Raw genomic sequence first — 57,671 nt, 5'->3', positions numbered from 1 at the left:
CAAAAGGTCGTGGATATCATCGTGACATTAGAAACGATGAAGGCCTTACTGATAAAGTCTGAAGTAGAAGCAAAAAGAGATGAATTTGGTTTTATAAGACCTGATCTTCCAACAGTACAAGTAGCTATTCAGTTGTTCCCTAAAGTATATCCGACCTTTACTGAAATTATCCAGTTACTTGGCGCAAGCGGATTAATGTCCATTCCAAGTGAAAAAGCATTTACTGAGGATGACGGCGACCTTGAGCATTATTTACAGTCGTTTCAGGATGGTGGAAAGGAGCGCGTCAAAAAATTCCGCCTAGCTTGGGATTTAACGATGAGTAGCTTTGGTACAAGACAAACACTATATGAGCGCTTTTTCTTTGGGGACTCAGTTCGTTTAGCCAGCGCACTTTATAATTCTTATAATAGGGAAGAATTCGTTCATCGGGTAGAAAACTTTTTGAAAAATAATCATTAATTTTAGTGGGCAACTGTTTAAAGATTTTTAAAATTCGATGTTCCGTTTGACAGTTGTCACACTATGCATTATGATTTACAGGAACTATAAAAATAACAATCCCTTCGTTAGGTGAGGCTCCTATGCTGGAGATACGCTACTGCCCAAAAATGTCGAGAGACGCCAATGGGTCAACAGAAATCATCGAAATAAGGTGTTTTTTAACGTAGCTGGTGTAATTCCTATGCCGCATAGTGCTAAAACTCAACGTTTGAAGGAAGAAAGCAGAGTAGTTTTTTAACTATGCTGTTCTTTGATACGTGTATTCAACACGCCTTCATTCGTTGGAGGTGTGTTTTTGTTATTTAAGGAAGGTGATGAGAAATGGATAGTGGCCCTGAACCGAATACGAAAATGGTAAGTAGTAGTGAAGAATTAAGGATTGTCGATTTCTTATCGCCAAAAACAAATGGGTATTGATGAGAAACGCTTCTAAAACAAGCTAAATTATAATCAATAACGTCACCTATTTGTTTTTCCTTAAATAATAAAACATGAGGTGAAGAACAATGAAAAAAATCCATTATTTTAAAAAAGGAAATAGTGCAGTACAACATAATTTCGAGATTAAAGAATTTAATCATAACCTCCATGCTGAGGATTTGTTATGGGTTGATTTATATGCATACAATTACAACGACTTGAATGATATAGCTGAAATATTTGGTTTTCATCCATTAGCAGTTGAGGACTGTCTTAATGAAGGCTCACGTCCTAAAATGGATAATTATGGGGAATATAAATTTTTTGTTTTCCATGCACCAATTTATAATGAAAAAAGCAGCAATGAAATAACAACAGTAGAGTTAAACATTTTTATGGGTCCTAACTATGTTGTAACGGTTCATAAACAAAAACTTAAATGGCTAGGGCATATAGAGAATGTGTGTTTAAATAGTACAAAGTATTTAGATAAAGGTACCGATTTTCTATTGCATACTATTATCGATGGCATTACGGATGAATACTTCCCGGTTTTAGAGCGAATTCGAGCACGGATTGATGAGCTAGAAGAAGAAATATATGATTATGAACCAAAAGAAGTTACGGAAGAATTCCTTGCACTAAAAAGAACTATTATTTTAATTCGACAAGCTATTATGCCTCAAAAAAGAATTTTTTCAAATAGTAATGGACAGTGGAAATTTGACATTCGTGAGGAAAATATACCATTCTATAAAGATTTAAATGATCATTTAGAACGAATTGTAGAATCAACAGAAACTTATAGAGATTTAGTAAACAGTACTTTGGATACGTATTTTTCTATTATAAGTGGTAAATCAATAGAAAAGCTTAATTTATTAACGGTCATTTCAACTATTATGTTACCTTTATCAGTCATTACAAGCTTTTTCGGAATGAATGTTCCGTTACCATATCAAGATTCTCCAATAGCGACAATTATAATTACGGTCTTTCTAGTTGTTTTTACTTGGGGAATGTGGGCTTATTTTAAAAAAATGATTGCTTAGTTATGATGAGCAATTATTGTGCCAATTGACAGAAGAACATATTTTTTTTATAATTCTCGTTAGAAAATTGTAAAAAACGATGATGGAAAAAGTACGTATTTGTGCGTGTAAAAGAAAGGGATTTCTTGGCTGAAAAAATCCTCACAATAGCAAATACCGAAAGCTACTCCAGAGTGCAGTTAATCCCTGCCGTTCACTTACGTTACAAGTGCTAAAGAGGTAAGTATACTTTTACTTACAACTAGGGTGGTACCGCGAGACAAATCACAAGTCCTCGTCCCTTTTTTGGGATGGGGGCTTTTTTATGTTTATCTGCGTGAAAGCTTACGCCAAGGCAAAATTGATTTGCGGATTCATTTCGTGATTTTACAAAACATATAGGGAGGAACTTTTCAAATGAAAGCAGTAGAAATTCGACGCATGTATTTAGAATTTTTTAAAGAAAAAAGTCATCATCATGAACCATCAGCACCACTTGTGCCAATCAATGACCCATCATTACTTTGGATTAACTCAGGTGTTGCAACACTTAAACCATATTTCGATGGTCGTATCATTCCTGAAAATCCACGTATTACAAATGCACAAAAATCAATTCGTACAAATGATATTGAAAACGTAGGTAAAACGGCTCGACATCATACATTTTTCGAAATGCTAGGTAACTTCTCAATTGGAGATTACTTCAAAAAAGAAGCTATTCATTTTGCTTGGGAATTTTTAACGGATAAAAAATGGATGGGCTTTGATCCAGAGCTTTTATCTATTACGATCCATCCTGAAGATCAAGAGGCGTATGACGTTTGGCATAACGAAATTGGTATTCCTGAAGAGCGTTTAATCCGACTTGAGGGGAACTTCTGGGATATTGGTGAAGGTCCATCTGGTCCTAACTCAGAAATTTTTTATGACCGTGGGGAAGAATATGGTTCAGATGAAAATGATCCAGAAATGTACCCAGGTGGTGAAAATGAACGTTATCTTGAAATTTGGAACTTAGTGTTCTCTCAATTCAATCATAATCCTGATGGTACGTATACACCACTTCCAAAACAAAATATTGATACTGGTATGGGTCTAGAGCGTATCGTATCCGTTGTTCAAAATGTTCCAACGAACTTTGATACTGATTTATTCATGCCGATTATTGAAAAAATTGAGCAGTTAGCGAATCGCAAATACAAACGTCCAGGTGAAGTAGCACTAAGTGAAATCTTCGGTTCAGAAGAAGATATTAATACACCATTTAAAGTTATCGCTGACCATATCCGTACAGTGGCGTTTGCCATTGGTGATGGTGCTCTTCCTTCAAATGAAGGTCGTGGTTATGTATTACGTCGTTTACTACGTCGTGCAGTGCGCTATGCAAAACAAATCGGCATTGAAAAGCCATTTATGTTTGAATTAGTACCCACTGTTGGTGAAATCATGAATGATTTCTACCCAGAAGTAACGGAAAAATGCGAGTTTATTCAACGTGTTATTAAAAATGAGGAAATTCGGTTCCATGAAACATTAGACGGTGGTCTTGCTATTTTTAACGAAGTAGTAGAAGCTCAAAAAGCAGCTGGCCATGACTATATTCCAGGTGCAGATGCATTCCGATTATATGATACTTATGGTTTCCCAATCGAATTAACAGAAGAGTATGCAGAAGAAGTAGACATGAAGGTAGATCATGAAGGCTTTGAAGCAGCAATGGAAGAACAACGTGAACGCGCACGTGCAGCTCGTCAAGATGTGGATTCTATGCAAGTACAAAACGAAGTGCTAGCAAACTTGACGGTTGCGAGTGAATTTGTTGGTTATGATACATTAACGACAAATACAGAAATTGCAGCGATCATTGTCAATGGGCAAGTGTCAAAGGTAGCATCTGAAGGGCAAGAAGCATTAGTTATTTTAGCTAAAACACCATTCTATGCTGAAATGGGTGGTCAAATTGCGGATAGCGGTGTTATTTCTAATGATAGCTTTACTGCTATTGTAAAAGATGTACAAAAAGCTCCAAATGGTCAGCCGCTTCATACTGTACTTGTAGAATCTGGCGAAATGCAAGTTGAAGATGCTGTGAAAGCGGTAGTTAGCCGTGAAGAACGTAATTTAATTATTAAAAACCATACAGCAACACATATTATGCAACGTGCGCTAAAAGATGTACTGGGCGACCATGTTAGCCAAGCAGGATCATATGTAGGACCTGATCGCTTACGCTTTGACTTCTCTCACTTCGGACAAGTGACAAAAGAGGAATTACAACAAATTGAACGTATTGTTAATGAAAAAGTGTGGGATGATATAGAGGTCGTTATTGAAGAAAAAGGCATCGATGAAGCGAAAGCTATGGGAGCAATGGCGCTATTCGGTGAGAAATATGGCGATATCGTTCGCGTTGTTTCAATTGGTGACTATTCTATTGAGCTTTGTGGTGGTATTCACGTAAAACGTTCTTCTGAAATTGGTTTCTTCAAAATTGTTTCAGAAGGCGGTATCGGTGCGGGTACACGTCGTATCGAGGCTGTGACAGGTAAAGTTGCTTATGAAGCAGTAAAAGAGGAAGAAGCTCTATTAAACGAGGCTGCAGCATTATTAAAAGCAAATTCAAAAGATATTGTGACAAAAGTACAAGCGTTACAAGCTGACTACAAAGATTTACAACGTGAAAATGAGGCATTATCACAAAAAATCGCGAATGCACAAGCAGGCGCAATTGTGGACGCAGCGCAAACTTTTGGGGATGTAACTGTTTTATCTACTAAAGTTGAGGCGAAGGACAATAATCAACTTCGTCAAATGATGGACGACTTAAAAGCAAAAATGCCTAAAGCTGTTATCGTTCTTGGTGCTGTCGATGGCGAAAAAGTTATGCTATGTGCTGGTGTAACAAAAGATTTAGTTGGAGGTAATTACCACGCAGGAAATATCGTAAAAATGGTAGCTGAAGCATGTGGTGGTAAAGGTGGCGGTCGTCCAGATATGGCGATGGCAGGTGCGAAAGAAGCGTCCAAACTTGATGAAGCATTACTTTCTGTGTATGATTATGTTAAATCCATTTAACTTTTTTCAGCGAAAAGAAGTTAAAGCCTCCGGCGGATGTCACGGAATCGGAAAAGGAGTTTTTAGTGGATGTTAGCCTAAGATCATCGCATCCATGCGATAACGGCTAACTGACTTGCATCGGTAAAAACGCCACGTCCTGTGGCATTACCGAAATGACCGACATCGTGTCGGCCCTCACGCAGGCCTAAACACAAAGCCGATTCCGGAAGCAATTATGCCGAGGCATAATTGATAATACGCCAAAACATGTTATAATAAAGAGAAATTGGAGATGAGCTTTTGCACATCTCCTTATTTCTGAAAGCGAGGTGCTGGTCATGAGTTCATTTGATCAAACTATGAAATTTAATTTTCCAGAAGAATCAATGGAACAGGAAGTCAAGCAGGTAATGTTGAAAGTACATTCTTCATTAGAGGAAAAGGGATATAACCCTATCAATCAGATTGTCGGTTATTTACTTTCTGGTGATCCGGCGTATATTCCTCGCCATCAGGATGCTCGTAATTTAATTCGCAAGCTTGAGCGTGACGAAATTCTAGAAGAGCTTGTTAAGTTTTATATTAAAAAGAACAACGAGGACTAGAAATGAGAATTATGGGATTAGACGTTGGGTCAAAAACCGTTGGCGTTGCTGTTAGTGATGCTTTAGGGTGGACAGCCCAAGGTATTGAAACCGTAAAAATTGATGAAACTAACGGCGAGTTCGGCATTGACCGTATAGCCGAGTTAGTAAAGGAGTATGCTATAACAGAATTTGTAGTAGGATACCCGAAAAACATGAATAATACGGTGGGACCGCGTGGCGAGGCTTCTGAAAATTATAAAAAGCTTTTAGAAGAAACATTTTCACTACCGGTCAAGCTTTGGGATGAACGTTTAACGACGATGGCTGCAGAGCGTATGCTAATCGAAGCAGATGTGAGTCGCAAAAAGCGAAAGCAAGTCATTGATAAAATGGCTGCTGTGATGATTTTACAAGGCTACTTAGATAGCAAAAATTAATTGATGAGGTGACAATTACATGGCACACGAGCATAACCATGAAGAAGAATTACACGTACAACACATTACAGTGATTGACGAGAACGGAAATGAACAGCTTTGTGAAGTAATCCACGTACATGAATCGGCTGAATTTGGCAAATCATACGTATTTTACTCTATGGTAGGCGCAGAAGAAGATGAGGATGGCTCTGTAGAAATCTTCGTATCTTCATTCGTTCCATCTGAAAATGGTGAAGATGGTGAATTAACACCAATCGAAACTGAAGCAGAGTGGGATATGGTAGAAGACGTATTAAACGCTTTAGAGGATGAAGACGAAGAATAATCATCGTTCTTTATAAGTGTGGAACAAGGATGGCACCAAGCACTCCTTGTTCCTTTTTTACTTTAGAAAGAATGAAGCTATAAGGTTGTAAGACGAGTTGGTGAAAAATATATCTTTTTAAGGACTCGCTTCAAAATTTGAACCATAGTTAAAAGGAGGACATTGAATGAACGAGGAAACGCAAGAATTTCTTATAGTAGCGGAAAATGGCAAGGAGCAAAAATGTCGTGTTGTCTTCACTTTCGATGCAGATGAAAAATCATATGTATTGTTTTCGTTAATCGACGACAATGGTAATGACATTCCTGGAGATATTTCTGCAATGACATTTGATTATGATGATAACAATGGAGAAATGACAAATTTACAGCCTGTAGAAACAGATGCAGAATGGGAAATGATTAATGAGGTAGTTCTGACACTTTTAGACGAATTTGAAGAAGAGCCGCAACTATTTACAATAACAGATGAGGATGGGACAGATCAGGTTTGTGAGGTTATTCATACATTTTCATCTGAACAATTTGGCAAATCCTATGTACTTTATGTTCTGGCAACGGACGAGCCAATAGAGGAAAGAGATATTTTTGCTTCACAATATGTCTCTGGAAATGACGGAACGATTGATGAATTATTACCGATTGAAACAGATGAAGAATGGGCATTTGTTGAAGATGTATTAAATGAATTATAATTAGAACTCCGAGTGGTAAAATGCTACTCGGAGTTTTTTGTGACGTAGCTAAAAACATAAAACTGAATTTATGTATTTTCGAACTAATTTATTTATTTTAACAGATAAAATGGAATTTTTCTGCTTTTGTATTATCCTCAATTACGGGTAAAGATAAAACTTGCTTTAAATTAAAACAAGTAAGTTAATTTGAAAAGGAGGAAATAGAATGAGGACAAATACGACTGAGTGACTGACATCGTGTCGGCCTAAGTACAAAGCCGATTGTAGACAATATTATGGCGAGGCAAAACTTTGATAGAGTAAGTTTTCCAACCGTTGAGGTGAAGAGAATATTATTGAATCTGCTAATGATATAGTGAGCAGATTTTTGTTTTTCTCCTGGGCTTTCTGTTCCTAATATGTGTCAAGCATCCATCTAGATTTCTCTAGTAATTTAGTTTGTTGACTGTAAATCAATGTTGATTTATTACATTCTTTTGTCGGAATCTCTTTTTATGTGATCTATTTTTACTGATTTTCTATTTCTGTTTGTCGTGAAAGTTGATTTCTAGTATGATAATGGAGTGATAGGGGGGAAACCCGTGAATAACGGTTCGAAAAAACAAGAAATGCTTGCGAAAATGCAAGAAAGAAAATCCGAGGTAAAAATTGTGAGAAAAATCGTTGCTATTGTAGCAATTGCTTTTGTTTTAATATCTGGGATTGTCGGTTTACTTGGTTATAGTTATGTGAAGAGTGCCTTAAAACCAGTAGATCCAGATGCAACTAAAACAATAGCAGTTGAAGTACCGATAGGCTCAACTTTAAGCTCTATTTCAACTCTATTAGAGGAAAAAGGGGTAATTAAAGATGCTCGTGTTTTTAAATATTATGCTAAATTTAAAAATGAATCCCAGTTCCAAGCAGGAAACTATGATTTAACACAAGCGATGACATTGGATGAGCTAATCGAAAGTTTAAAAACAGGGAAGGTTTATCGTACACCAGTCTTTACAATGACAATTCCTGAAGGTTTAACACTTGAACAAATTGGTAATATAGTGGAAAAGAAAACGCCTTACACTCAAAAAGAATTTATGGATTTAGTAACAAGCGATGCGTTTGTACAACAAATGAAGGCTAAATACCCTGAGCTTGTGACAGATGCGGTTTTAGCTGATAAAATCCGATATGATTTAGAAGGTTATTTATTCCCTGCAACTTATTCTTATTTTGAAGAAAAACCATCATTAGAATCCATTGTAGACGAAATGATAGGAGCAATGGACAAGGTTGTGAAAAATTACAACGATGCTCTAACTGAAAAGAAAATGTCAGTACATCAATTATTAACATTTGCTTCATTATTGGAAAGAGAAGCTACTGCCCAGACAGATCGAGAAACGATTGCGAGCGTATTCTATAACCGTATCGAACAAGGGATGCCATTACAAACAGATCCAACTGTTTTATATGCACTTGGTTCCCATAAAGATCGTGTCCTTTATAAAGATTTAGAAGTAGATAATGCCTATAATACTTACAAAAATAAAGGCTTACCACCAGGTCCGATTGCGGGAGCAGGAAAAACTTCGATTGAAGCAGTGCTTAATCCAAGTAAAACGGACTATCTATACTTCTTAGCGGATAAAAAAGGTGTCAACCACTTCTCGAAAACGTATGATGAACATTTACTGAAAGTAGATAAATATATAAAAAAAGCTGAGTAAGTACTTAAAATAGAAAAAATAAATAGCAATAATGTGGATAGAAGGAAAGAAAAATAGCTTTCCTTCTATTTTCGTGCTATTATAAATTGTGATTTTTAATCAATCCGCATGGAAAAAATTCAATCAGTCCGTTAATGCGGAATAATATACGTGGTGGCAATTGTTTCTGAGCTTATAAAAACAATTGCTCATTTTTGTATGACGAAGTACCAAGACATCACGTTTGGTCTTTTTCTTTTTGTTGCTAAATGATGAAGTACAGACAACGAGTATTGCTCGTTGCGCCTCCGGCGAATGTCACGGAATCGGAGTGGAGTTCTTAAAGGATATTAGCCTAAAATTATCGCATCGATGCGAGAACGGCTAACTGAACTGTATCGGTAAAAATGTCACGTCCTGTAGCATTACCGAAATGTCCGACATCGTGTCGGCCCTCATGCAGGCCTAAGCACAAAGCTGATTCCGGAAGCATTGTTTATCTGCGCAAAAGCGTAGCGACAGCGGCAATTATGCCGAGGCATAATTGATATGAGGGTGAACTAAAAAATGGAATTATCAGATGCATATATACAATCATTTATTCAACCACGTAATGAATTGCTTTTAGAGATGGAAGCATTTGCGGAGGAGAATCATGTGCCGATTATGCAACTTTCAGGCATTGATGCACTAAATCAATTGCTACGTATTCAAAATCCGTCGAAAATTTTAGAGATTGGTACAGCAATTGGTTATTCTGCAATAAGGATGGCAGAGGCTATACCAAATGTGCAAATCGTTACAATCGAACGTGATGCAGAGCGTGTTGCAAGAGCAAAGGCTTATATTGAACGTTCTACAGTATCAGATCGTATTACAGTCATTGAAGGTGACGCCTTAGAAGTGAATGATGAAGCAATTCAAACGACCTTCGATGCTGTTTTTATCGATGCTGCAAAGGGACAATATCAACGCTTTTTTGAAAAGTATGCACCTCTTGTAAAATCTGGCGGAGTTCTGTATATCGATAATATGTATATGCATGGCCTATCAGATTTGGATTTAAAAGATGTACCGCGTCGTAAGCGTACAATGATTCGCAATTTAAAAAACTTCACCGAATGGATTATGCAGCACCCTGATTATACAAGTGCGTTTTTACCAGTTGGTGATGGTTTATTATTATGTTTGAAGAGGTGACTATTATGAAAAAACCTGAATTGCTTGTTACACCGCAATCGGTGGACCATGTTAAAGCACTTTTACAGGCTGGAGCAGATGCTTTTGTCATTGGTGAACAACAATTTGGTCTGCGCCTAGCAGGAGAATTTTCTGTGAGTGAAGTGGAAGAAGCTACAAAGCTAATTCATGCCGCGGGTAAAAAGGTTTATGTTGCGGTAAATGCGCTATTCCATAATGAAAAATTGGATGCGCTTGCCGAATATTTAAAAGAAATGCAACGTATTGGTGTTGACCGTTTAATTTATGGTGATCCAGCAGTATTAATCATCCGTCGTGAGCAAGGTGTAACAATACCGCTACACTGGAATCCGGAAACGACTGCAACGAACTGGTTTACTGCAAATTATTGGGGAAAACGCGGAGCAACTCGCGCAGTGCTTTCACGTGAACTTTCTTTAGATGAAGTGCTAGAAATTAAAGAAAATACAGAAGTTGAGATTGAGGTTCAAGTACATGGAATGACATGTATGTTCCAATCAAAACGTCCATTACTAGGCCATTATTTCTTATATCAGGATAAAGTAATGGAAATTGAAAATCGTAAGGAAAATCGCAATATGTTCCTTCATGATGATGAACGAAATAATAAATATCCAATTTATGAGGATGCTAACGGTACGCATATTTTTAGCCCAAACGATATGTGCATTATCGATGAGCTTGGCGAATTATTTGAAGGTAACATTGATGCATTGAAAATTGAGGGTGTTCTTCAAACGCCAGAATATGTGATCACAGTAACAGAAGCTTATCGAAAAGCAATTGACACATATTTTGACGAATCAGCAGATGCGTATGAAGATATTAAAGATGATTTATTAGCTAAAATTGAAGATATTCAGCCTGCCATCAGACCTCTTGATACTGGCTTTATCTTCAAGGAAACAGTTTACTAGGAGGTGGCAAGAACATGGCATTAGCATTAGAACAAAATGACAAAATCCGTGAAATTGTAGACGGTAAACGTGTCATCACAAAAAAACCAGAGCTACTTGCCCCTGCAGGTAGTTTAGAAAAATTAAAAGTAGCAGTTCATTATGGAGCGGATGCTGTATTTATTGGTGGACGAGAGTTCGGTCTACGTTCAAACGCAGATAACTTCTCAATTGAAGAAATGCGCGAAGGTGTTGAATTCGCCAATAAATATGGTGCCAAAATATATGTTACGACAAATATTTTCGCCCACAATGAAAATATGGACGGCTTAGAGCAATATTTACAAGATATTGAATCTGCGGGTGTTACAGGCATTATTGTAGCGGATCCACTAATCATTGAAACATGCCGTACAGCTGCACCAAAGCTTGAAATTCACCTTTCTACACAGCAATCTTTATCGAACTGGAAGGCAGTGCAGTATTGGAAAGAAGAAGGCTTACATCGTGTAGTATTAGCACGTGAAGTAGGCGGCGAAGAAATGAAGCTAATGAAGGAAAAAGTCGATATTGAAATTGAGGCATTCGTTCATGGAGCAATGTGTATCGCCTATTCTGGTCGCTGTGTATTGTCAAATCACATGACTGCTCGTGACTCTAACCGTGGTGGTTGCTGTCAATCTTGCCGCTGGGACTATGATTTATATGAGCTAGAAGATGGCGAAGAAAAGGCACTTTTCGATGATAATCACGCACCTTTTGCAATGAGTCCGAAAGACTTAAAGCTGATTGAAGCAATTCCACATATGATTGAACTTGGTATTGATTCATTAAAAGTGGAAGGTCGTATGAAATCAATTCATTATGTTGCTACAGTTATTTCAGTGTACCGTAAAGTGATTGATGCTTATTGTGCTGACCCTGAAAACTTTAAAATTAAACGTGAATGGCTAGAAGAACTAGACAAATGTGCTAACCGTGATACCGCTGAAGCATTCTTCCATGATGCTCCTGGGCACGAGGAGCAAATGTTTGGTGTACACGGCCGTAAAACGACTTATGAGTTTGCTGGTTTAATTTTAGAGCATGACCCTGAAACAAAAATTGTGACAATGCAACAACGGAACTATTTTAAACCTGGTGATGAGGTAGAATTCTTTGGACCAGAAATTGATAATTTCCGTTTTACAATGGGTGAAATTTGGGATGAGGATGGCAATAGCTTAGATGCTGCACGTCACCCATTACAAATTGTTAAATTTAAATGCGATACCCCATTAAAACCACATAACATGATGCGAAAGGAGAATAATTAATGGTAGCAAAGCGTCCAGTCGTCATCGGAATTGCTGGTGGTTCATGTTCGGGAAAAACGAGTGTGACACGTGCTATTTATGATGTTTTCCGCGATCATTCAGTTGTAGTAATTGAACAAGATTTTTATTATAAAGACCAAAGTCATTTAACGTTTGAGGAGCGTTTAGGTACAAATTATGACCATCCGTTAGCATTTGATAACGATTTGTTAATTGAACACATAAAAAAATTATTGGTCCGCCAATCAATTGAAAAGCCGGTATATGATTATGTGCAGCATACAAGAGCAAGAGAAGTTATTCATGTAGAGCCTGTAGATGTTATTATACTAGAAGGTATTTTAGTGTTAGAAGATGCAGATTTACGTGATTTAATGGACATTAAATTATTTGTAGATACGGACTCAGATTTACGTATTATTCGTCGTATAATGCGTGATATAAAAGAGCGTGGACGTACTACAGATTCTGTAATCGACCAATATTTATCGGCAGTGCGTCCAATGCATAATCTGTTTATTGAACCGACGAAACGTTATGCCGATATTATTATTCCAGAAGGCGGGGATAATGAGGTTGCGATTGATTTAATGGTAACTAAGATTAAAACTATCCTTGAAACCGACAACGTATTGTAATAAGATAGAGTGGTATTGACAATATTTACATGCATATCTGTACATATTTCAGAAAGGCATGCATACTATTAGGTCAAAGAGTAATTTGAAACCGTTTAAAAATAATAAAATTCGATTAAGTGCATCCACTAAGCCACTTAATCGAGTTTTATGTTTTTATATTGACGAAAACAAGGAGTGAGGAACTTTGGCAAATGAAAAACAGTACCCAATGACAGCTGAAGGTAAAAGAAAATTAGAAGAAGAATTAGTGAAATTAGAAACGGAAACACGTAAGGAAATCGTAGAACGTATTAAAATTGCTCGCGATTTCGGGGATCTTTCTGAAAATGCTGAGTATGATTCTGCAAAAGAAGAACAAGCCTTTTTAGAAGGTCGAATTTCTACATTAAAATCTATGATTCGTAACGCAGTTATTATTTCTGAGGACGAAACAGACAACAGTGTAGTATCACTAGGGAAAACGGTTACATTTGTAGAAGTTATTAATGGGAAACCATCAACAGATGAGGAATCATATACAATTGTTGGTTCGGCTGAGGCAGATCCAATGGAATTCCGTATTTCAAATGAATCACCAATTGCTAAAGGCTTACTAGGCCGTGCTGAGGGCGAAGAAGTTGTCGTACAAACACCTGGTGGTGAAATGAAAGTTAAAATTATTTCAATAAAATAATTTTGGTACAAGCAGTTAGCTTATCTTTAAGGAGAGCTAGCTGCTTTTATCTTCTGCATTGTCTGTGTGAAAGCGAGAGCAATAACAACAATATACGCCAAAGGGAAATTGATCCTGATTTAAACATCTATGTAAGTATTTAAATCAAGGGAAAAAACTATGGGGAAATAAGGCGAGATAGGTATATTTTTCTCTCTGAAAAAAATATGAGCACAATTATTTTGCAAGTACTGTTGAACTTGATAGAATATTGGCTAGAGAGGGGGAGACTTCATGAGTGAACGAAAAACTCGAAGCAGTCGTCATTTGCAGCCATCTCGTAATAAAAAGCTAGATAAACTATTGAATGTTTTAATTGGTATTGTCGTGATATTAATTATTATAACAGCAACATTTGTGTTTAAATGGCAGGATGATGCAGGAAAAGCTGAAAAAGACGAGCCAATACAGGAGCAGAAGAACGATAAAAAAGATGTGAAGGAAGAGCCTTCTAAAGAGCAAAAAAATGATGAATCAGCTCAGGAGGAAAAACTAGCAAAGGAAGAGCCAACAGACGAATCTCAACCATCTAAACAGGACTCTACTACTGAAACTACTTCAGACAATCCAATTGTTGACAAGGTCATAACAAATAAAGATTGGGAACCTACACCTACAACACAAACAGGTCAGCATGTGTCTTCTTACGATGAGAAATCTGTAGACTGGGCTGAAAAGGTAGCAACGGTTGTGGCCGTTACAGGCATCGAAAAGGACAATATGATTATTTGGCGTATGGGGAACAATGGTAGCGCTAATTCGGCTATTGCAACAGTTTCAACGAATGATAAGACAAAAATGTATCGTGTTAGCATGGAATGGGTTGACAACGAAGGCTGGACACCAGTAAAACTTGAACAACTAAATACATTAAACGGCGCCTATTGACGAAAATAATTCATTTTATTATTTTTAATAGAGTTGAATATAGAAGGGAAGTAACAGAGAAATGAAAATTGCAGTAATTGGCGCAATGGAAGAGGAAGTTGAGCTTTTACGAGCATCGTTAGAGCAAGCAACAAGCACAACAATCGCAGGCAGTGAGTATACAACAGGAACTTATAAAGGGAAAGAGGTAGTGTTATTAAAAAGTGGTATTGGTAAAGTGAATGCCGCAATGTCAACTACTATTCTATTACATGAATTCAAGCCTGACGTAGTCATTAATACGGGCTCTGCCGGAGGCTATGATGAAACTCTTGAAGTTGGCGCAGTCGTTATTTCAGATGAAGTTCGTCATCATGATGTAGATGTCACGATTTTCGGTTATGAAATGGGGCAGATGGCAGGTATGCCAGCAGCTTATAAATCGGATGAAAAACTTATGAAAGTTGCTGAAGAGGCTGTAAAGGCTGTTGGAGAGCACCAATATGGTATTGGTTTAATTTGCTCAGGTGATGCCTTTATGAATGATCCTGTTCGTGTAGAAGCTGTCCGTCGTCATTTCCCGCAAATGAAGGCAGTAGAGATGGAAGCAGCGGCAGTTGCACAAGTATGTTATCAATTTGGTACTCCATTTGTTGTTATTCGTGCTTTATCAGATATTGCTGGAAAAGAATCGAATCTTAGCTTCGATGAGTTTTTACCAGTAGCTGCAAAGCATTCAACACAAATCGTACTAAAAGCTATCGAATCATTATAAGTCTAATAATTTAGTGAAATAAACTACACAAAATAGTCAAAATGAGTGGCTTTTAGTGTGAGAAAAATCACAGTTTAAAGGTCTCGCTAATGCTAAACTGTTGTTAAATAAATCTCTTCATATTTAGATGGGAGGCATTCATAATGCTATTTTTAACAGCAGGTGTAGTCATTATAACGATGTTACTCGGTACACTTATTTCAGTAGAACTTTCAGAAGCTACAGAATTTCATTAAAGAGAAAGCTCTCTCGCGACATTTAATGACGCAAGAGAGCTTTTTTTATTTATGCAACTTCTAAGGGTGGGCAAATTACTGAAAAGTTTGTTGACCCAAGTGGCTCATCAGATGCCCTAGGAAAGCGCTCAGTCGTAACGGAAATCAACTCTACGTTATGGTGATAAGCCTAAGGGGTACTTTTGTAACAAAAAATACAAGATTAATTGCACAATAAAGTAATGAGGTTGTTGAATTTTTATAAGTATCAATTTACAATATATTACTCAATTATCTTTTGATCTCGTTTATATAATTGATAGAGTTTAATAAGTGCTCGTTTTTCAATGCGAGATACATAACTACGAGAAATATTTAAACGTGCAGCGATTTCTTTTTGCGTAAGTGCATCTTGCTGGTTTAGACCATAGCGGAGTGTAACAATTTCGAGTTCACGTTCGTCAAGCATATGCAAATAATGATATAGTTGTGCAACATGCTCTTTATGTTCAAGTTTTTCTGTTGCACTTTCTTCATCGCATTGTAAAAGATCTCGTATTTGTAGTGCATTACCATCTTTATCTGTACCGATTGGCTCAAATAAGCTAACATCTTTTTGCACTTTTTTCTGTGTACGCAGATGCATTAAAATTTCATTTTCGATACAACGGGCGGCATAAGTGGCAAGACGGGTTTTTTTGTCAGGAGTATAACTTTCAACGGCTTTCATCAGACCAATAGTACCGATGGAAATATAATCATCAAGTTGTTCATGTTTTGGGTGGAATTTTTTCACAACGTGTGCGACGAGTCTCATATTGCGTTCAATTAGATCAAGACGCGCTTGCTCATCACCGCCTAAAAATCGTTCAATACAAGCAGCTTCCTCTTCTTTTGAAAAGGGTTTATGGAATGTTTGCCCCTTTAAATAGCCAAGTAACGCTGGGATCTCAAGCCATAACTGCAACATAGATGTAAAAATTCCGCTCATTGAATGATTTCATCCTTTCCCCATTTTTCGACAGTATATGTTATAAAACTGTGTTAAATGAAAAAAAGTGCAACAGCAAATGCGCTGTTACACTTTTTTTAACGAGATTGTACTAATCATTAGTAATGCTAGTATTGGGAATAGGAAAAGATAAAATGCCGGGTGGAACGTATTAGATGCAAAATACGTTAAAGTTAAGATCGTACCTGCCGCTGTAATTGGTAACCCTGTAAAATAGCCGTTTGCTTCAGTAATATTGAAGCGAGCTAATCTCATCGCACCGCAGATGATGTATAGTACTGTCATCGTCATGCCGACGAAACCAAAGTCGACTAAGACAACTTTATACATTAATAATGCAGGCGCCACACCAAATGATATAATATCACTCATAGAATCTAATTGTTTACCTAGATCAGACACTTGTCCGAGTGCTCTAGCTACCTTTCCATCATAACGATCAAGAAGGGCTGCGATAAAGATAAACAAGACACTGTAGCTATAGTATTCGTGTAGTGTAGCCATTATGGCCGCGCCGCCGAAGGACATATTACTGATTGTGATAAAGTTTGCTGCTTGCGATTTCATTTTCTTAACCGTGGTATCCACCAACTTGTGATAAAAAAACAAGGGGGATCACTCCTTTGCACTTAAGATATTGTACCATTATACTTCGAATGCGAAAAAATTGACAGTCTAAATTAATCGATAGGGGTTTTGTTTTATGAAAGAAAAACTATATCAACGCTTGATTGAATTAACAAATGGCAAGCAATCCTCCCATCTTTTGCAATCTATTGCAAAAGCAAAGTGGAGTAAACGAATTATTCCTAGTTACATGAAAGTATACGACATTAATCTTGAAGAGGTTTCAAAACAACAACAACAATTTTCGAGTTTACATGATTTTTTTACAAGAGAGCTTTTAAAAGATGCACGTCCAATTGAACAAAATCCCACTACTTATGTAAGTCCAGTGGATGCCAAAGTGGAATCCTTTGGACGTATCGAATGGGATATGACATTTCATGTAAAGGGTAAGCCTTATGCTTTACATGATTTACTCGGCAATGCAGAACGTGCCTCACAATATGCTGATGGACATTTTATCGTGTTTTACTTGAGTCCTGCAGATTATCACCGTATTCATAGCCCGATTGATGGGGAAGTGCTAAGACAATATACACTTGGCCAAAAATCTTATCCTGTTAACCAGCTCGGTCTTACATACGGTAAAAAACCTATTTCACACAATTATCGTTCAGTAACAGAGCTTAAAGTCGCGAATGATCAGCAAATAGCATTTATTAAAGTTGGTGCTACCTTTGTAAACTCTATCATGCTCACTAATACAACAACACAGTGGCATAAGGGTGAAGAAGTCGGATATTTTTCATTCGGCTCAACAGTCGTTATGCTGTTTGAAAAGGATGCTATAGAATTTACGGAAAATGTTGTACAAGGAAGCCCAATTCGAATGGGTGAAGCTTTCGCAAATATGCTATAATGGTCGAATAATACGTTTAGATTAGGGGTCGCTATTTTGTATAATTTTTTATTACCAGATGAATTTGTCACGAGTATTTATGAAATTACGCCGGAAAAGCTTCAAGACTTAGGTATTAAAGGGATTATTACGGATTTAGATAATACGCTTGTGGAATGGGACCGTGCAGATGCAACGGAAGAGCTTATTATTTGGCTGCGCATAATGAAAGAATCAGGCATTCGTGTAATAATTGCGTCGAATAACAAAGAGGCGCGTGTTAAACAATTTGCTGAGCCATTAGGTATTCCTTATATTCATAAGGCGAGAAAGCCACTTCGTAATGCCTTTTATAGTGCAATTGTTCAATTAGGGCTACGACCACAGGAGGTAGTAATGGTAGGAGACCAGCTACTAACAGATGTAATGGGCGCAAATCGCTTAGGTTTGCATACGGTACTAGTAAAACCAGTTGCACAATCAGATGGGCTCGTAACAAAATTCAACCGATTTATTGAGCGTCGTGTGTTCAATAATTTAAAACGAAAAGGAATCAGTACTTGGGAGGAAAAAGAATGAACGAAATGCCAAATTGTATTGGCTGTGGTACAACAATTCAAACAGAAGATAAAACAGCAGTTGGGTATGCACCCCCATCATCATTGGAAAAAGACGTGGTCATTTGCCAACGTTGCTTCCGTTTGAAAAATTATAATGAAATTCAACCAGTGTCATTAACAGATGACGACTTTTTACGCATTTTAAACGGTCTTGGAACACAGCAAGGCTTAATCGTAAAAATTGTTGATATATTTGACTTCAATGGGAGCTGGCTACCAGGACTTCACCGCTTCGTAGGTAAAAATCCTGTGTTATTAATCGCGAACAAAGCCGATTTATTACCGAAATCTGTGAAACCGAAAAAAGTGATTAATTGGCTAAAACGTGAAGCAAAGGCTCTCGGTCTACAACCTGTAGATGTACTTCTAGTGAGTGCCCATAAAGGTAAAGGGATGGCCGAAGCAATGGAAGCCATTGATGAGTATCGTAATGGACAAAATGTGTACGTTGTAGGTTGTACAAATGTTGGGAAATCCACGTTCATTAATCGCATTATCAAGCAGGCTACTGGTGAAGGTGAGATTATTACAACTTCTCATTTCCCAGGTACCACTTTAGATATGATTGAAATTCCATTAGATGATGGTAGTGCATTATATGACACACCGGGAATTATTAATCACCATCAGATGGCACACCATATTGATGCAAGCGAATTAAAATATATTATGCCTAAAAAAGAAATAAAGCCAAAAGTGTATCAACAAAATGCTGGACAAGCATTATTTATTGGCGCCCTTGCTCGTTTTGACTTTATTCAAGGAGAACGTTCGGCATTTACGGTACACGTGGCAAATGACTTGCCAATACACCGAACAAAGCTTGAGAAGGCAGATACATTGTATGCAGAGCATAAGGGTGAATTGCTAGCACCTCCAACTGCTGAATTTATCGAACAGCTACCGCCATTAGTGCGTCATGAGTTCTCTATTAAAGAAGCGAAAACAGATGTTGTCTTCTCTGGTCTTGGATGGATTACTGTGCAGCATGCCAATGTAGTTGTTGCGGCTTATGCCCCAAAGGGTGTACAAGTTTCAATTCGCCCATCACTAATTTAGGATGTATAAGTAGAGAAGAGGGATTAGGAAATGAAGAAATGGTTTGCAGTTATGGGTGATCCGATTGAGCATTCAAAATCCCCAGCGATGCATAATGCTTGGTTCGGGGAAATGTCGATAGATGCAACTTATATTCCAGTGCATGTGTCTTCTGAAAATTTGGAGTCGGCGGTTGCTGGCCTGAAAGCATTAGGTGCTAGTGGCTGGAATATTACAATCCCACATAAAACAGCGATCATTCCTTATTTAGATGAGCTAGATGAGTTGGCAAAAAAAATGGGAGCTGTCAATACGGTTGTCCGAACAAAAGAAGGAACATTAAAGGGCTATAATACAGACGGTGTTGGTTTTGTACGTTCGCTAGAAGAAGCGGTTGGTAAGTCACATAAAGACAAGCCAGTTCTTCTAATTGGTGCGGGCGGTGCTGCTCGTGGTATTGCTTTTGCCATGCAACAGCAGGGTTATACGAATTTAACCATTGCAAACCGTACAGTGGCAAATGCCCAAGCAATTGTCGATGAAATGGGTGTAGGTCATGCCATTTCTTTAGCGGAGGCTGAGGAATTATTAGCTGATTTCAGCATTTTAGTGCAAATGACATCGGCTGGACTTGCTACGGGTAATTTTTCAATGCCATTTTCATTAGAACGACTTGCAAAAGGCGCAATTGTGGCCGATATTGTGTATAATCCATTAATGACGCCTTTTTTAAAAGCGGCTGCGGAAAAAGGAGCAACCGTCGTTACGGGTCTTGGAATGTTCGTTCACCAAGGGGCTATTGCTTTTGAGCATTGGCTTGGTGAATACCCAAATACAAATTCAATGATTGCGCAATTAAAGGCGCAATTAGGAGGAAACTAATTTTTATGTTAACAGGTAAACAGAAACGTTTTTTACGTGCAGAAGCACATCATTTAACACCGATTTTCCAAGTAGGAAAAGGCGGCGTTAATGACGAAATGACAAAGCAAATCCGTGAAGCATTAGAAGTACGAGAGTTGATCAAAGTACGTATTTTAGATAACTGTGAAGACGATAAACATGAAGTTGCAGAAGCACTTGCTAAAGGTGCTCATGCAGAGCTTGTGCAATTAATTGGACTAACAGTTGTTTTATATAAAGAGTCACGCAATCATAAAAAGATTGCATTACCAAAAGCAACGAAATAAGGTGAGACGATGAAAAAGGTCGGTTTACTGGGAGGTACATTTAATCCACCACATAATGGACATTTAATGATGGCTAATGAAGTACTGCATGCATTAGATCTTGATGAAGTTCGCTTTATGCCTAATGCGTTGCCACCACATAAGTTCGCACGTCATGATGCTAGCGATAAGGAACGCCTTGAAATGGTAAAGCGTGCAATAAGTCCATACCCGTATTTTTCTGTCGAGTCGTATGAGGTGGAGAAGGGTGGCGTATCCTATTCATATAAGACACTTTCTGCAATGTGCATAAGAGAGCCTAATGTGAAGTTTTACTTTATCATTGGAGGCGACATGATTGATTCGCTTCATACATGGTACTGTATTGATGAATTAGTGAAGCTTGTGCAATTTGTAGGAGTAAAGCGTCCAGGAACAGTGGCCACTACAGAGTATCCTATAGTAATGGTGGAAGCTCCCCAAATCGATTTATCGTCCACACTGATTCGTGAACGACTTGCCACTGGAGGAACGGTTACTTTTTTACTGCCTGAAGCGGTAGAGACGTTCATACGAGAGGAAGGTCTATATGGAACGCGAACAGTACTTAGCGGCGATTAAGCCACGCATGCCTGAGAAGCGCTATATTCATACCATTGGTGTAATGGAAACAGCGATCGAGCTAGCAATATTATATGGCGAGGATGAAAAAAAAGCTGAAATCGCTGCCATCCTTCATGATATTGCGAAATATGCAGATATCGAATGGATGGAGAAAATCGTCCGTGATGAAAAATTAGATGCTCGCCTTATTGGCTGGGGTAGTGAATTACTGCATGGTCCAGTAGGTGCATATATTGCAGAAAGCGAATTTGGCATTACGGATGAGGATATGTTAAATGCTATTCGTTTTCATACTACAGGACGCGTAGGCATGAGCCGTCTAGAAAAAATTATTTTTGTTGCAGATATGATAGAACCTAATCGTAAATTTGATGGGGTTGATCGTCTGCGAAAAAAGGCAAAGAAAAATTTGGATAAAGCGATGAGTGCTTGTGTGCGCCATACATTGGCATTTTTAATTGACACAAAGCAACCAATTTATCCATTATCAATAGAATGTTACAACGATATGATGAAAAGAGAGGACAGTGAAGGATGACTTCAACTTTATTACAAGCAGCTTACAAAGCAATTGACGACAAACATGGTGAGGATATTGTCGTTTTAAATATGCAAGGCATTTCACTTTTAGCAGATTATTTTATTATTGCTCATGGTAATTCTGATCGCCAAGTGCAAGCAATCGCACGTGAATTACAAGAGATAGCAGAAAAAGAGGGCTATGAAATTCGCCGTGTAGAAGGCTTTGATGCAGCGCGCTGGGTTCTTGTAGATCTTGGAGATGTAGTAGCGCATGTATTCCATAAAGATGAACGCGCTTATTATAACTTAGAGCGTCTATGGGGCGATGCACCGCAACTAGACATGCCAGAGGCGTAAGTGTGAGTAGTTACGAACGATTTGCACACGTGTATGATGAACTGCAAACCGATATCCCATACAATCTTTATGTGGATTGGGTTTTGCAGCATGCACCGAGCAGTCAATTCCCAAATCTTTTAGATATCGGCTGTGGTACAGGTGTGCTTGGCCTGCTGTTTGCGCAGGCAGGCTACAAGGTGAGTGGAATTGACTTGTCTGAAAATATGCTCTCAATTGCCGCAGAGCGCTTTGCTGATGCAGGATTACATGTTCCTCTCTATTGTCTGTCGATGGATGAATTAGAGGGCTTTGAGGCGCTTGACGTTGTAACGATAGCTATTGATTCGTTGAATTATGTACTGGAAGAAAAAGCAGTTTATTCAACATTAGAACGTATTTATGGTGCTTTACGAGATGGAGGCCAGCTGTTTTTTGACGTACATTCATTATTTAAAATGAATGATATATTTTTAGACGGGCCGTTTACGTATGACGATGGTGATATTAGCTATGTATGGCATACGGAACCAGGCGATTTCGAATATTCCGTTGTCCACCAAATGACGTTTTATGTGCGTGATGGTGAGAGTAATCTGTATGAACGCTTCGACGAGGAGCATAGCCAACGCACATTCTCAATTGAGCAATATATGGCGTGGCTTCAGGAAATTGGCTTTAACCATGTAGAAGTAACAGCAGATTTTACAGATGAAAGCCCTGAATATGAAAGTGAACGCATTTTTATCCGTGCGGTAAAATAGTAAAAAAGCTCGCTGGTAAACTAACCAGTGAGCTTTTTTTACTTTTCATTCGAAAGAGTATTTCTGTTATCTATAACCTAATTAAAGGAGCTGAAATTATGTGGCATTTAACATTACAGGAGAAAAAAGCGTATGAAAATGCGATGAGACTATTTATTGACGAATCTGATGAAGATTGGATACAGAGCCTTGCTGATGCAAAGGAAAATGATATTGATTTATATAAGGAAAAAAAGCAGGAGTTAGATGTATTACGGGATAGTTTAATGAACGATTTACCACTGAGGTTTCAACCATATGTTTTAGATGGTACGTTGAATACACTAGAAGTTCCTAAACATGTACGGAAAGAATTTTTACGATGGAGAAATGAACAGGAGCAGCTATTTGAAAATATTCTCGATGCGGCATATGAGGAAAAGCAGAAAACGTTAGCTTATATGAAATCAAAGGCAAGAGAGGTCTTTGAGCAAAGTCTTCATGATGCAAAAGTAGTTAGTATTCGCTGTACGGCTACTCAAGTTGTACTAACACTTGATATGGCAGGAGGCTTTACTGCAAAATCAATCATTTATTTAACGTTTAACAATATTAAAAGTGAGTTAGGTCAAGTAGTTCCAGAGCAGTTTTATATTTACGATGAGCTCAGAAAAACAGCTAATGGTTTTGCACTTCGCGTTATTTTGATTGCCCAGAGGTAGAGTGGACGATTGAAGCAGAGGAGCTAGACGCTGAATTTTATTATCGTCCAAAAACATATAGTGACTTTGCTGAAAGTGGTAATTTTGCTGCATATGTTCAAACATTACAGCTAGAGAACGGCTTAATCTTTATTACGCCGCAATGTAAAAAGCAAGTGGTTGGGCTTCAGCACCATGCACCGTTTTTAATTTTTGAAGATAGTCATCTAAATGAAAATGAACATGGCGTTTTTGTAGATTCAATACGTGTGGCAGACAAGTTAGAAGATTGTATTCATTTTTTACATACAGATACATATGAAGATCCGTATGCCCACTTTAGTGAGCCAATACCAATACAGGACTTGGAAGAAGCGGCTCTTGGTACAGATTTAGAGTTAAAGGTTCGCGCTTGGAATACGATGTACGCCAATCCAGTACAGCTCGCTAAGGAGATTAATCATATATTAGTACAGATGAGTCCATCTCAAGAGGATGATATGATGCAATATGTATTTATCCGCCATTTTTACAATGAGGGAATCCTAACGACTGAGCTACAAGCGAAATTTAATGATATCTTAGCAGAATAACGCTTGTAGAAAGTAATGATGAAAAGTGCCACACTGTCCAATAGGCAGTGAGGCACTTTTATGACCATAAAAATAAAAGTGACGGATAGAACGTCAGAAAAAGAGTTCTTCACCAAAATGTTTCCAGAAAGCAACACATTGTGTTCACCTCCACATTAAGATGAGTGGCGATCTTACTAAAGTCTAGGGTCGACAGGATCACTTTCGAGTGCTAATGTCCCGAGTACACATTCATGAATACGAGCAGTCGATTCCCCTTTAACAAAACGTTCTATTCCTTCTAGTCCGAGCGCGAATTCACGCAATGCATGCTTCATTTTCTTACTTGGATTACGTTCCTTCAGTTTCATTAAATGTGAAGGCTCTAAATAGTCCATACCATAAATAATTCGTAAATACTCACGACCACGTACTTTAATTGCGGGCTGAATGAGCTTACCATTATATTTTGTGACAAATATTTCAGGTTTAATAACAATACCTTCATGACCAGCAGCAGTCATTTCCTCCCACCAAGTAATGATCTCTTGTTCAGAAGCGTCATCCGTAATGACTTTAAACTCTGTTTCAATAAATAATGTTGAATTTTTGGCAAATAGTCGATTCATTTCCATATGCCATATATGCGGTTTATGGAAAAACGTTTCCGAACTATGTGCTAATACATGGAAGGGCGCAATTTGAATAGCTGAAGCATCTTGGACATCCCAGCAATAATTTTGGTAAACAGTTGAAAATCGTTGTGCATTTTCAAGTAACCCCTTATACTCCTGAAGCCATTCTGAAACATCGATTTGTACTGTGTCACGTAGTTTCTCCATAAGCTTTGTGCGGTCCATTAGAGCTTGCTCAGCTACATGTGCATACTGTTGATCGATTAGTTGTTGCGCTTTTAAGTTCCAAGGTAAAATTTCTGCATCGAGTAGTACGAAATTTGTATTAAAATGTTCGAAATAATTTTTCTCTATTAATTCTGTATGAAGTTGTTGCAAAATTTTTTGTTCCGTCTCTTTATCGAAAAACCGTCTTCCTGCTCTAGTTGTAATGATACCAAGTGTTTCTGTATCAACGTATTCCTTTGCAATAAGCGCATCTTTAAACAGTAAAAGAACAGCGCGACTACCCATATGTTTTTTCTCGGCAATCATTGTCTGGACACCGTGCTTTTTATAATAGGCAAATGCCTCAGAAGGGTGTTCCAACGTATCTGCTAACGAAGATGTTTGTGGTGTTGGGCTCATCGTAGGTGGAATATAAACTAGCTGTTCTAACGGCAGTGCATAATGAGAAACACTGTCGATTGCTGCCTTTGCATGAGCACCGCCTATTTGTACATTGTTAAAGTAGGCAGTTTCCACTGTGAATCCTTCTAAAAATGCCCCGATGTTTGGTGGTGCAAAACGTTGCGCTTTTGCCTCAAGTAGAGGATTTCGTTCGATACCGGCATAGTTTTTATACGCCTTCACAAACTCAATTGTCTTTTCAGGGTAGCGAAAAGCAGTTAGCTGACCCCCAAAAACAACACCTTGATCAATATTCAACGTATTATTTTGCTTTAACGGATTAATTTTAGGATCATGCCCCCAAATAATAAGCTGTGATGTTTGATGCTCTATAAACCAATCATTACGAATAGGTTTCCCAGATTTATCTTGCCCCTGAACATCACCGTAACGACAGAAATCAGAAATCCTTGTCGATTGTTTGCCTATATAACGGTCACGGATACCTGCGTGTGTAACAACAGCTGAAGAAATGCCATTATTCACTAGCAAATAGTGAGAGGGAGCAGCAAGTAAACATTTTGCGAGACGAGCTTTTAAGGCATTTGTTTTCTCCGTTCCGTAATCTTCTTCATAAGCATTAAATTCAGCTTCAACTAGTTCATCCCCATGATGTAATGTTACTTTGCGTCCATCTAACCAACGAGCTATTTTCCAGCCATGATTACTGTCAGTCATATAGGCAAGCCCACGCTCTATATGGCGATCAAAAAAGTCCATCGTTGCAATTGATTTTGGTCCTCGGCTCATAATATCTCCAACTGAAACAAAGCGTCGACCTTGTGGATGAATATAGTAACCTTCCTCATTTTCTTCGTAGCCTAGCTTACCAAGTAATTCGATAAATTCATTAAAGCAGGCATGAATATCACCAATAATATCAAGCCCAGCTTCTACATTTAACAGTAGCGGTGACTTTTGTCTTGATAATGTTAGTCCATCCGTGTCTGTCACAATATAGGTTTTTGTAAACGACTCTTTTTTAATAAATCGTTTTTCTGATTTTAATAAACGTGCCTGCTGTTTAATACGTTTACTACCTCTTGGGTCTTTGCGCAAAGTATCTCGATGTAACAATTCATCAAGAGGAATGTCCAATACAATTGCACTAACCGGAACATGTAGTTTTTTTCCAAGTGAAATATATTTTTGACGTTCCTCTGATTGTAAATGTGTAGCATCAACAAAGGTACATTTATTTAATGAGCTTCTAGCCTCTAATACGCGTTCCATAACTGCAAAGGCTTGTGCTGAAATAGCGAAATATTCATCATACAATAAATCCGCTTCTTCCTTCGAATGATGTTGAAAATCGATATAATCTGTATCTGAAACAAGTGTCCGATAAGCATCAGAGCTAATAATTTCAGAAGGAGAAAGCATACCTGTATTAACCCAATGTTGTAAAAGAGTAGATTTTCCACTATTGGATGGACCAATTAGCAGAACAATCCCTGCATGTGGAATCTTGATGTTCATACATTCTCCTCCTTTTTCGTATAAATGCACATTTGGGTTGGTTGTCCGTAACTATCATGTTGATCGCCGATGCCAGTAAATGAAAGCTCATATTGTTCGTTGCGATTCATCGCATGACACCACTCTTGAAATTGTTGGCGTGTCCATTCAAATCGGTGATCATCATGACGCATTTCATCCAATTTGTAAACAGCATTGTATTCGGCATTTGGTGTTGTCACAATTAATGTTTGAGGACTATATTGAGTTAAAATCAACTCCATTATTTTAGGTAATCGTTCTTCATTAATATGTTCAATGACTTCACATAAAACAATGACGTCTTTATGTTCTAATCGAGCATCGTAATAAAATAGCGAGCCCCATGTAGGTTTTGGGGTTACAAATGCATCCTCTAAGCCTTCAAAACGCTTGATTGCTTTTTTCATTGCAGCTTCACTTGGTTCAACCGCAAGCAACTCGTCAATTCCTTTAACGTAGGCAAGTAAACTTGAAAGCTTTCCTTCACCAGAACCAAAATCAACAATTGATGATTTTCGAGGTAGATTATTAATGGTTTCAACAATTTTTTCGTAGCGTAATGTATTGAGTGACCGCGTTACATTTTGTGGTGCTGTGTTTCCATTATATAAATGGGAGAAGCGTAGAGCTTTTTTAAAAATAAATTCTTTCATTGGATGTGTATCTAACCAGCCTTCTCCGTATCGTTTAAGCTTATCAACTTCCAACTCATCGATAAAGTAGTGCTTATAATCATCTAAAACGGGGATCAGTACAAAGAGATGCTGTAGAGCTTGTTGTAGCGTAATGTCCGCAGATAATGTAAGAAAACGTGCGCGATGGTCGTTACTCAAAGCTTCAATGTCTACAGTGTATCCAAGAGGCTGAAACAATTCATGTATAGCTTCATTTGTCATAGCTGAAGCGATTGGACCGAATTCAAATGAAAATGAAAATGCTTGAGCTACAAATTCAATATATTGTTCTTTTGGTTTACCATTTAACGCAGTACCTAAAGCAGAACGGATAAGGGATAAAAAAATACTACTAGCGGCGAATTCACGGTCATTAATATAATGTGTAATATCAAGTGCATTGTCATTTTGAACAAGTGCGAGTGCATTTGGTGTAACAAATATTGTCACAACAAGACTTGTTTCAGAAAGCTCGTGATAAACAAGTCGAACTAAATGATCCTTTACGCGCCGTTCATATAAATTATTCGGATTTTTTGATAGTAAGTAGGAGATAGCTTTTACATTTTCTCCCTTTGCCTGTATAGTTAGCTGCATATTATTCCTCCATTCAGTACGCAAAGGCATAATGTGTCTTTTTTATTGTGGTTCATCACCAAAAGTGGTAGATGACATTTTTTTAATTGTGCTGTAAATTAGTCGTTTTGGTGGTGACCTTTATGATTCCAATAATAACATGATTTCACAACATTATGTCAGTGTCATAATAAGCAAAGGGCAGGTGCCTTCGTTTTTGTCTTAATAGATAAATTATCTTTTCAACGCAAGAAGGATATTGTAAGATGAAATAGACTCCATATGATTACCTTTTGCAAAGGAAAGGATGTTATTAGATGATCCAATCTTTTTGGCAAAAGTACAAGAAAAGTATGTTGCTCCCCGGCATACTAGTAATCAGTGGACTTTGTTACTTCGTTTTTTCGAGATCTGACTCTTCACCTCCCCAAGAAGAGCTCATCGAAACAATCCAACCTATTGAACAACCAAATATGAAAGACTCTGTTGATGAAGCGGTCATACAGCAGGTATTTGTTGATATAAAGGGTGCTATTATGTATCCAGGTGTCTATGAGCTACAGACTAACCAGCGAATTATAGATGCAGTACAGCTTGCAGGAGGCTATACTGAGAATGCTGATACGCTACTCATTAATCATGCACAAAAAGTTGAGGATGAGATGGTTATTTACATTCCTTTAAAGGGTGAAAAGCCTAACGATATTACCTCTAATATGTTGACGATGCCTACTAGTGGAGCATCACAAGGTGACAACGGTGTAAAAGATCAAAAAGTTAATTTAAATAAAGCAGATGAAGCTGCACTTTCGACATTATCAGGTATTGGTCCATCTAAGGCGAAAAGCATTATTTCGTATCGTGAGGAGCATGGTGGTTTTACAACAATTGAGGACTTAAAAAAAGTGAGTGGTATTGGCGAAAAAACGTTTGAGAGACTGAAGGATTTTATTACCGTTAAGTAATGACAGGTTTTGAGATATTGACGTTTCTTTTCAAAAAGGGCTACACTATAGTATAAAAAGAGCAAAACGAACAGCTTTTAAATTTATGGAGGTAGTCATATGGAGCGAATTACTTGGGATCAATTTTTCATGGCGCAAAGCCATTTACTTGCATTACGTAGTACATGTACAAGGCTTGCAGTAGGAGCAACTGTCGTTAGAGATAAACGAATTATAGCAGGTGGTTATAACGGTTCAATTACAGGTGATGAACATTGTATTGAAAAAGGCTGCTATGTTGTGGAAAACCATTGTGTGCGTACAGTGCATGCCGAGATGAATGCACTGCTACAATGTGCTAAATATGGTACGCCTACAAAAGGTGCAGACTTATATGTTACGCATTTCCCGTGTCTACCATGTACGAAATCTATTATTCAAGCAGGTATTGAACGAGTGTATTACGCTACTGATTATAAAAATAACCCTTATGCACAAGAACTATTTGAAAAAGCAGGTGTAGAGGTTGTACACGTTCCGTTTGATGAACGTAAAATTGACTTTTTAAGCGACGAAAAATTAGCCTTGTACATAGACATGCTAAACGAGCTTCGTGAGAGTGGTATGCCTGCAGAAAAATTGCTCCCATATGAACAGAAGGTGAGTGCATTATTTGGCAAAAAGCTTTAAAGCATAAATGGATTTACGTAGCACTAGCTGTACTTGTTGCTTCAATAGCGGCACACAAGTCAGCTTGGCTACTCACTATTCTTCTGCTTTTTGCGTTATGGCTTAAATGGAAAGGTGAAAGGCATTTAATTTCAGCGCTTGTTATAGCCTTTGGATTTCTTTCTTATTTCTTCATCGTAACATTTCAACTGACGGAATCTTCCCCTCTACCGTCAATATTCTCCATAACTTGGTCGAGTGAATATAAAATAAATGGTCAAAAGCTTAGAGGCTTTGTTAAAACTGAAACAGGTGAGAAGCTGTATGTCGTCTATACATTTTCATCAGAAGAAGAGAAAAGCTTGTTTGAGATTATTTCATTGACAGGCAGGACCTATCTAGTTCAAGGAGAACTTGTAGCACCACTTCCACCTGCGCACGCGTATGCGTTTTCTATGGAAAACTATTTAATTAGTAAAGGTGCCAGAGGAATATTGGAAGTGTCAAGATGGACCTTTATTGAAGAGAAAAAATCTATACGTTCGTTTCTTGCTAAACAGAGACACTTTATGAAAAAGCATATTGAAACAACATTCCCTGATTCACTAGTTGCAGAGGGACAAGCACTTCTAATAGGATTACAGGATCAAGTGGATCATGAGCTTCAAAGAGCCTACCAAAAGCTTGGTATCACTCATATATTTGCTATCTCTGGTTTGCATGTGGCACTTGTCTCATGGTTGTTTTTTGAAGGCCTTCTACGAATAGGCGTACGGAAGGAAATGGCGACCTTAGTTTTACTCATCATCTTACCTATCTATGGGGTGATTGCGGGTGGTGCTCCTTCCGTATGGCGCGCAGTATCTGTTGTAGAATTAATCATGCTGATGCGTTACGCTAGGTGGCAAATATCGATTGACGATGCCCTAGCAATTAGCTTTCTCTGTTTTGTCCTACTTGAACCCGGTGTCATTTTTCAGATTGGCTTTCAATTGTCCTATTTAGCAACGGTAAGTCTAGTCTATTCAGGTGTCATTTTAAGGCGATCCACGAACTGGTTGATTCGTTCATTTTTTATAACATTTGTGTGCCAGCTACTTGTTTATCCATTATTACTCCATCATTTTTATGAAATTTCTATTTCTTCATTTTTAGCAAATATTATTTTTGTACCATTGTTTTCTTTTGTTATTTTGCCCTTAAATATTGCCATGTTTATAATAACGATTATATCGATGCCAGTAGCAAAAGCTTTGTTTGCTGGATACGAGCCGCTCCGTGTTTGGCTTACAAAGTTTATTTTATCTCTTCAGGAATTGCCGTTTCAGCTATGGTCGCCTGGGAAGCCTACTATATGGCTTATTTGCATAGCGTTTATCAGCGTTTTAGTGGGATTCTATTTTTTAGAGATAAAACATTATCGTAAATTTGTAATTGTCATTTTTATTCCTGCATTGTGTATTCATTTATTACCGATGTTGTTTAACGAAACGAAGCTGACATTTTTAAATGTTGGTCAAGGTGATTGTACAGTTATAGAATTACCGTTTAGAAGGGCTGTGTATGTTATTGATTCAGGCGGTTTACTACGCTTTGAGCAGGAAGTATGGAAGACTTCAGAAAGCCCATATGAGGTTGGAAGACAAGTTGTTGTACCGTTTTTGAAAGGAAAAGGGATACGAGACATTGATATTTTTATCGCCACTCATGCAGATGCCGATCACGTAGAAGGAGCTGAAGAGATTTTGCAAGAGATTACTATGCATGAAATTCATCTCACACCTGGTTCGATGGATAAGCCTGTCATGCGGGATTTACTGATGGAAGCCAAAAAGCAAAAAGTTCCTGTGAAAGAACAAATGCAGGGAGCTGCGTGGCGCATAGGAAAAACTAGTTTTTATTATTTATGGCCGCGTGACACCTTGTATGAGGGGAATAATGATTCAATTGTATTATATATGCAGCAGGGGTCATTTCGAGCGTTGTTAACGGGTGACTTAGAGGAACATGGTGAACAGGAGCTTATTCATCTTTATAACAAGCAATTAGCGAATATGACAGTGTTGAAGGCTGGACACCATGGCAGTAAAACATCGAGTATTGAGCCTTTTGTAGAGCTGCTACGACCTGAATTAACCATTTTCAGCGCGGGGCTCAATAACCGCTATCGTCATCCACATGCTGAGATAGTGGAGCGTTTTACAAGTCGAAATTTAGCTACTTTAACAACTGGAATAGATGGGACGATTGAAGTAAGAATTCGTGGCAATAGTTGGTCTGTGCAAAAGGGAAAAGACCTTGTCCAATGAGCAAGGTCTTTTTCCTAAGTACATGACATTCAATTATTTAGAGGCTACTTCTACTACTATCGCGATGAGAAACATAAGTGCGAACATTCCGAAAGATACACCGAAGCCAACTCCTGAATCAGTTGCATCGTTACGGCGACATTGTATGTTTTTTCCTTCAAATGGATTCATTGTTATCCCTCCAATTCTGTTATTTATTATAAGACATCGTTTTCATAAAAGCTATATCGAAACGGAGAATTTACCATGTGGCAAAGAATCGACACAATTCGGTCAAAGTCACAAAGGAATTTCAAATCATGTATACTAGTAGTATTGCTAGATGGAGGGAAAATTATGATTTCAACGATTTGGAATAATATCAAAAAAGGAGAGCTCTCACCAGTGTATTTACTCGTTGGTGAGGAAGGCTATTTTATAGATGAAACAGTTAAACGATTGAAAGAAGCGATAGGACCCGAAGAAGAGATAGAGATGTCAACATTTGATTTGGAAGAAACGCCAGTGGATGCCGTTATGGATGAAGCTGATACAATTCCTTTTTTCTCTGAGCGAAAGCTGATCATTGCTAAAAACGCATCCTTTTTAAAGGCAACTGAAAAAGGAAAAGAAAAAATTGACCATGATATGAAGCGCTTAGAAACATGGCTTGCTAATCCTTCTGATTTTTCCGTAACAGTTTTTATCGCACCTTATGAAAAATTGGATGAACGTAAAAAAGTGACAAAGATGATGAAGGAGCATGCGTTATTAGTCCAAGCCGAAACGCCAAAAGAGCAGGACTTAGCTGTGTGGATACAGAGTAGAGTTAAAGCAGAGGGCAACAGCATTACACAAAATGCGATTGAGCAGCTTGTCGCAATGGTTGGATCGAATATGCTACAGTTGCAAATGGAAATTGACAAGCTAACCCTTTATATCGGAGATGGCGGTGAGATAACTGCTACGCTAGTCGAGGATTTAGTGGCAAAAACGTTAGAGCAGGATGCCTTTAAAATGTTAAATGCTTATTTTGCAAACGATTCAGTAGGGGCATTGTCTATTTACCATGATTTATTACGTCAAAAGCAAGAGCCTATTATGCTTGTTGGTTTGCTAGCATCAAATGTACGTACGATGTCCAATGTGTTTTATTTATTAAAAAAGGGCTATCACCCACAGCAAATCGCAAAAAATTTAAAAATACATCCTTATCGGGTTAAGTTGATGGTTGAGCAGCGTAATCGTCCATCAGAGGAAAGCTTATTGAAGGCGTTATATCAGTTAGCAGAGGTCGATTTACAACTGAAATCAACAGGAGGCAATCGTGAGCGTTATTTAGAACTCTTTTTACTACGTCAGCTTTAAGAATTGTGTAGTAAAATACATCTATTGATGAGCTGTCCGGAGCACTAGGGGCAGCTTTTTCCTTGAAAATTAAAAAGATCAGCTACTCTTAATTGAGTAAACTGATCTTTTATAACAATTACGCTTTTTTAGCAAGGCGAGACTTTTTACGAGCCGCCGCGTTTTTGTGGATAAGTCCTTTTGAAGCTGCTTTATCTAAAGATTTGTAAGCTGCTTGTAAAAGTTCTTGTGCGTTTTCAGCTTTAGTAGCAACAGCATTCTCAGCTTTTTTCACTGTAGTACGCATTGCAGATTTAGCTTGAGTGTTAGCAGCGTTAGCTTTTTCGTTAACTTTTACGCGTTTAATCGCAGATTTAATGTTTGGCATATGTTTCACCTCCTAAAATAGGTACGAGATGATATCTTCTCATTGATTTCTTGTGTCAATACAACAAAAATCATTTTAACAAACGCTAGGACAAATTGCAATAGATAAATGCAAAGAATATTTACTTGACAGTTTGAACAAACTACAGTTGAGGTGAACTGTATGCAAAATTTTAATTGGCAACGTACGGATTTGATTGATGAGTCTGAAGAGGTTGTTTTACATCGAACGAAAGAGCAAAAAGATAAACTTAAAGAGTCGAGTGGTGTTCAAATTGAAGATCTCACTGCTGGTCGGGTAAAAATTACTGATGTGCTCGTTGATGCAGAAGGTGAGAAGCAAATTGGGAAGAAGAAAGGGAAGTACATTACGCTTTCTGTTCCTACTTTGACGTTAGAAGATCAGGATGGCTTTGAGCAGCTTGAAAAAGAATTGCTTGTGAATTTTAAAAAAATGCATGAATCCATGTCATGGAAAGAAGATGACAAAATTTTAATTATTGGTTTAGGGAATCGGACAATTACACCAGATGCTATAGGACCGTATCTTATTGATCATTTGCATAGTTTAGATGTAATAGATGAAAAATTCGTCATGTATGCGCCTGGTGTAACGGGGCAAACAGGATACGAGACTGGTGAATTTGTAGCTGCATTGGCAGAGCGTCTTAAACCAAAATTAATTATTGTTGTAGACGCACTTGCAACGAGAGCTAGTGATCGCTTATGTAAAACCATTCAATTAACGGATACAGGGATACACCCTGGATCAGGCGTAGGAAATCACCGTAAGGAAATTTCATATGAGATGCTTGGCATTCCTGTTACCGCAATTGGTATCCCAACAGTAGTTGATGCACCTGTATTAATTGCGGATGCTGTAGAAGTAATGCTACGTTCTATAGCTGCACGAGTGGCAGAGCGGAGTAAACCTTCATCAAAATTGTCATTGTCGTCTTGGCAACCTGATATAACTAAAGAACTAGATATGTCTTTAGTACAGCCGATTTTTGGCGAATGGGCTACATGGTCTAAAGAAGAGCGTCAGCAATTATTTGCTGAGACTTTCGCAGGCTCGCATACACAGCTGATGGTTACGCCAAAGGAAGCTGATTATTGGGTAGATAAGTATGCAAAACTCGTGTCATCTATGCTTATGACATGGGCTAATAATCTATAATTTTTTTCGTTCTAAAAGACACATCCCCTCCATACGATAAGGGGAGGAGGGTGTGACTTTGCTAAAAAAACTACAGTGGTCATTTGGTTTATTATTGTTCTTCTTCGTATTACCTGTCATTGCTGGGCAACTTCCGTTCAACAAGCAAGCATCGACTCCGATTAAAGAACCAGAGGATAAACAAGTCGTGTATGCCGCTACTAATTTAGCTGAACAAAGTGCACTGGAGCAGACAAAAGAGGAAACAAAAGAAGCAACAAAAGAAGCAACAAAAGAAGCAACAAAAGAAGCAACAAAAGAAGCAACAAAAGATCAAACACAAGCTCAAACAAAAAACCCATTTAAAGTATTGTTATTATTTACGCATTCACAAGAATCATATCAACCAATAGTGAAAGCTGCTAGCGGGAAAGCCGCCGTTTATGATGAAAAAACGAATATTTATCAATTAAAAGATACTATTTCTAAGCATTTTAGTACGAATGGAATACAAACCGACGTTTTAGATGTGGATGTTATGAAGGAACTAAAACTTAAGGGGAAAACTTTTCCGTACTCTTACAACTTTGTACGGCCTTATTTAGCAAAACGTTTAGAAGAGCAATCGTACGATTTAGTTATTGATTTGCATCGAGATTCTGCCAAGAGAGATGCGACAACTTTAACATATAACAATGAGTCCTATGCACGGATTGCGATTGTTATTGGTGCAGAGCATAAGAATTATAGATGGAATACTGCTTATGCAGAAAGTCTATCTGCTGCCATGAATGGAATTGTGCCAAAAATTTCTAGAGGTGTTATATCAAAAAGTGGTGACAATGTAGATGGACGTTATAATCAAGATTTAACAAAAGAAATGATATTAATCGAACTAGGTGGAATTGATAATACAGAAGTAGAATTGAATCGTACGATTGCTGTAATAGGAAAAGCTATATCAAAATCCTTCATTACAGGAAAACAAGAATAAAAATTTGGAATTGGCGAAAAGCGGCTTTTTTACAGTCTTCTTTTTGCCAATTTTTTATTGAGACGTTGCACTTAATTACATTTTGGACAAAGTAGATTTTTTAGCAAAAATACCAGGAATTTATTTAAGAAAAAATAGTAATTAAACCTTTTCATTATTCATTTCTTGCCTTATAATTTTCGAGTCAGCACATAAAGATTTGACGATGAGTTGTAAAAGTGAAGAAGCATATGCAATAGGCGAAATACGCTTTTAAAGCATCTACCATTTTGGAGATGCTTTTTTGATGGATAAAATATGAATAAGATTAACCTTCATTTTAAAAGAATGAAGGGCAACTATACATATGAAGTTAATTTAATGTTGTTTATGTGATAAAAAAGTAAACTTTTATAAATACTCATCCGTCATTTATATAAGTGAATGCACCGAATCAGTAGTTAAAAGGGGACGATATTGACTTAATATTAATTTTCACACTATAAATTTGTAGATTATCGGAAGAAGAGGAAGGAATTTTATGTCAGGCAAGACAGTCAATCATCGTTATATCCCTGGAATAGATGGGATTCGAGCTTTAGCAGTACTAGCTGTGATAGCTTATCATTTTAACTTCAAATGGGCCAGTGGAGGGTTCCTAGGAGTTGATATCTTTTTTGTTTTATCGGGTTACTTAATAACGTCTACTATTTTACCTTTAAAAGGAAATCGATTAAAAGTAGGGCTAGGTGAATTTTGGATTGGACGATTTCGACGCCTACTACCTGCTGCGTATGTAATGATTATAACTTCATTCGCTTGGGCTACCTTATTTCATAAGGAACTTCTCCATACACTGCGCGGAGATGCAATATCCTCTATTTTTTATTCAAGTAATTGGTGGTTCATTTTTCATAAGCTCTCGTATTTTGATAGTTTTGGATCCCCTTCACCTATAAAAAATTTATGGTCTTTAGCAATTGAAGAACAATTTTATCTTATTTGGCCAATTCTGTTAATGCTAGGACTTTATCTTGTGAAAAAACAGAGTAAATTAGCCATTTTTATCTTTAGCGGTGCATTATGTTCGGCTGTGTTAATGGGTATACTGTATGAGCCAGGAGCTGATCCTAGTCGTATATATTACGGGACAGATACACGTTCCTTTGAATTACTTATAGGATGCTGGCTAGCTCTCGTTTGGCCGATGAAAAGACTATCTTCTCAAAAACTATCTACTGACCATGTCAATAAACTAAATGCTATAAGTTTGGTTGCTTTTAGTATTTTCATATTAAGTATTATTTTTGTAAATGAATATCAAACTTTCTTATATAGAGGGGGCATGTTCCTATTTTGTTTGAATGCAGCTATATTAATAGCGTGTGTTTGTCATCCAATTAGCATTTTAGGAAAATTACTTTCTTTGAAGCCTCTACGTTGGATCGGTTCAAGATCATATGGAATTTATCTATGGCATTATCCAATTATGGTGTTGGGTACTCCAGTTCACGAAATAGGTAATCCTGCATACTGGCGAGTTGCTTTACAGCTAGTACTTATTTTGATTATTGCAGAAATATCGTATCGTTTTATTGAAATGCCAATAAGGAAAGAAGGATTCCGTTCCTATTATCGACAATATCTTGTAGTGAATAAAGATAAATGGGGCAGCTTTTCGTTTACTAGAAAAATTTCTACTGTGCTTGTTTCTCTATTTCTTCTAGTATTTTTTACTGGAATGACAGGCGTTATAGGAAAAGAACAAACGGAATCTAAAGAATCTAAGCCAACAGAAATTAAAATAAATGGTGAAGAGCAACCTTCTAAGCATAATGATGAAAAAGAAACAACGGAAAGTAATTCATCGAATGTTGAGCATGAAAAAACTGAAACTAGCCCTCAAGCGGATAAAGAAGAACCAAAGCAAGGAGAAAATGATATAACCGCTAATTCAAATGAATCCTATAATGGTATATTAGCTATTGGAGATTCTTTAATGATAGATATTGCTACTAGCTTACATAATATCTATCCTAACATTACAATTGATGCAAAAATTGGTCGTCAAGTTTCACAAGCTGTCCAACTGGCACCAAATTATGCTAGTTTTAATGAGCCAAATAAAGCGGTTATTATTCAGCTTGGCACAAATGGTTTCTTTACGAATGATCAGATCGATTCACTACTTAACGCTTTCTCCAATGCCGATATTTATTTAGTGAATACTCGAGTACCTCGCTCATGGGAAAGTAATGTAAACTCTACATTACAACAAAAAGCTCAAGAGCATGATAATATTACATTGATTGATTGGCATTCGGTTGCTATCAACCACCCAGAATATTTTGCGCCAGACGGTGTGCATTTAGAACAAAAAGGTGTCAAAACGTTAACAAACCTTATTCAACAAACAATAAATATTTAACTTCTTTCAGCTGGTGTCCAAACATCTGTACCTGTCGCTATGCTTTAGGTACAAAAGTATCCGCTGAAATAGAGGAACTCAGCCTAGGACGCCATGTCCTGTGGCAATTTATCTGTAGCAAAAGCAAAGCGTCAGCGGCGGTTATGCCGAGGTCAAATTGATTTTAGTAATAGCCAGTGTGCACCATTTCTAGGTGTAGCTGGCTATTTTTTATGAAAGGTATCGGAAATTATTTTTAGCAACTTATTATCTTTTTTGCATTGTTTTGCAGAGGAAACGGCACACTATTTAGAATAACCATTGATTTAACAGCATTTATGCTGTTCTGTTATTGTGGTTTGTATAAGGTTCATAGTATAATTCATTATAGTTTAATTAGGAGTGGAAAAGATGAACCGAGAAGCACGTTTAAAAAGACAAGAGAATATACGAAATTTCTCTATTATTGCACATATTGACCACGGGAAATCAACGCTTGCTGACCGTATTTTAGAGCAAACGAAATCACTAACATCTCGTGAAATGAAAGCACAGCTACTCGACTCAATGGATTTAGAGCGTGAGCGAGGCATTACGATTAAATTAAATGCAGTTCAATTAAAGTACGAAGCTAAAGATGGCGAAGTGTATACTTTCCATTTAATCGACACACCAGGACACGTCGATTTCACATATGAAGTATCACGTAGTTTAGCTGCTTGTGAGGGTGCAATTTTAGTTGTCGATGCAGCACAAGGTATTGAAGCACAAACACTAGCAAATGTATACTTAGCGCTTGATAACGATCTAGAAATTTTACCTGTTATCAATAAAATTGATTTACCAGCAGCGGATCCAGAACGTGTACGTCAAGAAGTTGAAGACGTAATCGGGTTAGATGCTTCTGAAGCGGTTTTAGCTTCCGCTAAAGCCGGTATCGGGATTGAAGATATTTTAGAACAAATTGTAGAAAAAGTGCCTGCACCAACTGGTGACCCGGATGCACCGTTACAAGCCCTTATTTTTGACTCTGTTTACGATGCTTACAAAGGTGTTATTATTTCCATTCGAATCATGAATGGTACAGTAAAACCTGGCGATAAAATTCGTATGATGGCTACTGGAGCAGAATTTGAAGTTATTGAAGTTGGTATACACACACCGAAAGTTGTACCACAAGCTGAATTAACTGTCGGTGACGTAGGTTATTTAACAGCTTCTATTAAAAATGTAGGTGATACTCGTGTGGGGGATACAGTTACATTTGCGAGTCGCCCAGCAGATAAGCCATTAGCAGGATATCGTCGTTTAAATCCAATGGTTTACTGCGGATTATATCCAATCGATACAGCGAAATATAATGACTTACGTGAAGCGTTAGAAAAATTAGAACTTAATGACTCTGCACTTCAATATGAGCCAGAGACATCACAAGCATTAGGATTTGGTTTCCGCTGTGGCTTCTTAGGGCTTTTACACATGGAAATCATCCAAGAGCGTATTGAGCGTGAGTTTAACATTGATCTAATCACAACAGCGCCTTCTGTAATTTACAATGTTCAAATGACGGATGGCTCTACAGTGAAGGTTGACAACCCTTCATTTATGCCGGATCCTCAAAAAATTGATTATGTGGAAGAACCATATGTAAAAGCTACAATTATGGTACCAAACGATTATGTAGGAGCTGTTATGGAGCTTTGTCAATTAAAGCGTGGTAATTTTATGACAATGGATTATATTGACACAACACGTGTCAGCATTATTTATGAAATGCCGTTATCAGAAATCGTTTATGACTTCTTTGATTATTTAAAATCAAATACGAAGGGCTATGCTTCATTTGACTATGAACTCATTGGTTATCAGACTTCAAAACTAGTGAAGATGGATATCTTACTAAATGGTGAGCAAGTCGATGCACTAAGCTTCATCGTACACCGTGACTTTGCATACGAGCGCGGTAAAGTAATCGTTGAAAAATTGAAAGAATTAATCCCACGTCAACAATTTGAAGTGCCAATTCAAGCAGCAGTGGGCCAAAAAATTGTGGCACGCTCAACAATTAAAGCTATGCGTAAAAACGTATTAGCGAAATGTTACGGTGGGGATATTTCTCGTAAACGAAAACTTCTTGATAAACAAAAAGAAGGTAAAAAACGTATGAAACAAGTAGGTTCAGTCGAAGTACCACAAGAAGCATTCATGGCTGTTCTGAAGATGGATGATTCGAAGTAACGTTGATATAACAACGTTTATAAGGATTTTAATTATGTGTTTTATATCAGTATGGTGGAAGTTGCCACCGATTTGCCACCGCTTTTAAATTGTACCAGCAATTTATAAATCTTTTGCGATGGAATCAAAAACATCGGCAGCATCCCTTGCCATCTTTTGAGTTAAATGGACATAGCGGTCTTCAGTAGTTGCTGATCTGCTGTGTCCTAATCTTTTTTGAACAGTTTTTATAGGTTGTCCACTTTCAATCAACATTGTTGCATGTGTATGTCGTAATGAATGGTAGTTGAAATCGATACCTAATTTATTTTTAATTAACTCTCTTGTTTGATACTTTATAACGGAAGGAGTGTAATGTTCTCCGTTTTCCTTTTTGCAAACAAAGTCATGTTCTGGGTCTTGAAGATAAAATTCACCGTACTTTAATCGATTTTCGATTTGTTTCTTTTTTGCTTTCTTCAATATCGCCATTAAGGTTTTACCAACTGGATGTTCGATAACCTGACTTAGATTTTGGCGAACCTACAACCCATTTAAAAAATTCTTTTCCATTATTATCTTTAAATTTTCATACAATCTTTTGAACATGCTTGGAGATGTTAGGCTGCAGGATTACATTCGATTCAGTAGTAGATAAGGATAAGAGTGTGGAGGACCATATGGTTGTTCATTACTATGACTTAACAGAATCAGAGCGTGCCATTGTTTTTGCTTTAGCTAGTCGTTCATTAGCATATCCAGGTACTTGCCACTTAAAAGCTGAAACGATTGCTGAACAAACTGGAACTTCACGAAGTACAGTAATGCGTGCAATAAAGAAACTTGTTGAGTTAAACATCATCGAGAAAGTTAAACAAACAAAGCTTAACGGCATCAAAGGAGCTAGCATTTATCGCATTTTACCTTAAAGTGACACATCGGAAGTGAAACATCGAGAGACAGCCAATGAAGCTAGTAATGACGCGGTTTGCCATCCACAATCTCAGAATCAAGCATTTAACTCTTTTAATCTTTTAAGTTCTAAACAAGCAAATAATATTTATGACCTAGCGGATGAAATCGCTTTGCAAGAAGAAAAGAAAAAAGAATACATGAACGAGTACCAAGTGATGCTATTTGATTTCATGAATAGCTTGCCATTAGCAGATAACTTGAAAGATGAATTGCACAAGGTTGTATTAGCTGCTCAGGTTCAAAGTGCACCTGACTTCATTAAAGCTAAGAACGTTCTATTCAAAATTGCTATGGATATTAAAGAAGGTGTGCTGACAGTTGCAAGCACATTAAGAGCTGTATTCGTAGGGGCTTATAGTAAGGCTGTAGAGCGATTAAGTAGCAAGTCGAACAAATCGCTATCTATAGAAGAAACTTTAAGTGAGGGACGTCCTGTGCCATTCTACAATTGGTTAAATGAACGTGATAGCCTTCCACAGTCAATTAACAGACCTATATTGGACAATTGGTTGGAATGGTAATATAGGGGAATAAAAGATGCTACATTTTAAATGAGTAAAGCAACAAATGTTATGAATTTTTTCAAAAACAATTATTTTATTCGTTTTAATAATTGAAAAAAAAGCACCCTATTAAGGTGCTAATAAATAACTATATCAAAATGTAGAACCATCTAAAAATTTTCTCCAACCAAAATCAGTAATTTTGAAGTCATTATATTTTAATCGATTGTATTCAATTTCATAGTTGAATCTTTCTCGTTCCTCACGGTCATATTGAACTACTAACGGATTAGACGGATGGAGCATCATTACCTTATAATAATCTTCTGGTCTGTCAACCCAAACGTGATTCATACTAATCGGTTCATAATTAGTCCAACTATAATATCTTCTTGTCTGCCAATCCTCTTGTATGTACTCATATCTATACCAACCTTTGTAATTCTGTCCTAGTAATTTTTTATTTGGCAGTTTTTCTATTACATCTTTAGCCATTCTTTCTATAAAATCATTAAGTTGTTTTCTAGCTTTAGCGACATCCTCTTTGGCTGTATCTTGATGCTTAATTGATCTTAAGTGGCTATTCATTGCAGATTCGAAATTCAATGAGTAAGGTGAGAGAGATAAATCATAGTTTATAAAATAATCATATGGAGTACCTATATCATCGTTCTCACTCACGGTGTAATCAAATTTTACTGTAACAATGTCAGTTTTTAATTCTGGGTAGTTTTCTTTTAAATAAGAACTTAGCTGATTAGCTGATTCAATTTTAGTCTCAACCTTTTTAACCTCAACTTCTTTTCTTCCACCTTTTGTATGCGGCTTCTTTAAAGCAACCATGTATGTGCTTGAATTCGCTTTGTTATCCATTTCTTTTGCTTGTACAGTTTCATGAGCTGGAGTAAATAACATCGATAAAAAGATGCTACTAGCAGCCAATGATAATGGTAGTTTTTTCATTTACTTACCTCCTATTTAGTTAGATTATACCATTTAATGAAATGAATAAAAAGTAATGATTTATTTTCTATTAAACTAACATTACTTTTGCTTTTAATAACAACAAAAGACCACTCCGTGATGGGTGGTCTAATATTTTTGCCACCTACATGCCACCGTGTTCAGCGAATAAACATGATATATTAACAGTTAAAGAAAAATATATTATGGTAAAAATAAACCGACAACCCCTTGAATTTAAAAGGATTGTCGGATATAAAATGATATAAAAAAATCTACTTCAATATAAGAATACTTCAAGAAGCATTCATGGCTGTTCTGAAGATGGATGATTCGAAGTAATATAGTAATGGTAAGGGTTTATGCGTATTTAGTTAATTTATAAAAGGGTTAAATGATGGGGCTCCCCACCAATTCCCCACCATAAAAAAATACGTTAGCAATTTTTATATATCTTGAGCGAATGAATCAAAGATGTCTGCGGCATCTCTGGCCATTTTCTCAGTGAGCTCCTTCAGCTGTTGCCGAATACTCTGAACGACCACGTTTGCCATCCACAGTTCCCATTAAAAGTAGTAGTACCACGTGTTTCCGCGTTTGCGAACTCCGTCTTTCATGTCTTTTCTCCTTTCTTATTTTGTTTTACCGTTATCTTCACATAATAACCACCACCTTTAAGGGGAATAAATGTTCTGTTTTAAGTTAAAATTTTTTTCGATCTACATTTTTAAAGATAATAGTTCGACTGGAACACCATTTTCTTTAATTGCATCATAGATGGTAAAACATGAATCATTATCTTGCTCCAAAAATAGTTCGTCAGGTAAAAGCAATTCAACAGCAAATGTATTGGCCTCTATTTCTAATTTATCTGTAGAAAAAAGAGTATGGTTTTTCAGAAAAGAAGTATGGTATTTGGATGTTGAATAGCATGTCCTAATTCATGGCCACGAATAAAAAACTGAGGAGCTTTATCACGGAGGTGTAAGTCCCGAAGCTATGCGAATGATTGATATTGCAAGAAAAGAATTGTAGATACGGTGCGGTAGAAAGAAGTAGGAGAAATGAAAATAGGCGGGATAACGTAGTGCAATAAGGCGATGCAATGCAACAGGTTGCTATCCCAAAATGTAAAAAGAAATGGCAAAAAGTAATCATTGGATCAATACATTAAAGTGTCAAACAAACGCTTTAACAAAACTATAACTATGTTGTAATTATAGTTTTGTATAGTTGAAACCTGGAAATTTAAAAAAGCCGCAGCGTGATCAGACGCTACAGTAAACTAATGAACAATATGAATAAAGAAACTATAAAAGGGTCACCAGGCCGGTATGGAGACCCTTAAATTGGAAATGTTAATATCCAGTATTCAAGAAAGTAGCGCCGACAATAATTAGAAGTATAAATAGAACAACAATTAAGGCAAATGCAGAACCATTACCATAACCGCCGCCATAGCCGCAGTTATTAATGCCACCAACATTTCCACCATAGTATCCCATAAGACACACCTCCTTTCTATAATATAGAATATGTTGGCTGTATTGAAGAAGTATGGTTGTTAGACTATTCAGCTATGGGCATTAAAAAATATATTTTTGTGAGATAAGACCATAAAAAAGGGCCAATTGGGATGGAGTGACCCTTAGTTGAAAGGATAGGATGTGTAAGGCTAAATTAGCTTTACCTTACTATTATTATGATGTGATAGCTATGTTTGTATAGTGAAATACCTGTGAAATAGATTTAAAAATAAAAGTACAGTTTTAAATAAATATAAAACAAGGTAGGTGCTGCACATGCCTACGTTATCGCGTAGTGAAATACAGAAATGGCACACATCAATTGTGGAGGGCGTATGAGCAAACTATCAAGACACGATATACAAAAACTTGAAGATTACTGGATTAATCTCAATGAATATAAAAAACAATTACAGTTTCACGAATGGGAGTTACTTAATCCATATAAAGAAACAGATACAAACATTGGCGGTGGTCGCAGTAATGGTATTTCTGATACAACAGGGCGCAGAGCTACGATTCTTGCTGAAGATACACTGTATCAAAACTTAAAACGAATTGTTTCGACCATTGAGAATATGTACGAGAATTTAGATCATGACCAGAAAACCATTGTTGATATGCGTTATCGTGATAAATCAGAGTGCTACGAGTGGCAGCATATCGGTGATGAATTATATATGTCAGTCCAGCGAGTATTACGTAAACGGAATGCATTGATTGACGAAACGGCTAGAAGATTGGGTGGATGTAATGTTTATTCTATTATACTTATTTCAGCTGATATTTAATTATTTTGTAATACGAGCTGTGTATATAAAAGATCCGTATATGATTGACGCTTTCCCTATTTTATTCGGATTGATTCCGTTCATAGGGTATCTTATAGGGATATTGTATTTCCCTAATTGTTTCAATGATTATTCCAAAAAGAAAATATTTGATTTTATATTCATGGTCAAAAAAGCGTAATTGTACCATATAGTAAATTACGCAAAAATCTGTAGTAAATTGATATTGTGAAGTAATAACAAAAGCGCACGGAAATGCGTTAACAAAATTTCCTTACAAAATAAACACATTACTTGTACGTGTATTACGTAAACAAGCTACTATATTGGTAGTCTCTTTTTATATCAAAATTAATTATATTACAGACAGTCATTTCCATTTACATTATAATTGGTAGAACAAAAATGAAAGGAGGTAATATATTGAAACAACATAAAGAGTTTTATCCAATCATTTTTACTTTAGTTTTGTTCTTAGTTGCATTATTTATTTTCTTTGTATTTAGGTCTCCGAATATAAATTTATGGATTCCAATTTTCTTATATGTTTTGATAGACATTGGGTTTATTGTGTCGTTAATTTTAGGGGTTAAGTCTAAAAATATAACTGTAAAGGTGTTCAGTATTCTTTCAAACATTACATTTATGATACCGTTATCAATATTTATATATCTGTTACTGTTGGCAAATGGAATTTCTGAACCATAGAGAATCAAAATCAAGGAAGTCGTTATCCAAGTCACGTTAATACAAGCGTGGCTTTTTATCATTCTTTATATTTCCTATAATGACAATACCTCCCACTCAGCATATGATAGATAGGTAGATGGGAGGTGATGATAATGCAAGGAATCAGTAGAGAAGGTTTAACATTATTAAGAGTAAAAGCTTTTTCAAGAGATAATCCAAAAAAAGAGCTAAGTTTAACGACAGATGATCCAGATTATGTTAAATATCAAAAAGAATATGAAACGCTTGAAAGTCAAGGATATATAAAAATTACGACAATTGAAGTTTCGGATGAACAGAAAGAAAAAGTAAAAATAGAACTAACAAATAAAGGTAAACAAGTTGATACCATTCTTTAATTCGAAAGGTCACATCTAACAAGGTGTGGCTTTGCAACTTTATTAGTAATTGTATAAACTTCATTTTAGTCTTACTTTTATTCCTATTTAAATTAATTTGACCTTCATACAATGTTAAGGTTCATAATGGTATGCGTATCAATTTGAAATAAAAGGAGAGTTATTATGAATATGGAGTTCAATTTTGAAGATTTCCCTAAGTTGGAAACGGAACGCTTTATCCTACGAAAAGGAATAGTTGATGATTCCCAAGATATTTTTATGCTTTATTCTGATGAAAATGTAGTTAAGTATATTCCATTAACATTATTTACTTCAGTAGAAGATGCAATAAATGAAATAAATTGGTATGATAAAATTTTCAAAGAACAGACAGGTCTAAGATGGGTAATCGAAGAAACTAAAACCAAAAAAGTGATTGGAACATGTGGTTATTTGAATTATGAAAATGAACATAACCGAATAGAAATTGGATATGATTTAAAACCTGAATATTGGGGAAAGGGTATTATGCAAGAGGCTTTAAGTAGCATAATCCATTTTGCCTTTACGTCAATGGGAATTAATAAGATCGAGGCAAAAGTAGAACCAGAAAATATATCATCTATAAGATTGTTGGAGAAATTAAATTTTTGTCAAGAAGGTGTTTTGAGACAACATGAATTTGAAAACGGGAAGTATATTGATCTTGCCATATTATCAATTTTGAAAAGTGAATATTAGAAGATTTTGAAGAAGTCACGCTCTAAATGAGTTGTGGCTTTTTATTATGCCTTGAAGACTATATCAAACAGCCATACAAATAATGATGGACTAGTTAAAGGGTTTAATAAGTATCTCAGGAACATTAGATACCGAAGAAGAGTGGCATGTACTAGTAACCGATAGGGCGGAGTTTGATGCAGTCTTGAAGTTATAAGAAAGGATGATTGGATGGATAAAGAAACAGTTTTAAAACCATTAGAACGATTAATCACTTTACTATCTAATACCGAATATGAATCAGAAGCATTGGAAGTTAAAAAAGAAATAGAATCTATCTTGCTTTTTTCTATCCAAAGCCGCAAAATTTATTGTTTCTGCTATTGTATCCATGCTATCGCTACTTGCGGAATTATGCGAAATTCTTCTATTAGTACATATAAAAAAGCTACTCATAACGAGCAGCTTTTACAAAAGTTTTATTCTAATCCCATTTGTGTTTTGTTCAATAATTTACCATCTTGAAGAGTGATAGAAATGCTAGATAATGTTTTTTCACCAGTATAGGTATATATTTTGAAATTACCTGATTCAGAAATTAAATCACCCTCACCACCGAGAATTTCAAAAACTTGAGCTTCAGTCATACCATTTTCAAGTTTATTAAATTGGTCAATTGTTATTTTTACATCAGATGAACCCATACCTATTTGAGTTTTATTGATTAATTTATTGCCTTGGAATGTCATATTGGCAGTCGAGAAAGACCCGTCTGTTTCAAATTCATATATAACCGTATGATTTGAATCACCATCTGTTCCTGATTCAGAAATTACTTTTCCTTTTGATCCTACAATATTAAATACTTCTTCAAACGTCATGCCTTCTTTAATTTGTTTAAATTTTTCTTCCGTTAATTTGCCAGATGAAGTTTCCTCTTTAGCTGCAGGTGCAGTTGTTTCTTGTTTTGTAGAATCCACTTTAGACTTTTCATCCTTTGTAGAATCGTTTGAACAACCAGCTAACCCTAAACTTAATACTAATGCAATTAGTTTTTTCTTCAATTTAAAATACCTCCCCTATATTTCTATTTTAGGAAATTAATTGTCAAAAGTACATAAAAAAATACAGACAACTAATATTAGTTATCTGTTACTTAAAACTTGCGTCCATCTTCTAAAAAAACGAAATGAGCTTCATATTTTGATCTAATGCGTTCGCGATCTCCTCTAATTCATTTCACTAAAATTATCTTTCTTTCGTTTATTAGAAAAATTGGATTGGGAAGTACCTAACTTTTCAGCTAATTTAGTAACCGTTACATTTCTTTCAACCATTAACAATTTAATTTTCTTTACCATGCTCATGTCTCTTACACCACATCATTAATAAATGTTAACACTATTAAATCTTATAAATTCACTTTTTGGTGAACTGGAAAGTGAGGTGAAAACGATGGCATTTGAATATTTATACAACAACCGACATGGATTCAAATGTTGATGACCACGTGGCAATACACTACTACAATTTCACTGATCAGAGCGTACTTGCTAGTCATTCATTGGAATACCCGGAGGCTTGTTATGTAAAAGCTGCAACAATTGGAGATCAGTACAAAGACAGTTTACCGTGTTATTTCAAAATTAGTCGAGTTAGGCATCATCGAAAAAACGGCATTAAAGGCGAATAACACTATTAATACGTCTTAGGTTTTCTTTTGATTTTTTTTAATTCTTCACGAGATACTAGTTGTTTTGAATATATTGAACCTATTGAACCAATTGATGAGGAAGAAGCGAATGTGGTGATGCAAAATAAGCGCGGAAGAAGGTGAAAACGGTGCACGTCATATCTAAAATGGTGAACGCCCTTTCAAAAAACAAAAATATGAGCAGATGAGCTTATTTTAAGATAACAATGATGAGCATATGAAAGATTTTTTGTTCAATAAAAGGGGGTATTTTCCGTTTATGTATACTATTTATCTAGCTTGTTGGATATATTTCTTAGAATTTCATTTTGTTCCTTCTGCAAGCTGTTTTGTTCCTCCAGTAAGCTAATGAACTTATTTAAAAACCAAATTCCAAAGGCGAATGGAGCAAGAAAAAACAATAATGACATAATTCTTACAAACCTCCTTTTGGTAATTGTACCACAAAAATCAAGAATTTTAGAAAAAAAGGGTGAATCAATCGTGGCAGAAAGATATTACCCTTTTGAAAACGGGTATTAAGATGACTCAAAACTTTAAAATAATTGAATATAAGTGATGGTGCTAAAATGCTAGCTGCTAATAATGCCAAAAAAGCGATTATGTATTATTTCACCGGTTATAAGGATGATATACAAACAGATGATATTTGTAGACATAGTGAAATCAACTAAAAGAGTTAGTTGACGTTGACTTTGAAAAAAACATAAAACTTATGACGAGGATAGAAAAGGAAGTATTGGGCAAAGTTATTAGATTTTGTTAACGGATGTTTTGAGAGTAAACCGATTGTATTGGTAACACCAAACTACTGAACGCTATGAAATATAAGATTTGGAGGATCGTTATGAGATTACATTGATTTAAGACTGGGCTTTTGTATGTCCTCCATCCAAAAACTTAAGCTCTTTAATCTTGTAGTATAAACACGGTTCCAGCATTTTCATACACTAAAATCTTTCTTCGTAATATTGCTTCTACTTTTGACTATTATTTTTTTGAAATTCTTCAGTTAAAAAGGTAACTAAACATAAAACTAGATTAACTATGGTGAGTATCTAGCATTTTGATGTACATTCTAAAATATCCCTTTTTTAAAATAAGAAAAAACTAGTATACACGTCTATACATAGAATTAACCGCTACATATTCTAGCAATATAGAGAGCGCTCTCTAATACTAAACAAATGAAAAGAGGGAATTTTTTTGAGTGATCCATTAGATTTTCAAGTTAATCAAGTTGAACCTTGTCCAGTAACATCAACAGAACAAATTCCATTAACTACTGAAGTTACTCCAATAGTCGCTACACCGTTAGTGACGCCAACTGTTAAAGTTCCGGTTGTACTTGCAGAACCAACACTTCAAATTGCTGTGGAGGCGGATATTACGCTTACTCCTGCAGCAACTGAAATCAAAAGAGTGAAAAAAAATGTATTCCTAAATCAAGTGAAACTAGTGCCTGTTGCTTTTGCACGTATTGGCACTACTGACTTTTTTGCGGTAACAAGAGCTAAATTATTTGTAGCAGGACATATTCGTAAAAATATAGAATATGCTACAGCAGCATGTAACGCGGCACTCCAAGATAGAATTGCCGATGTTCCGTTTTCAGGTTTTACAGACCTTACGTTCCCACAAACACTTGGAGGCCCTACTCCGATTTTAGGAATTTCTGAGTTTGCCGAAGCGAACTTCCTTAATGAAACTACACAAATGGATGCTCGATTGGATAAAGCATTCTTCCAAAATCTAGTTAAATACAATGAACAACCATTTGGCGAGTTAGTAGCTGCAAACTTCTTTGAACTTGATTTTTCACCGGTTATGGCAACACCAGAAGGCACTTTCGACACATTACGTGAAAAAATCGTGCTAGAGCTTACAGTAAAAGTACTGCAAGTTCAACAAATTCGTCTTGGAGCAGGCACTAGTGTTATAACTCCTGTTCTTACAGGGCTTACTCCTCCAGTTAGTCCATAATAATTTCTAGTTTATAGAGGAGCAGAACATATAAAAAACGCAGTTAAACTGCAACAAAATGTAATCAAAAAAACAACCCTGTAAATCAAATGGATACTAATAAAAATCACATATTTGAGTTGGCAGTTGAAAATGCGGCTGGATCTGATTTTCAACTGCCTTTTTGTCATTTAATAACGAAAATGTATTAGCTGGTGTGTAATTAAGGAAGGCTGGAGGGTTGCAAAAGGGCATCTTTCAACAGTTTTCCGAAAAAAACTTACAGAACAAACAATAAAAAGATTTCTTCATCAGAACAATCGATTTCAATTACCATTCATACGCAACAATGTTGAGTGAAAGTGGACAACCTATAAAAACTGTCCAAAATAGATAGGACACAGCAAATCAGCAAAAACTACTGAAAACCGCTACGTCCATTTAACTCAAAAGATGGCAAGAGATGCTGCAGATATGTTTGATTCCATTGCAAAAGATTTATAAATTGTTAGCGCAATTTTAAAACGGCGGCAATTACCATCATACTAGAAAAGAAGTCAAAAGAGATCATTGTCTTATTTTTGACTCCGCAATATATATATAAGTAACGTGTGAGTATTAAAAATTTGAAATGATTTATTTGCGTCATTCTACTTGTGAAAAATTTAAACTGTATTCCCTCTTAAAAGTTTCAATAAATTTAACAGCACTTTTTGAAATGTAACGATCCTTCAACCAGATAACGGCCGAATCTGATTGAATACGAAGTTCTTCAAGCTCCAATATTTTTAGGCCATTCATAGAAAATGAACGTAAGACAGACCTTGGAAGTAAAGAAGCACCGACACCTTCTCTTACTAGGGACATTATCATATCAGCGTCTGAACATTGACAGACAATGTTTGGTTCATAGTGATATTTTCTACAAGCTTCTATAACCAGTTCGTATTGACCAACACCCTTTAAACGTTGTAGCAACATTAGGGGCATTCTTGAAAGTTCTTCTAGTCTTATTGTATTTTCATAATTCCACGTCTCAGGGATAACAGCTACAAAATGGTCTGGAGGTAATGGCAGTGAAGATAAGTCGTCAGATTCTGATTCAAAAGGTAATCGGACTATCGCAACCTCAATATGCCTATTCCTTAAATCTTGTAATAATCGATAAGTATCTCCTTCGTATAAACGAAATGTAACGTTTGAATACTTTTCTCGGAAAAAACGAATGCGTTCAGGTAGGTAAGAAAAGCATGTTTTTACAGATCCAATTGATAAAGTACCCTTAAGACCTTCTCCTACTTCTTTCACTTCCATAATTGTTTCATCAATCTGACTTAACAGATTGGTAGCTCTTTTATACAAAACTTTTCCTGCTGGTGTTAGTTCTATATTCTTTCCATTTCGTACGATCAAACGAGTACTAAGTTCTTCCTCCAGCGCTTTTAGCTGTTGACTAAGGGGGGGTTGGGCCATATGTAATTTCTTTGCTGCTCTAGTGATTTGCCCTTCTTCAACAATAGTGGCAAAGTATCGCAATTGTCTTAAATCCATGAAACTCCTCCTTAGAAAGCATATTTATTTTATATACGTTACAAACATTTTAAATATTTTAAATATTTCAAACTTAATGATACATTATTTTTGAAAGCGATTCCATGAAAAGGTAGAAAAGGGGAAGATATAATGTCTAGAATTCGAGAAGCTAAAGAAAGTATAAAAGGTTCGATTGCACCAGTTATTACACCATTCAAAGAAGATGAAAGCTTAGATTTACAGACATTTAAAAATTTAATTAACTGGCAAATAGAAAGTGGGAGCCATGGTATTTCGGTAACCGGGACTTCTGGGGAGCCTAGTTCTCTAACGATCGAAGAGAGAGAGCTTGTGATGGAAACTGCAAGTAAAACGATTAACGGACGAGTTCCATTTATACCAGCAACGGGATCTGTTAATCATAATGAAGCGCTTCGACTAACTAAGGCTGCTCAAGAAATGGGTGCGGATGCAGCGATGGTCATTGTTCCATACTATAACAAGCCTTCTCAGCAAGCTTTATATAAACACTTTAAAGCTATTGCCGATACCGTGGATATTCCGATTATTATCTATAACATTCCTGGAAGAACAGGGGTGAATATGGAAGTAACAACAATGGCTCGACTCGTTGAAGATTGCCCGAACATTATTGGTGCCAAAGAGTCAAATAAAGATTTTGAACATGTCAATCGGGTGCTGTTGAATTGTGGTAGAGATTTCAGTCTATTCTCAGGAATTGAACTTCTTTGCTACCCAATGTTAACAATCGGAGGAAAAGGTTCTATTAGCGCCACAGCAAATGTTGCGCCAGCGAAAGTAGCAGAAATGCACAATGCTTGGGAGGAAGGCGACGCTGAAAAAGCTTTAAATCTTCATTATGAATTGATGACATTAAATGATGTGTTATTCAAAGAAACGAACCCAGGACCAGTAAAAGCAGCGCTGGGCATGATGGGTAAAATTACGCCAGTTTTACGTAAGCCAATGGATTTACCATCTGAGGCACTTCAAAGCGAGATTCGTGAAGTTTTAAATCAATATGGTATGTTATCAAATGCGATTGTCACTAAATAATCATTCAAAATCTAAAAAATTCTCTTACTCCTCGTTACAGGAGTAAGAGAAGAATGGGGAGTGTAATAACATGCAAGTTCAAGTATCTGAGAGTCAAAAAAATCACGAACACAAGCAAGTAGCAAATGTAAAACTTTATATTAATGGACAGTTTGTCGACAGTCAATCAGGTGCTTCTTTTGAAAATAAAAATCCATTTACCAATGAAATAAATAACTATATCGCTGAGGGACGTGAAGCGGATATAAATCAAGCTGTTCTTTCTGCAAAAGAAGCGTTTGTGAATGGTCCGTGGGGCAAGATGAAATTGACAGAAAGAATGAATTATATTAATAGAATTGCAGATATCATCGATGAGGAGATTGAGGAAATTGCTTTTTTAGAATCATTAGACACAGGTTTGCCAATTAGCCAAACAAGAAATCAAACCGCACGTGCTGCAGAAAATTTCCGTTTCTACGCACGAATGGTGGAGACAAAATTGCATGGCGAATCTTATCCAATGGATGGTGAATTCATTAATTATACAGTGTATAAACCATTAGGTGTTATAGGGTTAATTACGCCATGGAATGCCCCATTCATGTTAGAGACTTGGAAAGTAGCGCCTGCATTAGCAACTGGCAATACAGTCGTCCTAAAACCAGCTGAACTTTCACCATTGACTGCAAATAAATTAGCTGAAATTATTCATAAAGCTCAAGTTCCGGATGGCGTCTTTAATATCGTTCATGGCTTTGGAGAAACAGCAGGGGCTGCTCTTGTTGCTCACCCAGATGTGAAAGCGATTTCATTTACAGGTGAAACGACTACAGGCTCCACTATTATTAAAAACGCTGCGGATACTTTAAAGAAAACATCGATGGAGCTTGGTGGGAAATCACCTTTAATTGTATTTGATGATGCAGATCTTGAACGAGCTCTAGATGCAGCAATATGGGGGATTTTCTCTTTTAATGGGGAACGTTGTACATCCAATTCTCGCGTATTCTTGCATAAAAATATTAAAGATCAATTTGTAGAAAAATTAAAAGCACGTGTCGCTAACATTAAAATAGGTGACCCAATGGATTCGTCAACTGAGCTTGGTCCGCTAATTGAAAAAGGTCACTACAACAAAGTAAAAAAATATATAGAAATCGCTAAACAAGAAGGTTGTGAAGTAGTTCAGGGAGTGGTTCCGGAAAAGGTAAAGGCAGGTAATTTTGTACCACCGACACTTTTATTGAATGCCAAAAATGACATGAGAGTATGTCAGGAAGAAATTTTTGGTCCCGTTATGGCCGTAATCGAATTTGAAACAGATGAAGAAGTACTTCATATGGCGAATGACGTATCTTACGGACTAGCTGGTTTTGTATGGACAAAAGATTTAAAACGAGCACATCGTATGGCGGATGCTATTGAAGCAGGTATGCTTTGGATTAACGCTCAAAACGTACGAGATCTTCGAATTCCATTTGGCGGTATGAAAGATAGTGGAATTGGAAGAGAGGGTGGGCATTACGCAATGTTTGAATTTTATACAGAACCAAAGGTAATCCATGTTGCTATAGGTGACCATCATATTCCGCAATTTGGGAAGTAAACAACTATTTTTTTAGGGGGAAACAATATGCCAGCAAAAACAGGAGAGCAATATATTGAAAGAGTTGATAATGCACAGGCAAATATATGGATTGATGGCAAACGCGTAGAAGGGAAGATTTCTGAACATCCAGCTTTTAAAGGAGTTATGAAAACTCAGGCAGAACTTTACGATTTGCAACATGATCCAGACAAAAAGGATTACATGACATATGAATCTCCGACAACTTGTGAACGGGTTGGTACATCTTTTATGCAGCCAAAAACAAAAGAAGATTTAGTGATGCGTCGCAAAATGATGCAAGAATGGGCGAAATATAATGGTGGCATGATGGGGCGTTCCCCTGATTACATTAATGTTGGGATGATGGCGTATGGTTCAGCTGCAGAAATGTTTGGAAAACAGGATTCCATCTATGCCGAAAACATGACCAACTACTACGAGTATTGCCGTGAAAATGATTTATCTTTAACACATACGTTGATTCAGCCGCAAGTCAATAGGGGAGTTAACTCAGCACAGCTTCCAGATCCGTATATTGCAGCAAGGATTAAAGAGAAAACATCCGAAGGGGTCGTTATTAAAGGGGCAAGATTACTTGCTACGCAAGGTGGTATTACCGATGAAATCATGGTATTCCCATCTACTCTGTTAAAACAATCAGCTGAAGAAAATCCATATGCGTTTGCATTTTCTATTCCTAATAACACACCGGGCTTGAAATTTATTTGTCGAGAATCTTTTGATTATGGTAAGTCTCATTTCGACCATCCACTAGGATCTCGCTTTGAAGAAATGGATACCATTGTTGTGTTTGATGATGTTGTCGTTCCGTGGAATCGAGTCTTTGCCCTTGGTGATGTGAATGTGTGCAACCAAGCCTACAATGAAAGTAATGCAGTTGTTCATATGACACATCAAGTTGTATCAAAAAATATCGCGAAAACAGAGTTTGTCCTTGGTATTCTTCAATTAATGGCAGAGACAATTAATATTGGCCAATACCAACATATACAGGAGAAAATCTCTGAAGTAATTATTGCACTTGAAACGATGAAAGCATATGTCGTTGCTGCCGAAGCAAATGCAAAAGTGGATAGATGGGGGACTATGACACCAGATTTTGCACCGTTAAATGCAGCACGTCATTACTTCCCGAAAATTTACCCTCGCTTTACAGAAATTATGCAATTAATGGGGGCAAGTGGCTTAATGGCAATCCCTTCAGAATCAGACTTCCATTCCGAAATTCGCCCGGATCTTGATAAGTATTTACAATCAGCCACTGGCGATGCTTATGATCGTGTGAAACTTTATCGTTTGGCATGGGATGTATGTATCAGTTCATTCGGTACCCGACAAACACTTTATGAGCGCTTCTTCTTTGGTGATCCAATTAGAATGGCAAGTACGCTTTATAACGGGTATGACAAACAGGAATATGTTGATCGTGTGAAGGAATTTTTGAATCGATCAGAAGCGTTAGTTAAAAATAACTAATTAATCGACTAAGGGAGATGAGGAGTATGGATTTCAATATCATTCGAATTGCCAGAACGGTTATAAACGTCAAGGATTTAGACCGTTCAAAAGATTTTTATGTAAAAGCGCTCGGCATGATTGAAACGGAAACAAAGGATGACTGTGTTTATTTGAGAGGACTTGAAGAACATACACACCACAGCTTAGTTCTTAAAAAGTCCGAGACGTTAGGGGTACACGCACTCGGTTACAAAGTAGCAAAAGAAGAAGATCTTGACCGTCTAGCTGAATTGTTTCAAGCAAAAGGCTTAAAAACAAAGTGGCTTAAGGAAGGTACTCAGCATGCTCTTGGACGTGCACTGCATGTACATGATATTTCAGGGATGCCCCTTGAATTTTTCTGCAAAATTGAAAAAGCCGAGCGCTTACTTCAGCGCTACGATTTATACAGCGGTGCCCGAATTCAGCGAATTGACCACGTAAACTGTGCTGTACCGGATGTAGAAAAAGCTTATAACTTCTTTATCAAAGAGCTAGGTTTTGCATGTTCTGAATATACAACGATAGAAGATGGAAGTATCTGGGCTGCGTGGCTTCACCGCAAACAGACTGTACATGATCAAGCCTTTATGAACGGAGATGGTCCGCGTCTTCATCACTTTGCTTACTGGCTACCTGATCCACTTGCTCTCATTCATTGCTGCGATGTTTTAGCTTCACTTGGCTATTCAGAGAACATAGAAAGAGGGCCAGCACGCCACGGCTTATCCAATGCATTCTTCTTGTATTTAAGAGATCCAGATGGATACCGCATTGAGCTGTATAACGGAGATTACTTAACAAGTGACAATGACTTCGAGCCAATTCGATGGGATTTAAATGACCCACGTCGTCAAACATTATGGGGTGCAAAAGCACCGGACAGTTGGTTTAATGAAACATCTCCGTTTTTAGATATCGAAACCAATGAACAAATTCAAGCCAAGGCACCAAATCTTGCACAGCGCAAACCAGAACTGGTTATTTAAATAAAAAGAATGGAGGAATTTTAATGGATGATCGTACATTTCGAGATGCGATGGGTAAATTTGCAACCGGTGTAACCGTTATTACAACAGACATTGA

The 57,671-nt window shown here is 36.8% G+C and carries 60 protein-coding genes, 1 riboswitch and 1 other annotated feature (2 of these 62 cut by a window edge); of the genes, 47 read left to right on the top strand and 13 right to left on the bottom strand.

Annotated elements, in window-relative coordinates; genetic code table 11:
* The 15 genes from hpaB (ACIQ7N_RS04715) to mtnN form a co-directional block, all read left to right on the top strand.
* On the top strand, positions 1 to 462 hold the 3' end of the coding sequence (gene hpaB / locus ACIQ7N_RS04715; protein WP_132356927.1) for a 4-hydroxyphenylacetate 3-monooxygenase, oxygenase component. 975 nt of this gene lie to the left of the window's left edge; the window shows 462 of its 1,437 coding nt (coding positions 976–1,437); its start codon lies beyond the left edge, outside the window; its stop codon occupies positions 460 to 462.
* A 96-nt stretch (positions 463 to 558) separates the two neighbouring features.
* Positions 559 to 724: riboswitch (M-box (ykoK) riboswitch) on the top strand.
* A 286-nt stretch (positions 725 to 1,010) separates the two neighbouring features.
* Positions 1,011 to 1,976 (top strand): magnesium transporter CorA family protein, encoded by a 966-nt coding sequence (locus tag ACIQ7N_RS04710; protein WP_402930524.1) that lies wholly within the window; start codon positions 1,011 to 1,013, stop codon positions 1,974 to 1,976.
* A 70-nt stretch (positions 1,977 to 2,046) separates the two neighbouring features.
* Positions 2,047 to 2,261: a binding site (T-box leader), on the top strand.
* Positions 2,262 to 2,372: 111 nt separating this feature from the next.
* A complete protein-coding gene (alaS, locus tag ACIQ7N_RS04705; RefSeq protein ID WP_402930522.1) occupies positions 2,373 to 5,033 on the top strand; it encodes an alanine--tRNA ligase in 2,661 nt (886 codons plus the stop codon).
* Positions 5,034 to 5,353: 320 nt separating this feature from the next.
* Positions 5,354 to 5,620, top strand: coding sequence for an IreB family regulatory phosphoprotein (locus ACIQ7N_RS04700; protein WP_004226839.1), 267 nt, complete (start codon positions 5,354 to 5,356; stop codon positions 5,618 to 5,620).
* 2 nt (positions 5,621 to 5,622) lie between these two features.
* Positions 5,623 to 6,039: a Holliday junction resolvase RuvX gene (gene ruvX, locus ACIQ7N_RS04695; protein WP_132356924.1), complete on the top strand. Its 417-nt coding sequence runs from the start codon at positions 5,623 to 5,625 to the stop codon at positions 6,037 to 6,039.
* A 19-nt stretch (positions 6,040 to 6,058) separates the two neighbouring features.
* Positions 6,059 to 6,367 carry a DUF1292 domain-containing protein gene (locus ACIQ7N_RS04690; protein ID WP_132356923.1) on the top strand — a complete coding sequence of 103 codons (309 nt, stop codon included), beginning with the start codon at positions 6,059 to 6,061 and terminating at the stop codon, positions 6,365 to 6,367.
* Positions 6,368 to 6,533: 166 nt separating this feature from the next.
* A complete protein-coding gene (locus ACIQ7N_RS04685; protein WP_402930521.1) occupies positions 6,534 to 7,061 on the top strand; it encodes a DUF1292 domain-containing protein in 528 nt (175 codons plus the stop codon).
* Positions 7,062 to 7,645: 584 nt separating this feature from the next.
* Positions 7,646 to 8,773 (top strand): endolytic transglycosylase MltG, encoded by a 1,128-nt coding sequence (mltG, locus tag ACIQ7N_RS04680; RefSeq protein WP_402930520.1) that lies wholly within the window; start codon positions 7,646 to 7,648, stop codon positions 8,771 to 8,773.
* A 546-nt stretch (positions 8,774 to 9,319) separates the two neighbouring features.
* Positions 9,320 to 9,952, top strand: coding sequence for an O-methyltransferase (locus ACIQ7N_RS04675; protein ID WP_132356920.1), 633 nt, complete (start codon positions 9,320 to 9,322; stop codon positions 9,950 to 9,952).
* Between the two features lie 5 nt (positions 9,953 to 9,957).
* The gene (locus ACIQ7N_RS04670) at positions 9,958 to 10,890 is read left to right on the top strand and encodes a peptidase U32 family protein (RefSeq protein ID WP_132356919.1); all 933 of its coding nucleotides are present in this window, start codon (positions 9,958 to 9,960) and stop codon (positions 10,888 to 10,890) included.
* Between the two features lie 14 nt (positions 10,891 to 10,904).
* Complete coding sequence (locus ACIQ7N_RS04665; RefSeq protein ID WP_274067868.1) at positions 10,905 to 12,185, top strand: peptidase U32 family protein; 1,281 nt, start codon at positions 10,905 to 10,907, stop codon at positions 12,183 to 12,185.
* A complete protein-coding gene (udk, locus tag ACIQ7N_RS04660; protein WP_402930517.1) occupies positions 12,185 to 12,823 on the top strand; it encodes a uridine kinase in 639 nt (212 codons plus the stop codon). The genes ACIQ7N_RS04665 and udk overlap by 1 nt, the downstream gene beginning before the upstream one ends.
* Positions 12,824 to 13,010: 187 nt before the next feature.
* Positions 13,011 to 13,499 carry a transcription elongation factor GreA gene (gene greA, locus ACIQ7N_RS04655; protein WP_049667741.1) on the top strand — a complete coding sequence of 163 codons (489 nt, stop codon included), beginning with the start codon at positions 13,011 to 13,013 and terminating at the stop codon, positions 13,497 to 13,499.
* 273 nt (positions 13,500 to 13,772) lie between these two features.
* Complete coding sequence (locus ACIQ7N_RS04650; protein WP_132356916.1) at positions 13,773 to 14,426, top strand: YrrS family protein; 654 nt, start codon at positions 13,773 to 13,775, stop codon at positions 14,424 to 14,426.
* Between the two features lie 61 nt (positions 14,427 to 14,487).
* On the top strand, positions 14,488 to 15,180 hold the full coding sequence (gene mtnN / locus ACIQ7N_RS04645) for a 5'-methylthioadenosine/S-adenosylhomocysteine nucleosidase (RefSeq protein ID WP_402930516.1): 693 nt from the start codon (positions 14,488 to 14,490) through the stop codon (positions 15,178 to 15,180).
* Between the two features lie 498 nt (positions 15,181 to 15,678).
* On the opposite strand, the gene sigK is transcribed toward mtnN, so the two are convergent.
* Together sigK and pssA are read right to left on the bottom strand one after the other, a co-directional pair.
* Positions 15,679 to 16,386 carry an RNA polymerase sporulation sigma factor SigK gene (sigK, locus tag ACIQ7N_RS04640; RefSeq protein ID WP_053484741.1) on the bottom strand — a complete coding sequence of 236 codons (708 nt, stop codon included), beginning with the start codon at positions 16,384 to 16,386 and terminating at the stop codon, positions 15,679 to 15,681.
* Positions 16,387 to 16,473: 87 nt separating this feature from the next.
* A complete protein-coding gene (gene pssA, locus ACIQ7N_RS04635; RefSeq protein ID WP_142509087.1) occupies positions 16,474 to 16,974 on the bottom strand; it encodes a CDP-diacylglycerol--serine O-phosphatidyltransferase in 501 nt (166 codons plus the stop codon).
* A gap of 136 nt (positions 16,975 to 17,110) precedes the next feature.
* Between pssA and ACIQ7N_RS04630 the strand changes: the two genes are divergently transcribed.
* The 11 genes from ACIQ7N_RS04630 to ACIQ7N_RS04580 all read left to right on the top strand — a co-directional run bounded on the left by ACIQ7N_RS04630 (position 17,111) and on the right by ACIQ7N_RS04580 (position 24,218).
* Positions 17,111 to 17,893 carry a phosphatidylserine decarboxylase gene (locus ACIQ7N_RS04630; RefSeq protein ID WP_132356914.1) on the top strand — a complete coding sequence of 261 codons (783 nt, stop codon included), beginning with the start codon at positions 17,111 to 17,113 and terminating at the stop codon, positions 17,891 to 17,893.
* A gap of 36 nt (positions 17,894 to 17,929) precedes the next feature.
* Positions 17,930 to 18,451: a YqeG family HAD IIIA-type phosphatase gene (locus tag ACIQ7N_RS04625; protein WP_049667747.1), complete on the top strand. Its 522-nt coding sequence runs from the start codon at positions 17,930 to 17,932 to the stop codon at positions 18,449 to 18,451.
* Positions 18,448 to 19,551, top strand: coding sequence for a ribosome biogenesis GTPase YqeH (yqeH, locus tag ACIQ7N_RS04620; protein ID WP_402930514.1), 1,104 nt, complete (start codon positions 18,448 to 18,450; stop codon positions 19,549 to 19,551). Before ACIQ7N_RS04625 ends, yqeH begins: the two co-directional genes overlap by 4 nt.
* 30 nt (positions 19,552 to 19,581) lie before the next feature.
* Positions 19,582 to 20,412 carry a shikimate dehydrogenase gene (aroE, locus tag ACIQ7N_RS04615; protein ID WP_132356911.1) on the top strand — a complete coding sequence of 277 codons (831 nt, stop codon included), beginning with the start codon at positions 19,582 to 19,584 and terminating at the stop codon, positions 20,410 to 20,412.
* Positions 20,413 to 20,417: 5 nt separating this feature from the next.
* Positions 20,418 to 20,720: a ribosome assembly RNA-binding protein YhbY gene (yhbY, locus tag ACIQ7N_RS04610; protein WP_132356910.1), complete on the top strand. Its 303-nt coding sequence runs from the start codon at positions 20,418 to 20,420 to the stop codon at positions 20,718 to 20,720.
* Between the two features lie 9 nt (positions 20,721 to 20,729).
* Positions 20,730 to 21,320, top strand: a complete 591-nt coding sequence (locus ACIQ7N_RS04605) for a nicotinate-nucleotide adenylyltransferase (protein ID WP_248716625.1) — start codon at positions 20,730 to 20,732, stop codon at positions 21,318 to 21,320.
* Positions 21,289 to 21,861, top strand: coding sequence for a bis(5'-nucleosyl)-tetraphosphatase (symmetrical) YqeK (gene yqeK, locus ACIQ7N_RS04600; RefSeq protein ID WP_248716624.1), 573 nt, complete (start codon positions 21,289 to 21,291; stop codon positions 21,859 to 21,861). The genes ACIQ7N_RS04605 and yqeK overlap by 32 nt, the downstream gene beginning before the upstream one ends.
* Positions 21,858 to 22,202: a ribosome silencing factor gene (gene rsfS, locus ACIQ7N_RS04595; RefSeq protein WP_132356907.1), complete on the top strand. Its 345-nt coding sequence runs from the start codon at positions 21,858 to 21,860 to the stop codon at positions 22,200 to 22,202. Before yqeK ends, rsfS begins: the two co-directional genes overlap by 4 nt.
* A 2-nt stretch (positions 22,203 to 22,204) precedes the next feature.
* A complete protein-coding gene (locus ACIQ7N_RS04590) occupies positions 22,205 to 22,945 on the top strand; it encodes a class I SAM-dependent DNA methyltransferase (RefSeq protein ID WP_402930513.1) in 741 nt (246 codons plus the stop codon).
* A 98-nt stretch (positions 22,946 to 23,043) separates the two neighbouring features.
* The gene (locus tag ACIQ7N_RS04585; RefSeq protein ID WP_402930512.1) at positions 23,044 to 23,646 is read left to right on the top strand and encodes a DUF4085 family protein; all 603 of its coding nucleotides are present in this window, start codon (positions 23,044 to 23,046) and stop codon (positions 23,644 to 23,646) included.
* 155 nt (positions 23,647 to 23,801) lie between these two features.
* Positions 23,802 to 24,218, top strand: a complete 417-nt coding sequence (locus tag ACIQ7N_RS04580) for a hypothetical protein (RefSeq protein ID WP_402930511.1) — start codon at positions 23,802 to 23,804, stop codon at positions 24,216 to 24,218.
* Between the two features lie 176 nt (positions 24,219 to 24,394).
* On the opposite strand, the gene ACIQ7N_RS04575 is transcribed toward ACIQ7N_RS04580, so the two are convergent.
* Together ACIQ7N_RS04575 and ACIQ7N_RS04570 are read right to left on the bottom strand one after the other, a co-directional pair.
* Positions 24,395 to 26,980, bottom strand: a complete 2,586-nt coding sequence (locus ACIQ7N_RS04575; RefSeq protein WP_402930510.1) for an AAA family ATPase — start codon at positions 26,978 to 26,980, stop codon at positions 24,395 to 24,397.
* Complete coding sequence (locus ACIQ7N_RS04570) at positions 26,977 to 28,272, bottom strand: methyltransferase domain-containing protein (RefSeq protein WP_402930509.1); 1,296 nt, start codon at positions 28,270 to 28,272, stop codon at positions 26,977 to 26,979. The genes ACIQ7N_RS04575 and ACIQ7N_RS04570 overlap by 4 nt, the downstream gene beginning before the upstream one ends.
* A gap of 296 nt (positions 28,273 to 28,568) precedes the next feature.
* Between ACIQ7N_RS04570 and ACIQ7N_RS04565 the strand changes: the two genes are divergently transcribed.
* The 3 genes from ACIQ7N_RS04565 (at position 28,569) to ACIQ7N_RS04555 (ending at position 32,173) form a co-directional block, all read left to right on the top strand.
* Positions 28,569 to 29,216 carry a helix-hairpin-helix domain-containing protein gene (locus ACIQ7N_RS04565; RefSeq protein ID WP_402930507.1) on the top strand — a complete coding sequence of 216 codons (648 nt, stop codon included), beginning with the start codon at positions 28,569 to 28,571 and terminating at the stop codon, positions 29,214 to 29,216.
* Between the two features lie 99 nt (positions 29,217 to 29,315).
* The gene (locus ACIQ7N_RS04560; RefSeq protein ID WP_142508927.1) at positions 29,316 to 29,885 is read left to right on the top strand and encodes a ComE operon protein 2; all 570 of its coding nucleotides are present in this window, start codon (positions 29,316 to 29,318) and stop codon (positions 29,883 to 29,885) included.
* 341 nt (positions 29,886 to 30,226) lie between these two features.
* A complete protein-coding gene (locus ACIQ7N_RS04555; protein WP_402930506.1) occupies positions 30,227 to 32,173 on the top strand; it encodes a DNA internalization-related competence protein ComEC/Rec2 in 1,947 nt (648 codons plus the stop codon).
* Between the two features lie 33 nt (positions 32,174 to 32,206).
* Here ACIQ7N_RS04555 and ACIQ7N_RS04550 read toward each other — a convergent pair whose 3' ends face one another.
* Positions 32,207 to 32,344, bottom strand: coding sequence for a YqzM family protein (locus ACIQ7N_RS04550; RefSeq protein WP_142508925.1), 138 nt, complete (start codon positions 32,342 to 32,344; stop codon positions 32,207 to 32,209).
* Positions 32,345 to 32,509: 165 nt separating this feature from the next.
* Here ACIQ7N_RS04550 and holA point away from each other — a divergent pair, with 165 nt between their 5' ends.
* Positions 32,510 to 33,520, top strand: coding sequence for a DNA polymerase III subunit delta (holA, locus tag ACIQ7N_RS04545; RefSeq protein ID WP_402930504.1), 1,011 nt, complete (start codon positions 32,510 to 32,512; stop codon positions 33,518 to 33,520).
* A gap of 118 nt (positions 33,521 to 33,638) precedes the next feature.
* Here holA and rpsT read toward each other — a convergent pair whose 3' ends face one another.
* Positions 33,639 to 33,887 carry a 30S ribosomal protein S20 gene (gene rpsT, locus ACIQ7N_RS04540; protein WP_132356899.1) on the bottom strand — a complete coding sequence of 83 codons (249 nt, stop codon included), beginning with the start codon at positions 33,885 to 33,887 and terminating at the stop codon, positions 33,639 to 33,641.
* 162 nt (positions 33,888 to 34,049) lie between these two features.
* Here rpsT and gpr point away from each other — a divergent pair, with 162 nt between their 5' ends.
* The 4 genes from gpr to lepA all read left to right on the top strand — a co-directional run bounded on the left by gpr (position 34,050) and on the right by lepA (position 40,663).
* A complete protein-coding gene (gene gpr, locus ACIQ7N_RS04535; protein WP_402930503.1) occupies positions 34,050 to 35,066 on the top strand; it encodes a GPR endopeptidase in 1,017 nt (338 codons plus the stop codon).
* Between the two features lie 58 nt (positions 35,067 to 35,124).
* Positions 35,125 to 36,039: a stage II sporulation protein P gene (spoIIP, locus tag ACIQ7N_RS04530; protein WP_483869812.1), complete on the top strand. Its 915-nt coding sequence runs from the start codon at positions 35,125 to 35,127 to the stop codon at positions 36,037 to 36,039.
* A 520-nt stretch (positions 36,040 to 36,559) separates the two neighbouring features.
* Positions 36,560 to 38,446 (top strand): acyltransferase family protein, encoded by a 1,887-nt coding sequence (locus tag ACIQ7N_RS04525; protein WP_402930500.1) that lies wholly within the window; start codon positions 36,560 to 36,562, stop codon positions 38,444 to 38,446.
* A gap of 390 nt (positions 38,447 to 38,836) precedes the next feature.
* Complete coding sequence (lepA, locus tag ACIQ7N_RS04520) at positions 38,837 to 40,663, top strand: translation elongation factor 4 (protein WP_402930498.1); 1,827 nt, start codon at positions 38,837 to 38,839, stop codon at positions 40,661 to 40,663.
* A gap of 102 nt (positions 40,664 to 40,765) precedes the next feature.
* Here lepA and ACIQ7N_RS04515 read toward each other — a convergent pair whose 3' ends face one another.
* Positions 40,766 to 41,161 carry a tyrosine-type recombinase/integrase gene (locus tag ACIQ7N_RS04515; protein WP_402930584.1) on the bottom strand — a complete coding sequence of 132 codons (396 nt, stop codon included), beginning with the start codon at positions 41,159 to 41,161 and terminating at the stop codon, positions 40,766 to 40,768.
* Positions 41,162 to 41,322: 161 nt separating this feature from the next.
* Here ACIQ7N_RS04515 and ACIQ7N_RS04510 point away from each other — a divergent pair, with 161 nt between their 5' ends.
* Together ACIQ7N_RS04510 and ACIQ7N_RS04505 are read left to right on the top strand one after the other, a co-directional pair.
* Positions 41,323 to 41,571, top strand: coding sequence for a helix-turn-helix domain-containing protein (locus tag ACIQ7N_RS04510; protein ID WP_402930497.1), 249 nt, complete (start codon positions 41,323 to 41,325; stop codon positions 41,569 to 41,571).
* Positions 41,572 to 41,586: 15 nt separating this feature from the next.
* The gene (locus tag ACIQ7N_RS04505) at positions 41,587 to 42,138 is read left to right on the top strand and encodes a helix-turn-helix domain-containing protein (protein WP_402930496.1); all 552 of its coding nucleotides are present in this window, start codon (positions 41,587 to 41,589) and stop codon (positions 42,136 to 42,138) included.
* Positions 42,139 to 42,273: 135 nt separating this feature from the next.
* On the opposite strand, the gene ACIQ7N_RS04500 is transcribed toward ACIQ7N_RS04505, so the two are convergent.
* The 3 genes from ACIQ7N_RS04500 to ACIQ7N_RS04490 all read right to left on the bottom strand — a co-directional run bounded on the left by ACIQ7N_RS04500 (position 42,274) and on the right by ACIQ7N_RS04490 (position 44,588).
* Complete coding sequence (locus ACIQ7N_RS04500) at positions 42,274 to 43,083, bottom strand: hypothetical protein (RefSeq protein WP_402930495.1); 810 nt, start codon at positions 43,081 to 43,083, stop codon at positions 42,274 to 42,276.
* 719 nt (positions 43,084 to 43,802) lie between these two features.
* On the bottom strand, positions 43,803 to 43,982 hold the full coding sequence (locus ACIQ7N_RS04495; protein ID WP_402930582.1) for an ImmA/IrrE family metallo-endopeptidase: 180 nt from the start codon (positions 43,980 to 43,982) through the stop codon (positions 43,803 to 43,805).
* A 459-nt stretch (positions 43,983 to 44,441) separates the two neighbouring features.
* Entirely contained in the window at positions 44,442 to 44,588 is a 147-nt protein-coding gene (locus ACIQ7N_RS04490) for a YjcZ family sporulation protein (protein ID WP_402930494.1), read from the bottom strand.
* 356 nt (positions 44,589 to 44,944) lie between these two features.
* Between ACIQ7N_RS04490 and ACIQ7N_RS04485 the strand changes: the two genes are divergently transcribed.
* From ACIQ7N_RS04485 to ACIQ7N_RS04465, 5 genes are all read left to right on the top strand, one after another.
* Positions 44,945 to 45,400, top strand: a complete 456-nt coding sequence (locus ACIQ7N_RS04485; protein ID WP_402930493.1) for a transcriptional regulator — start codon at positions 44,945 to 44,947, stop codon at positions 45,398 to 45,400.
* A 423-nt stretch (positions 45,401 to 45,823) separates the two neighbouring features.
* On the top strand, positions 45,824 to 46,108 hold the full coding sequence (locus ACIQ7N_RS04480) for a hypothetical protein (protein WP_402930492.1): 285 nt from the start codon (positions 45,824 to 45,826) through the stop codon (positions 46,106 to 46,108).
* Between the two features lie 134 nt (positions 46,109 to 46,242).
* Entirely contained in the window at positions 46,243 to 46,488 is a 246-nt protein-coding gene (locus ACIQ7N_RS04475; protein ID WP_402930491.1) for a hypothetical protein, read from the top strand.
* 165 nt (positions 46,489 to 46,653) lie between these two features.
* Complete coding sequence (locus tag ACIQ7N_RS04470) at positions 46,654 to 47,211, top strand: GNAT family N-acetyltransferase (protein WP_402930490.1); 558 nt, start codon at positions 46,654 to 46,656, stop codon at positions 47,209 to 47,211.
* Between the two features lie 210 nt (positions 47,212 to 47,421).
* Entirely contained in the window at positions 47,422 to 47,715 is a 294-nt protein-coding gene (locus ACIQ7N_RS04465) for a hypothetical protein (protein WP_402930488.1), read from the top strand.
* Here the strand turns inward: ACIQ7N_RS04465 and ACIQ7N_RS04460 are convergent.
* Together ACIQ7N_RS04460 and ACIQ7N_RS04455 are read right to left on the bottom strand one after the other, a co-directional pair.
* A complete protein-coding gene (locus ACIQ7N_RS04460; protein ID WP_402930487.1) occupies positions 47,670 to 48,254 on the bottom strand; it encodes a hypothetical protein in 585 nt (194 codons plus the stop codon). The two genes, ACIQ7N_RS04465 and ACIQ7N_RS04460, sit on opposite strands and share 46 nt — an antisense overlap.
* 165 nt (positions 48,255 to 48,419) lie before the next feature.
* On the bottom strand, positions 48,420 to 48,557 hold the full coding sequence (locus tag ACIQ7N_RS04455) for a helix-turn-helix domain-containing protein (RefSeq protein WP_402930486.1): 138 nt from the start codon (positions 48,555 to 48,557) through the stop codon (positions 48,420 to 48,422).
* Between the two features lie 1,553 nt (positions 48,558 to 50,110).
* On the opposite strand from ACIQ7N_RS04455, the gene ACIQ7N_RS04450 reads away from it, so the two are divergent.
* Positions 50,111 to 50,887, top strand: a complete 777-nt coding sequence (locus tag ACIQ7N_RS04450) for a CsxC family protein (RefSeq protein ID WP_248716605.1) — start codon at positions 50,111 to 50,113, stop codon at positions 50,885 to 50,887.
* A gap of 624 nt (positions 50,888 to 51,511) precedes the next feature.
* On the opposite strand, the gene ACIQ7N_RS04445 is transcribed toward ACIQ7N_RS04450, so the two are convergent.
* Positions 51,512 to 52,417, bottom strand: a complete 906-nt coding sequence (locus tag ACIQ7N_RS04445; RefSeq protein ID WP_402930485.1) for a LysR family transcriptional regulator — start codon at positions 52,415 to 52,417, stop codon at positions 51,512 to 51,514.
* 132 nt (positions 52,418 to 52,549) lie between these two features.
* Here ACIQ7N_RS04445 and hpaI point away from each other — a divergent pair, with 132 nt between their 5' ends.
* From hpaI to ACIQ7N_RS04420, 5 genes are all read left to right on the top strand, one after another.
* The gene (gene hpaI / locus ACIQ7N_RS04440) at positions 52,550 to 53,476 is read left to right on the top strand and encodes a 2,4-dihydroxyhept-2-ene-1,7-dioic acid aldolase (protein ID WP_402930484.1); all 927 of its coding nucleotides are present in this window, start codon (positions 52,550 to 52,552) and stop codon (positions 53,474 to 53,476) included.
* 70 nt (positions 53,477 to 53,546) lie between these two features.
* The gene (hpaE, locus tag ACIQ7N_RS04435) at positions 53,547 to 55,064 is read left to right on the top strand and encodes a 5-carboxymethyl-2-hydroxymuconate semialdehyde dehydrogenase (protein WP_402930483.1); all 1,518 of its coding nucleotides are present in this window, start codon (positions 53,547 to 53,549) and stop codon (positions 55,062 to 55,064) included.
* Positions 55,065 to 55,091: 27 nt separating this feature from the next.
* The gene (hpaB, locus tag ACIQ7N_RS04430) at positions 55,092 to 56,564 is read left to right on the top strand and encodes a 4-hydroxyphenylacetate 3-monooxygenase, oxygenase component (protein ID WP_402930482.1); all 1,473 of its coding nucleotides are present in this window, start codon (positions 55,092 to 55,094) and stop codon (positions 56,562 to 56,564) included.
* A gap of 26 nt (positions 56,565 to 56,590) precedes the next feature.
* Positions 56,591 to 57,574, top strand: a complete 984-nt coding sequence (gene hpaD / locus ACIQ7N_RS04425) for a 3,4-dihydroxyphenylacetate 2,3-dioxygenase (RefSeq protein ID WP_402930481.1) — start codon at positions 56,591 to 56,593, stop codon at positions 57,572 to 57,574.
* A 23-nt stretch (positions 57,575 to 57,597) separates the two neighbouring features.
* Positions 57,598 to 57,671, top strand: the 5' portion of a protein-coding gene (locus ACIQ7N_RS04420; protein ID WP_402930479.1) for a flavin reductase family protein. Its footprint extends 400 nt past the window's final position; only the first 74 of its 474 coding nucleotides appear in the window; it begins with the start codon at positions 57,598 to 57,600; its stop codon lies beyond the right edge, outside the window.

Origin of the sequence: Lysinibacillus sp. NPDC095746 (assembly GCF_044763535.1) — a bacterium.
In the GTDB taxonomy this organism is placed as follows: Bacteria; Bacillota; Bacilli; order Bacillales_A; family Planococcaceae; genus Lysinibacillus.
The sequence above is the reverse complement of the archived record's forward strand: the minus strand, read 5'-3'. Positions and strand labels throughout refer to the sequence as shown.

What these genes read in the sequence shown, in the direction of transcription:
- ACIQ7N_RS04490 (WP_402930494.1), bottom strand. Translation starts at nt 44,588, where the DNA reads ATGGGATACTATGGTGGAAATGTTGGTGGCATTAATAACTGCGGCTAT.
- hpaE (WP_402930483.1), top strand. Translation starts at nt 53,547, where the DNA reads ATGCAAGTTCAAGTATCTGAGAGTCAAAAAAATCACGAACACAAGCAA.
- gpr (WP_402930503.1), top strand. Translation starts at nt 34,050, where the DNA reads ATGCAAAATTTTAATTGGCAACGTACGGATTTGATTGATGAGTCTGAA.
- ACIQ7N_RS04685 (WP_402930521.1), top strand. Translation starts at nt 6,534, where the DNA reads ATGAACGAGGAAACGCAAGAATTTCTTATAGTAGCGGAAAATGGCAAG.
- ACIQ7N_RS04475 (WP_402930491.1), top strand. Translation starts at nt 46,243, where the DNA reads ATGCAAGGAATCAGTAGAGAAGGTTTAACATTATTAAGAGTAAAAGCT.
- ruvX (WP_132356924.1), top strand. Translation starts at nt 5,623, where the DNA reads ATGAGAATTATGGGATTAGACGTTGGGTCAAAAACCGTTGGCGTTGCT.
- holA (WP_402930504.1), top strand. Translation starts at nt 32,510, where the DNA reads ATGATTTCAACGATTTGGAATAATATCAAAAAAGGAGAGCTCTCACCA.
- ACIQ7N_RS04670 (WP_132356919.1), top strand. Translation starts at nt 9,958, where the DNA reads ATGAAAAAACCTGAATTGCTTGTTACACCGCAATCGGTGGACCATGTT.
- ACIQ7N_RS04510 (WP_402930497.1), top strand. Translation starts at nt 41,323, where the DNA reads ATGGTTGTTCATTACTATGACTTAACAGAATCAGAGCGTGCCATTGTT.
- yqeK (WP_248716624.1), top strand. Translation starts at nt 21,289, where the DNA reads ATGGAACGCGAACAGTACTTAGCGGCGATTAAGCCACGCATGCCTGAG.
- ACIQ7N_RS04565 (WP_402930507.1), top strand. Translation starts at nt 28,569, where the DNA reads ATGATCCAATCTTTTTGGCAAAAGTACAAGAAAAGTATGTTGCTCCCC.
- ACIQ7N_RS04500 (WP_402930495.1), bottom strand. Translation starts at nt 43,083, where the DNA reads ATGAAAAAACTACCATTATCATTGGCTGCTAGTAGCATCTTTTTATCG.
- rpsT (WP_132356899.1), bottom strand. Translation starts at nt 33,887, where the DNA reads ATGCCAAACATTAAATCTGCGATTAAACGCGTAAAAGTTAACGAAAAA.
- ACIQ7N_RS04550 (WP_142508925.1), bottom strand. Translation starts at nt 32,344, where the DNA reads ATGAATCCATTTGAAGGAAAAAACATACAATGTCGCCGTAACGATGCA.
- yhbY (WP_132356910.1), top strand. Translation starts at nt 20,418, where the DNA reads ATGTTAACAGGTAAACAGAAACGTTTTTTACGTGCAGAAGCACATCAT.
- yqeH (WP_402930514.1), top strand. Translation starts at nt 18,448, where the DNA reads ATGAACGAAATGCCAAATTGTATTGGCTGTGGTACAACAATTCAAACA.
- ACIQ7N_RS04675 (WP_132356920.1), top strand. Translation starts at nt 9,320, where the DNA reads ATGGAATTATCAGATGCATATATACAATCATTTATTCAACCACGTAAT.
- ACIQ7N_RS04525 (WP_402930500.1), top strand. Translation starts at nt 36,560, where the DNA reads ATGTCAGGCAAGACAGTCAATCATCGTTATATCCCTGGAATAGATGGG.
- hpaB (WP_402930482.1), top strand. Translation starts at nt 55,092, where the DNA reads ATGCCAGCAAAAACAGGAGAGCAATATATTGAAAGAGTTGATAATGCA.
- lepA (WP_402930498.1), top strand. Translation starts at nt 38,837, where the DNA reads ATGAACCGAGAAGCACGTTTAAAAAGACAAGAGAATATACGAAATTTC.
- rsfS (WP_132356907.1), top strand. Translation starts at nt 21,858, where the DNA reads ATGACTTCAACTTTATTACAAGCAGCTTACAAAGCAATTGACGACAAA.
- ACIQ7N_RS04630 (WP_132356914.1), top strand. Translation starts at nt 17,111, where the DNA reads ATGAAAGAAAAACTATATCAACGCTTGATTGAATTAACAAATGGCAAG.
- ACIQ7N_RS04700 (WP_004226839.1), top strand. Translation starts at nt 5,354, where the DNA reads ATGAGTTCATTTGATCAAACTATGAAATTTAATTTTCCAGAAGAATCA.
- ACIQ7N_RS04470 (WP_402930490.1), top strand. Translation starts at nt 46,654, where the DNA reads ATGAATATGGAGTTCAATTTTGAAGATTTCCCTAAGTTGGAAACGGAA.
- alaS (WP_402930522.1), top strand. Translation starts at nt 2,373, where the DNA reads ATGAAAGCAGTAGAAATTCGACGCATGTATTTAGAATTTTTTAAAGAA.
- sigK (WP_053484741.1), bottom strand. Translation starts at nt 16,386, where the DNA reads ATGAGCGGAATTTTTACATCTATGTTGCAGTTATGGCTTGAGATCCCA.
- ACIQ7N_RS04445 (WP_402930485.1), bottom strand. Translation starts at nt 52,417, where the DNA reads ATGGATTTAAGACAATTGCGATACTTTGCCACTATTGTTGAAGAAGGG.
- ACIQ7N_RS04465 (WP_402930488.1), top strand. Translation starts at nt 47,422, where the DNA reads ATGGATAAAGAAACAGTTTTAAAACCATTAGAACGATTAATCACTTTA.
- ACIQ7N_RS04560 (WP_142508927.1), top strand. Translation starts at nt 29,316, where the DNA reads ATGGAGCGAATTACTTGGGATCAATTTTTCATGGCGCAAAGCCATTTA.
- ACIQ7N_RS04690 (WP_132356923.1), top strand. Translation starts at nt 6,059, where the DNA reads ATGGCACACGAGCATAACCATGAAGAAGAATTACACGTACAACACATT.
- hpaD (WP_402930481.1), top strand. Translation starts at nt 56,591, where the DNA reads ATGGATTTCAATATCATTCGAATTGCCAGAACGGTTATAAACGTCAAG.
- ACIQ7N_RS04455 (WP_402930486.1), bottom strand. Translation starts at nt 48,557, where the DNA reads ATGAGCATGGTAAAGAAAATTAAATTGTTAATGGTTGAAAGAAATGTA.
- hpaI (WP_402930484.1), top strand. Translation starts at nt 52,550, where the DNA reads ATGTCTAGAATTCGAGAAGCTAAAGAAAGTATAAAAGGTTCGATTGCA.
- ACIQ7N_RS04570 (WP_402930509.1), bottom strand. Translation starts at nt 28,272, where the DNA reads ATGCAGCTAACTATACAGGCAAAGGGAGAAAATGTAAAAGCTATCTCC.
- ACIQ7N_RS04575 (WP_402930510.1), bottom strand. Translation starts at nt 26,980, where the DNA reads ATGAACATCAAGATTCCACATGCAGGGATTGTTCTGCTAATTGGTCCA.
- ACIQ7N_RS04485 (WP_402930493.1), top strand. Translation starts at nt 44,945, where the DNA reads ATGAGCAAACTATCAAGACACGATATACAAAAACTTGAAGATTACTGG.
- mtnN (WP_402930516.1), top strand. Translation starts at nt 14,488, where the DNA reads ATGAAAATTGCAGTAATTGGCGCAATGGAAGAGGAAGTTGAGCTTTTA.
- ACIQ7N_RS04585 (WP_402930512.1), top strand. Translation starts at nt 23,044, where the DNA reads ATGTGGCATTTAACATTACAGGAGAAAAAAGCGTATGAAAATGCGATG.
- ACIQ7N_RS04605 (WP_248716625.1), top strand. Translation starts at nt 20,730, where the DNA reads ATGAAAAAGGTCGGTTTACTGGGAGGTACATTTAATCCACCACATAAT.
- ACIQ7N_RS04710 (WP_402930524.1), top strand. Translation starts at nt 1,011, where the DNA reads ATGAAAAAAATCCATTATTTTAAAAAAGGAAATAGTGCAGTACAACAT.
- ACIQ7N_RS04665 (WP_274067868.1), top strand. Translation starts at nt 10,905, where the DNA reads ATGGCATTAGCATTAGAACAAAATGACAAAATCCGTGAAATTGTAGAC.
- udk (WP_402930517.1), top strand. Translation starts at nt 12,185, where the DNA reads ATGGTAGCAAAGCGTCCAGTCGTCATCGGAATTGCTGGTGGTTCATGT.
- ACIQ7N_RS04650 (WP_132356916.1), top strand. Translation starts at nt 13,773, where the DNA reads ATGAGTGAACGAAAAACTCGAAGCAGTCGTCATTTGCAGCCATCTCGT.
- aroE (WP_132356911.1), top strand. Translation starts at nt 19,582, where the DNA reads ATGAAGAAATGGTTTGCAGTTATGGGTGATCCGATTGAGCATTCAAAA.
- pssA (WP_142509087.1), bottom strand. Translation starts at nt 16,974, where the DNA reads ATGAAATCGCAAGCAGCAAACTTTATCACAATCAGTAATATGTCCTTC.